Origin of the sequence: Corallincola holothuriorum (genome assembly GCF_003336225.1) — a bacterium.
Taxonomy (GTDB): domain Bacteria; phylum Pseudomonadota; class Gammaproteobacteria; order Enterobacterales; family Neiellaceae; genus Corallincola; species Corallincola holothuriorum.
Genome location: NZ_QPID01000001.1, coordinates 113,736 through 171,406 on the forward strand (window position 1 = coordinate 113,736; position 57,671 = coordinate 171,406).

Sequence of the window (57,671 nt, forward strand, 5' to 3'; positions counted from 1 at the left end):
GGTGTTTGAAGATGAGTATTACACCTATGCGGAGCTGAACAGCAAAGCGAACCAGCTGGCTCGGTATCTGATGGGGCGGGGTGTTAAGCCGGAAACCCTGGTGGGAATTTGTGTTGAGCGCTCGCTGGATATGATGGTGGCCATACTGGGGGTGATGAAGGCGGGCGGTGCTTATGTGCCGCTGGACCCGGAGTACCCGCTGGGGCGTCTGGCGTACATGGCTGAAGATGCAGGGCTGAGCCTGGTGCTGACACAATCAGCGGTGGCAGATGCGGTGCCTGGGGATAAGCTGGAGCGTATTGTTCTGGATGAGGCGGAGCTTCAGGCAGCGCTGGCCGCGCAGTCTGGTGCGCCGCTGCCGGTGGCGGAAACCGGGCTGAGGCCGGAGAACCTGGCGTATGTGATTTACACCTCCGGCTCGACCGGTAAGCCCAAAGGTGTGCCGGTTGAACATCACAACTTTAGTCAGTTTGCACAATCATTAGCGACTGAGCTTCCCCGCCACAAGGATGAATCCGTTCGGCGCTGGGGATGGAATACTGCGCTTGTATTTGACGCGTCACTGCAGGCCTTCTCTGTTTTCTATTCCGGCGACCTGCTGGTTCTGCTTTCGGATCAAACCCGAAATGATCCCGAACTGCTGCTTTCAGCCTTGCAAAAGGAACAGATTACGGTATTTGACAGCACACCTTCTCAGATCCAGATGCTGCTCGAAGTGTACTCACAACGAAAAGCAGGGTTTAGTTTGCCGGATTTGGTTATTGGTGGGGAAGCTATCTCTGAGAGTCTTTGGCAGGCTCTTGCTGCTTTGGCTGTTGAGACGGGGGGGCGTATCCTTAATGCATACGGACCAACTGAATCTACCGTTAACACCACGCTGGCAACTATTTCCGGGGGGCACTCGCATATCGGCCGCCCGAACACAGGGCGGTGCTGTTATGTAAGCAGCCAATCTGGCGCGTTAGCGGCGGAAGGAGCTGTGGGCGAGCTTTACATCGGCGGTGCCGGTGTCGCCCGTGGCTACCTCAACCGGCCGGAGCAAACCGCAGCGCGGTTTGTGTCGGACCCGTTCTCAGGTAAGCCCGGTGCGCGGATGTACCGTACCGGCGACCTGGTGCGGTGGCTGCCTGAGGGTAACCTGGAGTACCTTGGTCGCATCGACGACCAGGTCAAAATCCGCGGTTTCCGCATTGAGCTCGGTGAGATTGAGCACGCCCTGCAAAGTACTGAAGGCGTAAGCGGGGCTACGGTCATTGTCCGCGAGGACGTGCCGGGTGATAAACGCCTGGTGGGTTATGTGATCGCTGCGGCGGGTGAGGACAGCGCGTCGCACTCAGGGCAGCTTAAAACCGCCCTGAGTGCGCAGTTGCCGGCTTACATGGTGCCGTCAGCCTTTGTGCTGATGGAGAGGTTCCCTGTAACCCCCAACGGCAAACTGGACAAACGGGCGCTGCCGGCGCCGGTACTGGATGCAGATGAGGATGACATCCCGCTAGCCGGTACCGCACTTGAACTGGCGGGGGTATGGCAGGACCTGCTGGGCGTATCCCGGGTCGGTGCTGGCTCAGACTTTTTTGCCCTTGGCGGCCATTCGCTGCTGGTTGTCCGCCTGGTCAGTCAGGTCAATGCCCGGTTTGATGTGCAGTTGCCGGTCAGGAGCGTCTTTACTCACTCCACCCTCAGTGCCCTAGCGGACTGCATTGATGAACTCAGCAATGAAAGCCGGCTGCCCGCGTTGCTGCCGCAGCCTGAGGGCGCGGACAGGGTGCTTTCTTTCAGCCAGCAGCGCTTCTGGTTCCTGAGGCAGCTGGGTGAGATGAATCAGGGTTATGTGCTGTCCTGCGCTTATGAGCTGTCCGGAGATTGCTCTGTTGACATGCTGCAAGACAGTCTGCAGGTCCTTATTGCGCGTCATGAGGTGCTGCGTACCGTGTTTACCGGTGAGGATACACCGGTTCTGAAACTACTGCCGGTCGATGCATTTCGGATATCATTTACGGACCTCAGTGAGCTGAGCGGAGAGGACCGGGACGCTCAGCTCGGCCGGTGCAGGGCGCAGGAAGCGGTGATCGATTTTGACCTTGCCAGCGATCACATGGTCAAGGCCAGTGTGCTCAAACTGGCTGCGGACCGCCATCTGCTGTATCTGCATGTGCACCATATCGCTACCGATGGCTGGTCCCAGGAAATCCTTTTCCGGGAGCTGAGCGAAATCTATCGGCACAAACGTGCCGGTACGTTCACCGACAGTACACTGCCGGCCCTGTCTGTTCAGTACAGCGACTTTGCCGCATGGCAGCGTGAGGTGCTCAGTGGTGAGCACCTGGCGTCTGAGGTCGCCCACTGGAAACAGGTGCTGAACGGTGCGCCACCGTTGCACAGCCTGCCGCTGGATCATCCGCGCCCAAATGAGCAAACCCATGCTGGAGCCGTAATTCGTAAGCAATTGCCCGAAGCTTTGGCCAGCGGTATCGACCGCATGGCAAGGGAAGCGGGGGCCACGCGCTTTATGGCCCTGCAATCAGCGTTCGCACTGCTGCTCAGCCTGTACAGTGGTGAGCAGGACATTGTAATGGGCACCCCGGTGGCCAACCGCAACCATGCTGACGCAGAAGGGGTGATCGGCTTCTTTTCAAACACCCTGGTGCTGAGGAATCTGCTGGCAGGGGTCAGTTCCTTTGGTGAACTACTTGCACAGACTAGGCGCGCGGTGGTTGAAGCGCTTGCGCACCAGGAGCTGCCGTTCGATAAACTGGTGGAAGAGATCTGTCCAGCACGTAGTCTTAGCCATCATCCGCTCTTTCAGATCATGTTCTCCGCAACAGCCGCTAAGGACGCGCGTGATGCACTCGAACTTAGCGATGACCTCCGAGCTGCGCCACACCCGGTAAATGCTGCTGTGGATATTCAGTTTGAGCTGGATCTGCATGTCAACAGAGATGATGACGGTTTAACGTGCTGGTGGAGCTATAACTCAGCTCTGTTTGAGGCTGCAACGATTGAGCGCATGGCTGATATGTACGGGCGTTTACTTGAGCTGGTGATCCAGCCAGACGCGAGTATTCGGCAGACATTTGTGACGCCGGCCGAGCAGCACAGCTTGTGTGCGCTGGGACGGGGCGCTGAAACAGCCGGGATCACAGAAGCAGATCTCTTACCCGCGGTGCTGGAGCGACATGCGATTGAGCATGCAGACGCGGTTGCAGTTGTGTTTGAGGGACAGAGCTATTCCTACGCAGAATTGAACAGGCGTGCTAACCAGTTAGCGCGTTACCTTATCGCTCTGGGGATTACCACGGAAACCTTGGTGGGCGTGTGTGTCGAGCGGTCACTGGAGATGATCGTTGCCCTGATAGGCGTGATGAAGGCGGGCGGTGCTTATGTGCCGCTGGACCCGGAGTATCCGCAGGGACGGCTTGCATATATGGCCGAGGATGCGGGATTCCGATTGCTGTTGACACAGTGCACCGTCGCGGCCCGGGTACCCGGGCAATCAATTCAGCGGATAATGTTGGATGACAAAAACCAGCAAGATGAAATCGCCGCTTATTCAGGCGAACCGCTCGGTGCTGATGAAGTGGTACTGCGCCCTAACAATCTCGCGTACGTCATTTATACCTCCGGCTCGACTGGCAAACCTAAAGGAGTCCTGGTTGAGCATGGCGGACTCGCGAACCTGGGTCCCGCAGAGGTGAGTGTGCTGGAGTTGGACGCATCCAGCGTAGTGCTGCAATTTGCTTCATACAGCTTTGATACATCTGTGTCCGAGTGGGCGATGTCGATTTGGGCTGCAGCCAGACTGGTGTTGGTCAGAAAGTCAGTATTGCTGTCCCCAGAGGACTTGATGGCGACGCTCGCCACGGAGGGGGTTACGCACGCAACCATTCCCCCGGCGATGTTGCCGCAACTTGATCCAATCAAGATGCATAACCTGACTCATTTGGTTGTAGCTGGAGAGCGGTGTCCTCAAACGACCATGACCCAATGGGCTGAAGGACGGACTTTCTTCAATGCGTACGGCCCGACCGAAAGCACCGTCTGTGCCACAACCGGTCAGTTGGATGTGTCACATGAGCGCGTACATATTGGCAGACCGCTTAATGGCACTGCCCTGTACGTACTTGGTAGTGCCCTTGAAATACTGCCCAATGGTGCTGTCGGAGAGTTATATATCGGCGGCAAAGGGGTGGCACGCGGTTACCTGAACAGGCCGGAGCTGACCGCAGAGCGGTTTGTGCCCGACCCCTACTCAGCTGCACCGGGTGCGAGAATGTATCGTACCGGTGACCTGGTGCGGTGGCTGCCGGATGGCAACCTGGAATACCTGGGGCGGGTGGATGAGCAGGTGAAGATCCGCGGCTTCAGAATTGAAATCGGAGAGATAGAGTACGCTTTACAAAATGCCAGTGGGGTTGCTGAAGCGACAGTGATGGTCAGAGAGGAGCGCCCTGGTGACAAGCGCCTGGTCGGCTACGTTATCGCCGAATCCGAGACTGATCCTGACACCCTGCCCACGCGGCTCAAATCGGCCGTGGCGGATCAGCTACCGGCACACATGGTGCCTTGCGCTTTTGTTGTGATGGAGCACTTTCCATTGTCACCCAACGGCAAGCTGGATAAAAAGGCTCTGCCGGCACCTAGCGTGCAGACGGTCGTAGATGATGAACCGGTGGATGGTGTCGCACGGAAGCTCGCCGGGATGTGGCAGGACCTGCTGGGGATTCCCCTGGTCGGTCTCAGTTCAGACTTCTTTGAACTTGGCGGGCATTCTCTTCTGGTTACCCGATTGGTAAGCCAGATAAACGCCGTTTTTGATGTCCAGCTGCCGGTGAAGGATGTGTTCCGTCACTCAGAGCTGGCAACTCTGGCTAAATGCATAGAGCGCCGGGGCCGCTCTGCGGAAAGGTTACCGGCGCTGAGTACGCAGGCGGCGGATGCGCCAAAGGTGCTCTCCTTTAGTCAGCAGCGGTTCTGGTTCTTGGAACAGCTCGGGGAGCTAAATAGTGGCTATGTGCTTTCAAGTGCCTATGAACTGACCGGAGAGTTTTCCGTCAACGCACTGGAAGACAGTATGCAGGTTCTGATCTTCCGCCATGCGGTGTTGCGCACAGTGTATAAAGGAGAGGAGCAGCCGACTCTTGCATTGCTGCCAGTGCAGGACTTCCGGGTGAGGTTTGTTGACCTAAGCGCGCTCGACCCTGAAGAACAAGCTGTTGAACTGTCCGTGTTCAAGAAGCAAGAAGAGCAGAGCGGCTTCTGCTTGAATAGTGACTATATGCTCCGGGCGAGTGTGGCCAAACTTGGCGATGAGCGTCATTTGCTTTACCTGCATGTGCACCATATCGCAACTGATGGCTGGTCGCAGACTATCTTACTTGAAGAACTAACAGAAATTTACGCGCATCAACAGGTTGGAAACGGCCATGCGCCGTTACTTCAGGCATTGCCGGTCCAGTACAGTGACTTTTCCGCGTGGCAACGCGAAGTACTTAGCGGAGAGCGCCTGTGCGCGGAAGTTGCGCACTGGAAACGGGTCTTGGACGGTGCACCACCGTTACATAGTTTACCCCTGGATCACGTGCGACCGACCGAGCAGACTCATCATGGTGCGGTAATTGAGGTTCCGTTGCCGGAAGCCTTATCCCGGCGTATAGATACCTTGGCTCAAGACGCGGGTGTAACCCGTTTTATGGTGCTGCAGTCAGCATTTTCAGTTTTGCTTAGTTTGTACAGTAGTGAGCAGGACATCGTCATGGGGACACCGGTGGCGAACCGAAACCATGTTGACGTTGAGGGCCTGATAGGTTTCTTTGCCAACACCCTGGTGCTGCGTACTGATCTGAGTGACGTCAGTTCTTTCGGTGAGTTGTTGGCGCAGACCAAGGAAAATATTGTTGCCGCTTTGGCCCATCAGGAATTGCCCTTCGATAAGCTGGTGGAAGAACTCAACCCGGAGCGTAATCTGAGTCACCAGCCGCTGTTTCAGATCCTGTTTACCACACTGGAAACGCCGCCGGTTGAAGTCTGTCAGTTTGGCTGCGCATCAGCAAGGCGCCTGCGTGGAGTTGGCGGCGAGGTTGCACTGAAATATGATTTGGAACTCGAGATCAGTTGTCAGGAGCGGAAACTGGTTTGCGCATGGGCGTACAACACGGATCTATTCGATCGCGTAACTATCGCTCGATTTGCCGAATTCTACGCCAGACTTCTCGAGCATGTTGTCAATCATGATGACGGCCTGCAAAGCGTGAGTCAGCAGATTCTCAGTAGCATCCAAAAGAGTCAGCTGCTGGAAATGGGCAGCGGGCCAGAAGTTGCAACTGGTGATGCTTGGGAGTCGCTTTCTGCGGTGATGGAGCGCCAGGCTGTTGAACTTGGTGATGCCACGGCTGCTGTGTTCGAAGGTCAGCGTTATAGCTATTCGGAGCTCAACACCAGAGTCAACAAACTGGCGCGCTACCTGATCGATCAGGGCGTCCAGACCGACACTCTGGTTGGGGTCTGTCTCGACAGAACACTGGATTTGCTGGTGGCGGTACTCGCAGTGATGAAATCTGGAGGGGCCTATGTGCCGCTTGATCCGCAGTTCCCCCGAAGGCGTCTCGGCTACATGGCTGAGCACTCAGAGCTCACCATTCTGATCACGCAAAAAAGTGTGCAAGACAGCGTGCCCGCTGACAATCTGAAAAAAATAGTTCTGGATGATCCTCTACAGAGTAATGAGATCGCGCAATGCAGTGGAATTCCTATCGGATCTGATGAAGTGCAGATCATCCCGGAGCAACTGGCATATGTCATCTATACGTCCGGCTCAACCGGTAAACCCAAGGGCGTGATGAATACACACGGTGGTTTGATGAACTTCCTGCAATCCATGCGTGTGCAACCCGGCATGTCGGCGGACGATTGCCTGCTGTGTATAACCACACTCTCGTTCGATATCGCAGCGCTGGAACTGTACTTGCCTCTGCTGTGTGGCGCACGCATGGTAATCACAGATACCTATGCTGTGCGCGATGGTGAGTTTATTCAGAGCATAATTGAATCTGAAAACGTCACCATGATGCAGGCGACGCCTTCCACCTGGAATATTTTGTTGAGCGCCGGATGGCAAGGTAAAAGCAATTTGCGTGCCTTGTGCGGTGGTGAGGCACTTCCCCCGGCATTAGCGCATACCCTGACGCCACTAGTAGGGGAACTATGGAACATGTACGGTCCGACAGAGACAACCATCTGGTCGACATTGCAAAAAATCGAGGGGAAAGCTGAGATTGAGTGTCCGGGAGTCGGTCGTGCGATCAACAATACCCGGCTTTATGTTCTGGACCGAGAGAAAAACCTCTTACCAGTCGGAGCGGTGGGTGAGCTCTATATCGGCGGTGCCGGGGTCGCCCGGGGTTACCTCAACCGGCCGGAGCTGACGGCAGCGCGGTTTGTGTCAGACCCGTTCTCAGGTAAGCCCTGTGCGCGGATGTACCGTACCGGTGACCTGGTGCGATGGATGGCCAACGGCAACCTAGAGTGCATCGGCCGGGTAGATCAGCAGGTGAAGATTCGTGGATACCGAATTGAATTGGGCGAAGTTGAGAGCGCATTGCGCAGTGCAGACTGGGTTAACGATGCATGTGTGACGGTGTCAGAAGATGGCTCTCAAAACAGTTGTTTGGTGGGTTATGTCGTTCCTGAAACGGCACATCTGAATGAACAGGATCTGCCGCGGCGTTTAAAATCTTACCTGTGTGACCAACTGCCAGCGTACATGGTGCCTTCAGCTATTGTGGTTATGCGTGACTTTCCGCTGACGCCAAATGGCAAGCTGGACCGCAACGCTATGCCTGCGCCCGATTGGGGAGCACAGACCGCGGGACGTCATTGCGCTCCTGTTACCCCTGAACAAAAAGTTATTTGTGCTGTCTGGGCGGAGGTACTGGAGCTGCAAAATGTCGGCATCGAAGACAACTTCTTCAGCATCGGCGGCGACTCGATCCAGTCTATTCAGGTGGTGAGCCGTCTGCGTCAAAGAAGATATGAGCTGACCACTCGACAGTTGTTTCAGCACCAGACCGTAGCCGAGCTGGCGAAAGTGCTGCTGCGCCGTGGCCATTCGGTACAGTCCGCCCCTTCAGCACTCTCGCTGGTGAACCTCTCGGAGCAGGAGCGGCAGCAATTTGAATCGATTTATCTGGATATTGAAGATATATATCCTGCGACGGGGATGCAGCAGGGTCTGCTCTATCTAAGTCAGCAAGACAGTGAGAGTGCAAAATACACCCTGCAGCAGGCTTGGAAATTAGATGGTCTCGACCCGAAAAACTGGAAGACCTGTTGTGAACTGGTCTTGACGTACCATGATGTACTCCGAACCGCCTTTGTACAAGATCAGCTGGGGAACATGCTGCAGCTGGTGCAATCAAGTGTGCAGTTGCCTTGGTTTGAGCTCGATTGGTCCTCGCTTGACGCCGGAGATCGAGAGCGGAAGCTCGCGGAGCTGCTCAGTGCGGACTGGATGAATGGGTTCGATTTCACCCGCGCCCCGTTGCAGCGATGCACCCTGATCTATCTGGGCGGAGATAGCTACTACTTCGTTTGGTGTTTCCACCATGCATTGATGGACGGCTGGAGCGTTCCGATCATTCAGGCTGAACTGGTTCAAAGTTATGCCGATCTCAGGGATGGCAAACAGCCTGTACTGCAGTCGAGAGCTGAGTTTAAAAATTACATCAGGTGGCAGCAGGCTCAGGATAAGCTCGATGCGAATATGTACTGGACAGAGCGCCTGCACGGTTTTACGGAAACAACGTCGCTCGGTTTAGAGCATCATTCCCGCAAGGAGTTGGGTAGTGCAGAGTTCACATGCCATTTGAGCCGGGTGGAAACTGAAGATCTGACCCGGTTCGCCAAGCAGGAACGGGTCACGCTTAACACGCTAGTGCAGGCGGCCTGGGGTTACCTACTTCATCGCTACAGTGGTGACCAGGATATCGTATTTGGGGCTACGGTATCGGGGCGACCGGCGTCTCTGGAGGGGGTTGAAGAGATGGTCGGCTGCTTCATCAACGCGCTGCCGGTGCGACAGAACTTTGAGCAGGCCGCTCATGAGAAAATAGGTGACTGGCTCAGGCAACTTCACAAACAGAACGTTGATTCGGAACATCATGGACACCTCACCCTGACTGAGATCCAGCAGTTGTCTGAGTTGCCTTCTGGTACCAGCTTGTTCGACACACTGGTTGTATTTGAAAATTTCCCGTCAGCTGCAAACAAGCCTGCTGATGGAATTAGCCTGGAGCCTATTAGCGGGCGTATTGAAACCAGCTACCGGCTGAACCTGACTGCCATCGTGCATGATCGGCTAAGCCTGGAACTGGCCTACGCCCGGGAGTATTTTTCGGACTGGAGTGCCAAGCGGGCACTCGAACAGCTCAAGAAAGTTCTGCTGGCGATGAGCGGCAGCGCCAACGCGTGTATGGCTGACATAGCATTGCTGTCAGAGGCCGAGAAAGCACAGCTGCTCTCATTCGGACGGCCCTGCCCTGATACTCTGATGTCCGGCTGGCCGCTAATCAGTGAAAAGATAAGAGAAATTGCCGCTACCTATGCTGAACGGAATGCAGTTACCTGCGAAAGTTCGAGCTTGACTTATTTGGAGCTGGACCAGCGCGCCAATCAGTTGGCGAACTATCTGGTTTCAAAGGGTGTCAGTGCGGAAACCCTAGTGGGCGTCTGTCTAACGCGTTCCGTTGACACCGCAGTGGCGATGCTTGCTGTTTTCAAGGCAGGCGGGGCGTATGTGCCGTTTGATCCTGATTACCCACAGGCGCGCCTTGAATATATGGCGCAGGATTCAGGTATTCGCTGGCTGTTGACCAACCAACAGACCAAAGCGAAAGTGCCCGGTGACCATATCGTTCATATCAATCTTGATGATACCGCGCTGCAGAACACCCTGGCTGGGCACAGCGTTATTGCTCCTGAATTGACGGTCACCGGCGTTCAGCCTGACTCACTGGCGTATGTTATCTACACGTCGGGTTCCACCGGTAAGCCTAAAGGGGTGATGATTGAACACGCCGCTCTCGCTATACATTTGCAAACCGCCGCAACTCAGTACAACGTCAGCTTTGATGACCGGTACTTACAGTTTGCATCGAACAGCTTTGACGCCGCCATCGAGCAGATCCTGACGCCCCTGTGTTGCGGTGCCCACCTTTTCATTCGTGACAATGCCTTGTGGAATTGGGATGAACTGTGCAGCTACTTGGCCGGCAACGGGATCACCATTGCGGATCTGCCCCCCTCCTATCTGAATGGAATGATGAGTAACAGTGATGTGGCGATTGATAGCCTGCGTCTGCTGATATTTGGTGGCGAACCGCTGCCAGAGAATTTGCTGACGAAGCTGAAGGGCAGCCAACTGGACTGTGAGGTCTGCAATGCCTATGGGCCAACAGAGACAACGATAACCGCAACGCTGTCCCAGTTTGCTATCAGCAAGTGGCACAGTGATCTTCCTGTTACCATTGGTCGGCCTTTGTTCGGACGTCTTTGTTACGTGCTGGATAGTCGCCTGGCGGTGCTGCCGCTGGGCGCGGTCGGGGAGCTGTATATCGGCGGGGAGGGCGTCGCCCGCGGGTATCTGAACCGGCCGGAGCTCACCGAAGACAGGTTCCTGGACAATCCGTTCGAAGATACGCCGGGAGCTAGGATGTACCGCACAGGCGATCTGGTACGCTGGCAGCCTGATGGCGAGCTTGAGTACCTAGGTAGGGTCGATGAGCAAGTGAAGATCCGCGGGCACAGGATAGAACTGGGTGAAGTGGAGCATTGCCTGCAGAACGCTGCCAATGTTGCGGAAGCTGCTATCGTTGTTCAGGAGCTGCCGTCTGGACAGAAGACGCTGGTGGGGTACCTTGTTGCGACGAATGCAGAACTGGAAGAGACGTTTATCCGGCGTGTTAGAAGCCAGTTACGAGGGCAGCTTCCTGGCTATATGGTGCCGTCTGCACTGATTGTGCTTGAAGAATTTCCGCTGACGCCGAACGGAAAGCTTGATAAGAAAGCGCTTCCCGAAGCTAATATATGTCGTGAATCCGGGAGAAGAACCCCTAACAGCGACGCAGAAAACCTGTTGCTGGTGAGCCTTAAAGAGATCCTAGAGAAGACAGACCTGACTTTTGATGATGGCTTGACCGATGTTGGTGTCCATTCAATCACTCTGCTCAGGCTGCGAGCATGCCTTAATCAGCAAGGTTATGACTTGCCGATGGACCGTATTTATGACAATGCATCCCTAGCTGAACTTGCACAACACATTACAAAGGCGGTTAGGCCGCTGGACGCAGCGCCGCACTCCGAACAGTTGTTGCTAACGCCTAACCAGCTCGATTCATTCGCCACCAAGGATAACAACCGCGATCTGTTCATCGCATTGACCAGTTACCGGATCGATGAAGACACTTGGTCAGAAGAACGGATGCGCAATGCTATTGAGCGGGTTATTAGTGCGAATCAGGCTCTGCGCGTCAAAAGCACATGTCAGGCAGGCCAGTGGCTGCAGGAGCTGCAGGAACAGGCTGATTACAACCTGTACTACGTAGATCTGAGAGGCGTGTCTGCGATCGACCGCCAGCGTGAGTTCGAAGTACATTACGCGAGGCAACTCCGGAGTTTGCGCTTGCAACAGCCTTTGTTGTTTTCCCTACTGGTCCTGCATGTCGACGAAACCGAAATGGATCTGGTGCAGGTTATCCATCACAAAATGTGTGACGGTTATTCGAATGATATTGTCGCTCGGCAAATTAAGCTGGCATACAGCGCCGGCCTGCTTCCTTCTAACATCATCGGAGCATCTACAAACTATGCTGCTTACTGTGAGAGTATCGGGCGATATGTCGGATCCGCGCTCTTCCAACAGCGCCAGTACGAGATAAATAGCGACAGCGTATATTTCACAAACTATGGGATTGTGTGCGATAAACCAGAGCGGCCGTTTACGGGCGGTGACGCGCATTATCGCTGTGGGCACATTAAGAACACTGATCTCGATCGAAATGATGTTGGTTACATTGAACGCTTGCTCATGCGGGCGCTAGCCTTGTCTGTCAAGGTCACTGGAAGTGATTATGTCCAGTTAAGAAACACCATAAACGGAAGAGCGGTAGAGCTCTCCGAAGTTAACTTAGTTGATACGGTAGGGTGGTTATCACTTAATTCCCATCTAAACCTCAAGGTCAGCGCGCTAATAGGCGAAAACTGGCAGAGCCACATCCGCGAACAGAATGCCAAGGCGAAGCTTCACGCCCTGCCTCTGGCCATCATGAAGCACTCGGACTACTATGGCATCCGACAGGATCAAAAACCAGTTCTGCCAGAGGTAATACTCAATCTCTCCACGTTTTCCTCAGAGACAAGTAATGAAGTGATGGATACTTCGTTTGATATGAGTGCAGCCGCCGAAAAATGTTACAGCGACGAAGTCGAAAAAGACTTCAAGCTTATTTTCAACGTTGGTTACTTCGAAGCAACCGGCGAGCTGAATTACGGTATTGAATACAGCTCTGCGCAATACTGCGAAACCAGTATCGAATGGATCTTAGCGACGTTTGAGAGCTATCTGAGTAAAGAAGTGACTGAAGCCTGAACACATATAGTTCCAAGCAGGCTGCGAGAACAGCCTTCTATTACGGAATTCAAGAATATTGGAGAATATGATTGTGAACTATCCATTTGCCTTTCACTGTCAAAGTCAGATAGTAAAACAGAAAGATGGTTTTGAGGTTTTGCTGTACACAAGCAAAAAGGATGAGGTGAAAGTTGCATGGCTCGCATACTCTCATGACAACGAAGAATATCTGGTCCCGCTCGAATCGCAAGACGATTCCATGCAGCTTTCTTGGCGAGGTTGGAAAGGCACTGTTCCATACAGTCAGGACAGCGATTTGACCTTGTATTATTTCCAGCTAAATATGCCTGACAATCGCTATTGTGTTTCTGGTTACGGCACGACCGTTGCCGTTCCGTCAAGAACACATTGGTTCAGATTAAACAAGCGCTTCTCTCCGCCTGAGTGGCCAAAGCAGCAGGTCTTCTATCAGATTTTTCCAGAGCGATTTTGTAACGGAAATGAGGCGATAACTCCTTCACCGGATACCTACCCCTATCATGTGACCGACGAAGCAGTAACAAACAGATCTTGGGGGGAGGCGGTGCCGGAAGGCACCAACGTATACTATGGTGGAGACTTGATAGGAATAAGAAAGAAGCTGGATTACCTTATTGACCTTGGTGTAACTGCCATTTATCTGAATCCAATTTTCTCCTCGCCAAGTAATCACAAATACGATGGTGTAGATTATTTTAGTGTTGATCCTGCTTTCGGTGGGGACAAGGCGCTAATTAGTTTAATAAAAGATTTAAAGAAAAATAATATTAAAATACTACTGGACGCAGTGCTAAATCATACATCGGATCAGCACCCATGGTTTGACCGGTATGGCCAAAACGGCGCGTGTCATAACGCACAATCAGAGTGGCGGGACTTTTATACGTTTGACGAGTCTGGTAAGGAAGTTTGCTGGAATGGTTGTCCTACTCTAGTGAAGCTTAACCATGCATCAATGGGGGTACAGAACCAGATATATGCGGGGCAGGACTCAGTTTTGAGATATTGGCTCAAGGCGCCGTTTAATATAGATGGTTGGCGGCTGGATGCTATCCATATGCTCGGGGAAGGAGCTTCAGCACAAAATAATCATACCTATCTCAAGTCATTCAGGCGGGCAATTAAAGACACGAAAAGCGATGCATACGTGCTGGGCGAACACACTCGGGAGGCAACCGATTGGCTTCAGGGAAATGAGGAAGACGGTGCCATTAATTACTATGGGTTCACCAATCCTGTTGTAGAGTTTTTCTCCGGCAGAGAGGATCTTGATGAAAAATACCGGGTTCAGTTCGGTGCGGATTACTTCTCCGCTATTTTGCGCCAGCGACGTGGAATGATCCCTTTCCAAAACCAACTGAATATGGTGAATCAGATAGAGGCACATGATGCTCCGCGCCTGTTGTCAATGCTCGAAGGTGATGTCAAAAAAGCTATGTCTGCCGCAACGTTACAATTTACATATATAGGAATCCCCTGTATTTACTACGGCAGCGAAGTTGGACTCGAAGGGGGATATGATCCTGATTGCAGGCGGTGTTTCCCCTGGGAACCGAAGAATTGGGTTCACTCCTTGCTGACTCATTACAAGGCCCTTGTACAATTAAGAAAAGAGCATGAAGCACTGCAGTCTGGCGATTTTATTGAACTCTTTACTAGTGAAGACGTGTTCGTGTTCGCACGCTGGTTGCCGACTGCACACATCATTGTTGGGGTAACGAGAGGAAGCACTGAAGTTGTTTCTGTTGATGTCGATCGATTGGGCTCTTCTGCGTCGAGTTATGTATGCCTATTGGGTGGAGATGAGTACTGCGCTGACGAGAATAAACTAACTCTCAGAGTTCCCGAAGGGCGGGGCGTAATTTTAGCTGGTAACCTCTCGAAAAGATGAGCAATAAGCCCGGTTAACTTTTTCATTGTGCGTCCATCAATTCATCCGGAAAGTAATTATGTCGTTAACACTAATGTAAATTCAACGGTAAAACGTCGAGGCACGTTTCCTCCTTAGGACGTTCAATTGTAATGCAAATGAGTGTCTAGAGAACGCTGGTCGATTCACAGACCCTAGATGCTAAGCTGAAAGTGATTTACAGTAGTTTTATGGTGAGGTTTGGCCGTTCTGAAAGGCAAAAAGCCCGTAACTCATAGAGCTACGGGCTTTTCTATTGGTCGGCGTGAGAGGATTTGAACCTCCGACCCCTGACACCCCATGACAGTGCGCTACCAAGCTGCGCTACACGCCGTCAACTACTTGTTTTACTTCAGAGGTGCGGCGCTTATGATAACGATCCGTAACCGGAATGCAATATGTCATTTGGCTTTCAGGTTTGTTTGGATGATTTATCGCCGTTTACTGACTGTTGCCGTAAAAACGGCGTAGCTCTTCAAGCACTTCGCGCATGGGCGTAACGCGGAGCCTGGCTTCTCTATCACGCTTATTCTGTCTCGTGTAGATCTTATATTGACCACTCATTTTTAACTCGGTCAGTCGATCGGTCTCGAGAATGGCAAAATATTTGTCATTACCTAAAAATAGCCAAGGGTGGACACCATCGCTAACCAGTGCAATGCCGCTTGTTAATGCTTTGGTATCTATATTGGAACCATATAACTGTTTAATTAACTGCGCACTCAAATCGTAGTGTGAAGTCAACTTGGTGATTTCGCTGGCACCTACATCTGGCGCTACGTATATCAGTGGTACTTGGGTCTGGTAGCTTGAGTAGTTGCTGTTGTAGCCCCAATGATTACTGTTCTTGTCGCTCAACTGCATGCCATGATCTGAGGTGACAATGACGAGAGTGTGTTCAAGTGACGCATCTTTTGTTAGCGGAGCCAGTACCTGAGGGATCAAAGAGTCAACGTAGTGAAGCGAGTTTTTGTAGCGATTACTTAACTGCACTTGGTCGAGTAAGTCTGTATCACTAAACAGGTGTACCCCTTCAAAATCGGGCTGAAAAGGCGAGTTGTAGCTTGTTGGTGTGGCGAAGTTGCTTGGTGATGAAAAACCCACAACGGCAAAGTAGGGCGTTTGCATATCACGTGATTTTACCCATTTTCGCCAGTTTCTTACGATATTCGTATCATTGGCTGCATTGCCAAGCGCTGGATCCCCACCCTGAACAATATCGAACTTACTAAAGGCGGTATCACTGAGTGTTTCCCCAAGCTTTCTGCTACTGGTGAATGCAACTTGTTGATAATTTGCGCTTTCAAACGCACTACTGATCACTGGTGGTGTATGTGTGCGTTTGATGTTGTCCATATAAGTGGCGGGAATGCCGTACAAAAGGCTGAAAAGTCCTTCTTGCGGGTTATTTCCCCCACTAAAGTGGTTTTTGTAGTTTAACCCTGACTGCGCAAGTTGATGAAGGTTTGGTGTTGCTTCTTCATTCAGCATGTCAGAACGCCATGATTCTATGACGATCAAAAGTACATTCGGTCGCGATTGTGGTGCTTGCAACGGTAGCTTGGACTTTCCGTACTCAAGTGTTTTATTGCTTAGCGTTTGTTCTCGAAACTCTTTGGCGTATTTGTCTACATCTACCCAACCATGTTCCCGGAGAAAAGTTTTCGCTGTTGCAGGGTATGAAAGTGGGAAGTAATGCTGCTGACTGGTTATCGGCGTATAAAACAGTGCGTCTGCCCAAACGTGAATGAAATGACTTAGAAAAAAACTGACTGTTAATGCTGCCGCAGTCGTTCTTGCCCACTTCCGCGTGGTACTCCTGGTTGGGCGTCTCCACAACCACATACCGATAATGAGCTCTACAATAAATAGGCCAGAAAATAGCGCGCCGGCCTGCCATAGTTCGAGGTCAAGTAGACCACCTTCAGGCGACAGCGCCAGTTCAAATGCAAATAGATTGAGATGCAATCGATAGGCGTTAAAGAATAACAGATCTGCGATCAGTAAACTGACACCGATCGAAGCCAATACCGCCGAGGCTATCTGCATTATCAGTGGTTTGGTCAATATAAACGCGAGTGGGAAAAGCAGCACAAGAAAAATGATAAAAGTGATAAAAGAGAAGTGCCCGGCCCAATAGATGACGAGAAATAGCTGCGCAAGTATTGTGTCAGGTATGCCAGCGACAAAAACGAACCCTAACGCGACAGCCATTGCAATCAAAGCATTGGCAAAGGTAAACCAGTGTCCCCAGCTCACTAGCCGGGAAACTTTATCTCTATAATCCAGTTCGCTGAATGTCATTTTTGTCATATGTCCGTTGACACTTCTAACCCTGTCAGTTTACGAGGCGGACTGTTTTAGTGCTTTCACAAAGCTTTCAAGTACAGCCATGCGTTGCTCACTCGGCACCTGATTTAGTACATGACTGGTTGCATTGCCTAGTGTCATCAAGCTGAAATCAATAGTTGCAGATTGATCTTGCAGAACAGAAAGAACGTCATTTAGTGCTTTTTCTATTTGGGCGTTACTATATTTTGAAACCTGAGGCATCGGGATTTACCTACACAGCGACATGCTAAAAAGCATATCATAGTTAAGTTATTGAAACGAATATGGCCAACTCACCATGTCTTTAGAAATTATTAACGCTGACGTTCATGCTATCGGCTTGGACGCAACAACAAACGGTTTACGGATTAAGAATCAAAATGGGTTGCCTCTAGGCGATCATGCTTTGCATGACTTAATCGATAATTGCCACAGCACATATAATGCAAAACCAGCCAAGGGGTATGCGCAATTTACTACGCCTGAGGAGCAGCTTGAAAGTTCATTTTCTGAAATGTTGGCCGTGTATCTTAAACAAGATACAGATTTTAATGTCTTTTCCTCGCAGTGTGCGAAGCGACTGATTGGCGCGATGGGCGAGAATGAACATGTCGAAGAAGGCTTATTGATCCTTTGCCATTATCGGTTTGTAGGTCGTGAATTTTTGTTGTTTATGTTCAGTAGCCAAACGGTGGCTTTGGCGTTTGACCAAGATCTGACATTGCATCAGTCCACCTACTTAGATTTAGCAAAACTGCAGCTGGCAGCGCGCCTTGATATTGATGCAATGCGAGAAGAACAACCGATGCCGTTGTCGTTTATCAGAGGCCGTGTCGGTAGAAAAGTGTCAGACTTCTTTCTGCAATTTCTCAATGCCGAAGAGTTCAAAGAAGCAAAAAAACAAAATGAACAGCTTGTTGAAGCGGTGGAGACATATTGTAGCGTCGCTCAGCTAAACGCTGAGGAGAAACAACAGGTTCGCCTGGAGACCAGTAAATATAGTAAAGAGCAGCAACAAATAGGTGAACGCCTAAATATTGCTCAGCTTTCCGAAGTGGTCGGCTCAGTGAGCGGCGATAGTCATGGTTTACTTAATCAGATTGCCGATGAGTTGCCGGAGGAGTTGCCTCCTGTGTCGTCGGTAATGAATAAAGTGACTCGGTATAGTGGACAGGGTAGAGGCGTAAGCTTGGGCTTCGATAGGGGTCTTTTAGGTGACACGGTTCTCTTTGATCCGGTAAACGAATCACTGACAATTACAAAGCTGCCACCTAACTTGCTTGATCAACTCAAGCGTTCGATAGGCTAGCGATAAGTTGATGGGTGTAACCTTGATAAGGGCGCTGATAGAGACTAACTTTCTCAAGTAGCTGCTGATTGAAAGGTTTCTTGTAAAAAAATTCCATGATATAAACATCAGCCCCGTTTTTACATGTGTGCAACCTTTTGTGCAGACAGGTTTTCTCTGCACACAGAATAAAAGCGGAATTGGTGACAATGGTGTTGTTTTACGACTTTTTCCAAGCGTAGGCTGAAAACTAAACAAAATGAAGGTGTTTATGGCGGTTAGGCTGCGAATACCTTGTAGTATAGTTTCAAAAGTTTGAGGCATGTCATGTGCGGTAGCCAATAGCATGTTCTAGAATGGCTTGCGACTGGGGGAACCCATTATCCAAACTGAGCTTTGCTCGCTAACAAAAAAAACACAAAGGAAAGGCTAATGAAAAAAACAATCCTTGCCTCAGCTGTTGCAGCAGTGACATTAGGGATGTCCGCAACCGCAAACGCCGCTATTGAAGAAGGTCAATTGACCATCTGGATCAATGGTGACAAAGGCTATAATGGACTGGCTGAAGTCGGTAAGAAATTCGAAGCTGATACTGGTGTAAAAGTTACTGTTGCTCACCCTGATGACGCCCCTGGTAAGTTCCAGCAGGCAGCATCAACTGGTAGCGGCCCTGACATCTTCTTCTGGGCACATGACCGTTTTGGTGATTGGGCATCTGCAGGTCTACTGACTGAGCTGAAGCCTAACGATAAGCTGAAAGGTGCTATCGAAGATTTCACTTGGGACGCGGTAACCATCGACGGTAAAATCTACGGCTACCCTGTAGCTGTTGAAGCTGTTGGCCTGATCTACAACAAAGACTTGGTTGCTGAGCCTCCGAAGACTTTCGAAGAGATCCCTGCTTTGGATAAGAAGCTGCAAGAAGGTTCTGACGGTAAAGTCAAAGCTATCTTGTGGGATTACAACAATACCTATTTCTCTTGGCCTCTGATCGCTGCTAACGGCGGTTATGTGTTCAAGTACGAAAACGGTTCTTACGACATCAAAGATACCGGTGTTAATGTTCCAGGTGCCAAAGCTGGCGTTAACATGATCAAAGACTTCATTGATCAGGGCATCATGCCTAAAGGCGCAGACTACGGTGTAATGGACGCTGCGTTTAACAAGGGCGAGATCGCTATGATGATCAACGGTCCTTGGGCATGGAGCAACATCCAGAAGAGTGGCATCAACTACGGTGTGACTTACATTCCAAGCATTAACGGTTCTGCTGCTAAGCCTTTCGTAGGTGTATTGGCAGGTGCGGTTAACGCTGCAAGTCCAAACAAAGATTTGGCAGTGGAGTTCCTCGAGAACTACCTGCTAACTGTCGATGGTTTGAAGCAAGTTAATGACGATGTACCTTTAGGCGCAGTAGCGTATAAAGAGTTCATGAAGCAGTTGGCTAAAGATCCGAACATCGCTGCAACATTCGCTAACGCACAGGCTGGTGAGCCTATGCCGAATGTCGCTGCAATGGGCAAATTCTGGTCAGCAATGGCAACTGCTCTGTCTAACGTGACTTCTGGCCGTCAGACTGTTGACAAGGCCCTTGACGGCGCTGCTAAGCGTATCGTTAAGTAAAATAACTCACCAAGAATAAGGAAGGGGATTACCCCTTCCTTTGTTCTACCCATCAGGAAAGGTTGTGCAAATGGGTGCGTCTAACGCTGCTTCTACAACTGTCTCTAACGGTTATAACTGGTTAAAAATAGTGGTTCTGGCTCTGGTTATACTGGTCAGTGGCTATTCAGTTATCGTTATGTATGCAACGGGTGAGTATGCTTTCGCCATACTGACTCTGCTCATCGTCTCTCTCGGTGTGTACGTTTTTACCAATAGCAAGACATACGCCCATAGATATATTTTCCCCGGTGTTGCCGGGATGGTTATCTTTATCATTTTCCCTCTGGCTTATACGATAGGGATATCTTTCACTAACTACAGTGGTAGTAACTTACTATCGTTGGAGCGTGTGCAGGATTATCATCTCAGGCAGAGCTATCTGGCTAAAGGCGGGAATTACGATTTTTCACTCATTAAGACCGAGCAAGATCGTTTCAAGTTGGTTCTTCGATCTGAACTTGAACCTGAAAAGGTCTTTGTCAGTCCGACGATAAAGCTTTGGAACGCCGGCGAGATAAAGTCTCGCAAAGCGCGTCCTGAAGATTTTCCTTATGTAGATAGTGGCATCCAGATGCGTGCTATTGAGGAGATACCTGAAGGTGAGAAGGCAACTTTACGAGATGTGATCTCGTTGCGAACTCATCTGCAGTCAATATACGTGACGCTGCCAGCGGGCGTTGAATTGAGTATGAGTGGATTACGCAAGTTTGCAGCCCTCAGACCTCTATTCTCGCGCCTCTCCGATGGTGTTGTTCTGGAAAATGGAACAATCATCAGCGACCCTAATACGTTACGAAATAATAAGTCTAACCAGCTGGTGCGCCCCAATTACCATACGGGCTTCTATCAGTATATCGATGCCAATGGTGAGTTTGTAGGTGATGCGTTGCCTCCTGGCTTCACTGTGTCGATTGGTTGGAATAACTACTGGCGCGTATTTACCGACAAAGGTATTCAGGGACCATTCCTTGAAATCTTTGTGTGGACAGTAATGTTTGCTGCGGGAAGTGTATTCTTTACCCTCGCAATCGGACTTGTCTTAGGTAACTTGGTGCAGTGGGAGTTTCTTGGTGGTAAGGCAATTTATCGAGTCATTTTGATTCTGCCTTATGCTGTCCCGGCGTTTATCTCAATCCTGGTGTTTAAGGGGTTATTCAACCAAAACTTTGGTGAGATAAACATGGTGCTGGAGGCGTTGTTTGGTATTAAACCTGATTGGTATACGACTCCTTCGTTAGCGCGAAGTATGATTCTGATTGTAAATACCTGGTTGGGTTATCCGTACATGATGATTCTGTCTATGGGCTTGCTTAAGTCTATTCCGGAAGATCTGTATGAAGCCTCGGCAATGGATGGTGCTGGTCCTATCAGCAACTTCTTCAACATTACCGTTCCGCTGTTAATTAAGCCGCTGACTCCACTACTGATTGCCTCTTTTGCTTTCAACTTCAATAACTTTGTATTGATTGCATTATTGACCAATGGTGGCCCGGATATCATCGGTGCAACGACACCTGCAGGTACAACTGACGTATTGGTTAGTTATACCTATCGTATCGCTTTCGAAGGCAGTGGTCAGGACTATGGTCTGGCAGCCGCTATTGCGACAGTTATCTTCATTCTGGTTGGTGCGATGGCCATCTTGAATCTGAAGTTGACCAAAATGGACAAGGTATAGAGGGGTTATCTAGTTATGCCAATGGTTCAACCTTCAAGCCTGAAATACCGCGTCTTTGCGACACATGTCGGCATGTGGTGCTTCTTGGCTCTCATTATTTTTCCGCTGTTGATGGTAATTGCCATCTCGTTCCGTCAAGGTAACTATGCGGTGGGGGAGATCATTCCTTCAAATCCTTCTTTGGAGCACTGGAAGCTAGCGCTTGGTATTCCAGTAGTCGAAGCTGATGGGCGTATTACGCCTCCTCCTTTCCCAGTACTGACTTGGCTGTGGAACTCTATTAAGGTTGCTGTTATCAGTGCCGCTCTTATCGTTTTACTTGCAACGACTAGCGCATACGCGTTTGCTCGTATGAAGTTTGCTGGTAAGAGCCTGATCTTGCAGGGTATGTTGGTTTTCCAAATGTTCCCAGCGGTATTGGCATTGGTAGCGATTTACGCAATGTTCGATAAGATCGGTCAATATTTCCCTTGGTTGGGATTGAATACGCACGCAGGTTTGGTATTCATCTACCTCAGCGGTATTGCGCTGCACGTTTGGACGATTAAAGGTTACTTTGAAACCATTGATCCTTCACTCGAAGAAGCCGCTGCAATTGATGGCGCTACGCCTTGGCAAGCATTCCGCTTAGTCTTGCTGCCATTAAGTGTGCCGATCCTCGCAGTTGTATTCATTCTTGCATTCATTGGTGCAATCACTGAGGTACCGGTTGCCTCCTTGTTATTGCAGGATGTAGAGATGCTTACGCTAGCTGTAGGTGCGCAACAGTACCTGTATCCGCAGAATTATCTGTGGGGCGACTTTGCCGCGGCGGCCGTATTGTCTGGCTTCCCCATCACCCTAGTGTTCCTGTTGGCCCAACGTTGGTTAGTTGGTGGTCTGACAGCCGGTGGTGTGAAGGGTTAATAGGTTTAGTATTTAAGGTTTTTAAGCTAACAATAGCTTTCTGGAGACAAGAATGGCTGAAGTCATCCTTAAGAATGTACGTAAGAACTACGATCCATCAATACACTTGGATGTATTACGAGATATTAACCTAGACATCGAAGATGGTGAGTTCATCGTTTTCGTCGGTCCATCAGGCTGTGGTAAATCTACACTGCTTCGTATGATCGCGGGTTTGGAAGACATCACTGACGGCGAGTTGGCTATTTCTGGTCGCCGTATGAACGAAGTTCCTCCGGTAGACCGTAACGTAGGTATGGTGTTCCAGTCCTATGCGCTCTATCCACATATGGATCTGTTCGAGAACATGGCATTCGGCCTCAAGCTGAAGAAAGTACCTAAAGATGAAATCAAACGTCGCGTAGATAAGGCGTCTGAAATCTTGGGTCTGACTCATATGCTTGACCGTAAGCCTAAAGCTCTTTCTGGTGGTCAGCGTCAACGTGTTGCTATTGGCCGTTGTATTGTACAAGAGCCATCGGTATTCCTGTTCGATGAGCCTTTATCGAACTTGGATGCGGCACTTCGTGTGAAGATGCGTATTGAAATTGCCAAGCTGCACAAAGATTTGCAGTCGACCATCATCTACGTAACACACGATCAGGTTGAAGCAATGACTTTGGCAGATCGTATCGTGGTACTGAGCCCATTAGATGATGAAGCGCCGAGCAACCTTGAGCAGTTTGGTAGCCCGCTTGATCTTTACCATACACCAGCAAATAAATTTGTTGCTGGCTTCATTGGTTCACCTAAGATGAACTTCTTGGCGGGTGAATTGGTTGAGATTGGTGACGACGAGTGTAAGGTTAAGCTGAGCACTGGTGACGTGGTCGTTGGTTGCATTGATGCTAGCAGTGCTAAAGTAGGCGATGCAGTTGAAGTGGGTGTTCGTCCTGAGCACGTTCTTCCTCGTGACCATGATGACTCTCACGGTCATGTAAGTGGTAGCGTACTGGTTGCTGAGCATTTAGGTGCCGAATCTTTCGTCTATATGACGATTGACGGTCGCGACTTCACTGTTAAAGCGCACTCTGATGTTGAAGCAACATCAGGCGAAGTGATGGAAGTTGGCTTCCCTAAAGAAGCTGTTTACCTGTTCACTGAAGCGGGTCAAGCATTCCCACGTACAGCGCGTTATAACCGTGAAAAAGGTGGCTTGCCGCTAGGCGACGAGTGATCCTTTAATCGTTAACAGAAAGCCGGCAGCTTATGCCGGCTTTTTTTTGCCCAAATTTTGTCGGCGTCTTAGTTAAGATTAATTCTCAACTCTTACTCTTGTCGCGTTATAATTCCTTTCGCTAATTATGTTTGCTCTGGAAAATGGTTTAATGCGTTTATTTGTAGATGGTTTGACGGTAATCGACAGTACGTTTTTATGCGCTCAGCGCGGGATGTTAGGTGAAAGCTGGATCGTAGACGTTGAACTGGCAGGTGAATTGAATGACGAGGGTATGCTTTTTGACTTCTCCCATGTAAAAAAGACCATCAAACATGCGCTGGATGCGACGGTAGATCATAAGCTGATTGTTCCAGAGCAAGCTGCCGAAACAATCATTGTCTCATCAGATAACGATATCCTGCTTTCATTTAAAGCTGCTAAAAGTGAGTTGGTGATACAGAGTCCACTGTCGGCCTTTGCTATTTTGCCATTGGCACAGATCACCGATAGCGCCTTTGCTCGTTATTTAGAAGTGATGTTACTTAAACTGTTGCCTGACAATGTGACTGGAATAACTGTTCATTTACGCCATGAAGCCGAAGGCCCCGCGTTTTATCATTACACTCATGGTTTGAAAAAACATGATGGGAATTGTCAGCGGATCGCTCACGGCCACCGTTCACGGATAGGGATCTGGCTTGATGGTGAAAAGCGCGCTGATTTGGAAAGCAACTGGGCCTCGCGTTGGCAAGATATCTATCTTGGTTCCGCAGATGATGAAGTTTCTGTCGAGACATTACCGTTTAGTGCACAATTTGGTTTAACTGACGCCAGCTTTTACGGTTTCCAATACAGTGCCAGCCAGGGGAATTATTATTTGGCGGTTAGCAAAAGCGCTACAGAAATAGTTGATTGCGATACAACCGTCGAATGCCTGGCTGACTACATTGCGCGTCAATTATCTTGTGACTATCCCGAACAATTAATTAAAGTCCGCGCCTATGAGGGTGTTGAGAAAGGAGCTATCTGTGAAATTTCCGCTTCTAGTTAGTATTTTTCTGCTGTTTTCTGCACAGACGTTGGCGATAGAGCTAAACGGTGAGTTTATTCAAGGTGGTATGGTCACGGGTAAGCTACCTCCCGGTAGTCAGTTATCGCTCGATGGCAATCCAGTAAAAATTTCTGCTGAGGGTATTTTTGTCATTGGCTTTGGTCGTGATGACACTGGTGAAGCGGAATTGAAATGGACGCTGCCTGGCGGAGAAAAGCAGCAAACGAGTTATAAGATAAAGCAACGGGAATACAATATTCAGTACGTTGAAGGGGTGGAGCAAAAATATGTGTCCCCGCCCGAGGAAGTGCTGGAGCGTATTCGTGATGATAATAGGCAGGTTGCTGCCGCCAGAAAGACCGATTCGGATCGCAAAGACTTTCTCACGCCTCTTATTTGGCCGGTTGATGGTCCTATCTCTGGAGTTTATGGGAGCCAACGCTATTTTAATGGTGAACCAAAGCGCCCGCACTTTGGCTTGGATATCGCTGCGCCAACCGGCACTATTATTGTTGCCCCAGCCGACGGGGTGATCACTCTCTGGCACCCTGATATGTATTACAGTGGTGGCACCTTGTTGATGGATCATGGCTACGGTATTTCATCGACATTTATTCATCTCAGTGGATCATTGGTTAAAGCGGGTGACGTGGTTAAACAGGGCCAACCTATCGCGAAGGTTGGAGCGACAGGCAGAGTCACAGGGGCGCATCTTGATTGGCGCATCAATTGGTTTAAGGTTCGTTTAGATCCGCAGCTATTACTGCCACCAAAATCTAGCGAGCAATAAGTATTTTCCAGCTTGAGCTGACTTAGTTCTAGGTCAGCTCCTATTTTATCTTTTCTCCCATCAGATTATTCACACCCGCGTTTTTGTGGTCTTTTTGCTACAAATAACTATGTACACAACCCGACAACCGTTCATTAATGTGAGCTTTGTCGCCTATCTGTTTCTGTAACCATCTCTATATAAATCATTAAAAAACAATCGGTTAATCTGTTTTGCCTTGTCTGGCGCAGTTTTCGCAATATCCATATCGGGAACCTTTTTTGAATTGAACGATGTTGGAGGAAACACCATGGCTATTCGTCAATGTGCCATTTACGGCAAAGGCGGTATCGGTAAATCAACCACCACACAAAACCTGGTTGCTGCGCTGGCCGAAGCTGAGAAGAAAATTATGATCATCGGCTGTGATCCTAAAGCCGATTCAACCCGCTTGATCCTGCACGCAAAAGCGCAGAACACCATTATGGAGATGGCTGCTGAAGCCGGTTCTGTTGAAGATCTTGAGTTGGATGATGTACTCAAAGTTGGCTATGCCGGCGTTCGTTGTGTTGAGTCCGGTGGTCCAGAGCCAGGTGTAGGTTGTGCTGGTCGTGGTGTTATTACAGCGATCAACTTCCTCGAAGAAGAGGGCGCTTATGAAGAAGACCTCGACTTCGTATTTTATGACGTACTGGGTGATGTGGTATGTGGTGGTTTCGCCATGCCTATCCGCGAGAACAAAGCACAGGAAATCTACATTGTTGTATCTGGTGAGATGATGGCGATGTATGCCGCTAACAACATCTCAAAAGGTATCTGTAAATACGCAGCGACCGGTAGTGTTCGCCTTGCAGGTCTGATCTGTAACTCTCGTAACACCGATCGTGAAGATGAGCTGATCATGGCATTAGCCGCCAAGATCGGTACACAAATGATCCATTTCGTACCACGTGACAACATTGTTCAGCGTGCTGAGATCCGTCGTATGACAGTGATCGAGTACGATCCTAAGTGTAATCAGGCAGATGAGTATCGTGCTCTTGCACGCAAGATCATCGACAACGAACTGTTTGTTGTACCAGAGCCGGTCACCATGGATGAGCTTGAAGAGCTGTTGATGGAATTCGGCATCATGGAAGAGGAAGACACTTCAATTATCGGTAAGAAAGCGGAAGAAGAAGCGGTGGCTTAATCCATCTGCAGACACGGTTCTGATAAGAACAGGTGTTTAAAAACTCTTTAGGAGACTGTTATGTCTATGAAAAAAGAGGACACTCGAGCGCTTATCGATGAGGTGCTAGAGGTCTATCCAGAAAAGGCGAAAAAAGATCGTCTTAAGCATTTGACGGCGAATGATGCAGAAGCGTCATCAAATAAGTGTGTTACCGCCAACCGTAAGTCACTGCCCGGCGTGATGACAGCTCGTGGTTGTGCTTACGCAGGGTCAAAAGGGGTGGTATGGGGTCCAATCAAGGACATGATCCATATCTCTCATGGTCCAGTCGGTTGCGGTCAGTACTCCCGCGCGGGTCGTCGTAACTATTACACCGGTTTTACTGGCGTAAATAGCTTCGGCACCATGAACTTCACCTCTGATTTCCAAGAGCGTGACATCGTTTTTGGTGGTGATAAAAAGCTATCCACCATCGTTGATGAAATCGAAACTCTGTTCCCATTATCGAAAGGGATCTCAATCCAATCGGAATGTCCGGTGGGCTTGATCGGTGACGATATCGAAGCAGTTGCCAAAGTGAAGGGCAAAGAGATCGGCAAAACCATTGTCCCAGTGCGTTGTGAAGGGTTCCGTGGTGTGAGTCAGTCTTTGGGTCACCACATTGCCAACGACACGCTGCGCGATCATGTCCTCGACAAGGTCGAAGACAAAGAGTTTGAAACTACACCGTATGACGTTGCCATTATTGGTGACTACAACATCGGTGGTGATGCTTGGTCTTCGCGTATTTTACTTGAAGAGATGGGTTTACGAGTTGTTTCACAGTGGTCTGGTGACGGTACTTTGCCAGAGATTGAAAACACACCCAAAGTAAAACTCAACCTAGTGCATTGTTATCGTTCAATGAACTATATCTGCCGCCACATGGAAGAGAAGTACGACATTCCATGGATGGAGTACAACCTGTTTGGCCCGACCAAGTGTGAAGAGTCACTGCGTAAAATCGCTGCGTTCTTCGATGAGTCGATTCAAGCGAAAGCGGAAGAAGTGATCGCCAAGTACAAGGCACAGTGGGAACCGATTATCGCTAAATACCGTCCACGTTTGGAAGGTAAGAAAGTGATGCTGTATGTCGGTGGCTTACGTCCACGCCACGTGATCGGTGCTTATGAAGATTTGGGCATGGAAATTGTTGGTACTGGCTATGAATTTGGCCATAACGATGACTACACCAAGACGATTCCTGAAGTGAAAGACGCCACGCTGATCTATGACGATGTCACAGGTTACGAGCTGGAAAAATTCGCTGAGCAGCTTAAGCCTGATCTGATTGGTGCCGGTGTGAAAGAGAAATACATCTTCCAGAAGATGGGCATCCCTTTCCGTCAGATGCACAGCTGGGACTATTCAGGCCCTTATCACGGCTTCGATGGCTTCGCCATTTTCGCCCGCGATATGGATATGACCCTGAACAACCCATGTTGGAGCAAGCTGACTGCACCTTGGAAAGCTGAAGCTGAAGAAAAACTGGTCGTTAACGGCTAAGTTGCAGCACGACGAAACAGGTTAGGCGGCATGCCGCTTATGTGTATCACTCGGCCCGTCAGTTCACAGATGAGTGGCGCGGGAGGAGAAAGATTATGAGTCAGACAGTAGATGATATCAAACCTGGCTATCCATTATTTGGACAGCCAGAGTACCAGGAGATGATGGCTCGCAAACGCGAGTTGTTTGAAGAAAGCCACGACGCCGACAAGGTGAAAGAGGTCTTTGAGTGGACGACCGGTGAAGAGTACAAAGAGCTTAACTTCAACCGGAAAAACCTAACAATTAACCCGGCCAAAGCCTGCCAACCACTGGGATCCGTCCTGTGTGCGCTCGGCTTTGAAAACACACTGCCCTATGTTCATGGTTCGCAGGGGTGTGTTGCCTATTTTCGTACCTATTTTAATCGTCATTTCAAAGAGCCCGTGGCTTGTGTCTCGGATTCAATGACCGAAGATGCCGCAGTATTCGGTGGCCAGAAGAACATGTTTGATGGCCTGCAAAACTCTTTGGCGCTGTATAAGCCAGAGATGATTGCTGTATCCACCACTTGTATGGCGGAAGTGATCGGGGATGACCTCAACGCGTTTATCGGTAACGCCAAAAAAGAGGGTTACATTCCTGAAGAGCTACCGACGCCATTCGCACATACGCCAAGTTTTGTTGGTAGTCATGTCAATGGCTGGGACGGTATGTTCGAAGGTGTTTTGCGTCATTTCAGCGTTAACAAGATGGAAGACAAAACCGTCGGCAGTAACGGTAAGATTAACCTGGTACCGGGCTTTGAAACCTATCTTGGTAACTACCGTGTGATGCACCGCATGATGCAGGAGATGGGCGTCGATTACACATTGCTGTGTGATCCGTCTGAAGTACTTGATACACCGGCTGATGGCGAATATCGCATGTACGCAGGCGGTACTCCATTAGCGGAAGTGGCTGACGCGCCAAACGCGATCACTACCATGTTCCTGCAGCCTGATCAGTTGGTGAAAACCAAGAAATACGTCGAAGGTATCTGGAAGCACGAAGTACCTGCAACCAACATCCCAATGGGTGTTGATTGGACAGATGACTTCCTGATGAAGGTATCTGAACTGTCAGGCAAGCCTATTCCTGAGTCGCTGGCAACAGAGCGTGGCCGTTTGGTGGATATGATCACCGACTCCCATACATGGCTGCACGGCACCAGTTTCTCTATCTATGGTGATCCAGATTACCTGATGGGCTTAACCAAGTTCCTTATGGAATTAGGTTGTGAAATTAAGCATATCCTCTGCAACAACGGTAATAAGCGCTGGCGCAAGAAGATGGAAGCGTTGATCGCTGACTCTCCTTACACCGCTAATACAGAGATCTTTATTGGTAAGGACTTGTGGCATTTCCGTTCACTGGTGTTCACCAATAAGCCTGACTTCATGATTGGAAACTCTCACGCCAAGTTTATTCAGCGTGATACCAAGGCGAAAGGCGGTGAGTTTGAAGTGCCGCTGATCCGTCTCGGCTTCCCAATCTTCGACCGTCATCACCTGCATCGCAACACCACGCTAGGTTATGAAGGTGGCATGTACATGTTAACCACACTGGTTAACGCGGTACTTGAGAAGTTGGACGCTGATACTAGCGACATGGGTAGAACCGATTACGGTTACGACCTGGTACGTTAAAGAATGAAGTACCGGGGTGAAGGCCCCGGTACCTCTTTCAACCAAGGAGAAAGCAATGCCGAACGTAATGATCCGCCGGGAAGAAAGTGGCGAGCTTTCCTGTTACATCGCTAAGAAAGATCTCGAAGAGATGGTGACCTCGATTGAGTTTGATTCACCAGAACAACTGGGTGGCGAGATCCAACTGGCTGATGGTACTGGTTACTATTTCGAGCCCATCAGTCCGTCACCCAAGCTACCTGTGACTGTTCGTGCCCGTCGCGCGTAATAGTTCTAATGTCTAATTAGTCGGGAGATAATGATGACCGCACCAGTCTCTGAAACTGCAGCCTTACGTATCGCATTGGCTGCAAAGGCGTTACCTCAGATCCCTCTATCGCAGCTGTTGAGTTTATTGGTGGATACGCTGGGAGAACCGCTCACCGAGAAGAAACTACGGCAGTTGTCGCCGAAGCAGCTACGCGAGATCTTTTCTGCGCAGCCCGAGCAACCCGACAGAGTAAATCTTGCGCAGGCATTCGCCATCTTCAACAGCAACGAAGTTGACACCATGGAAGCGCCAGAAGTTCTCCCATCAGCCCCCCTCAGCGGTAAGAAATTGCGCGTGGCAATGACGTCGAATAACGGAGAGCGGCTTGATGGTCATTTCGGATCTTGCCTACGGGTACTGGTGTATGAGGTCAACGCAGAAAAGCATCAGCTTGTTGATGTAAGACCCGTGACTTGCAGTGAGAGTGGCGAAAAGCGTTCCGAATTTATGCTGTCGCTAATCAGTGACTGCCATATCTTGTCGACCCTCTCTATTGGGGGGCCTGCTGCGGCGAAAGTGACTCGCGCCAACGTTCACCCTATTAAGCAAGCCCAACCGGGGGCGTGCAGCGACGTGCTTGAACGCATGCAACAGGTGGTGGGTGGCAAGCCTGCACCTTGGTTACAACGTTTGATGGAATCGACAGAAAGAGCAGTGGAGGGCGTGCCATGTTAGGGACTATGGGAGGACTGGAGGCACCAAAGGTGCAGCCGAATGATATGCTGATCGACGCGACACTCGATGATCGTGTGTTGCAACACAGCCTGCTTTTGCTCACCGAGTTAGGGGCAAAAGATCATACCTTAAGCATGTTACGTCAGGCGCATCCAGACGTTAGGTTTATCCTCTGTTCTGAGGATGATATGGCTGAACGTGCGCCCTTTGTTAGCCAACCTGAGTTTGATATTTTCTTGATGGCCGCCAGCATGGGTTGTGCCTGCTTCACCGACGATGTCAGACACAGCATAGGCCTTGTGATCGCCACAAGAGAGAATTGGTGAAGGCAGCCTTGCGGCCACAAATTGATTGGGGCCGCAAGGTGAACGTAGTCGAGGTAGATAAAATGGCGTGTGCATGCAAGCAGCACAAAGCGGCAGAGAGTGATAAATCAGAGCCGGCTGTTGATCGCTATGTGAGTTTTGCTGGCATTGACTGTGAGGGCAACGCCCAAAAGTTGATGGACCATCTACTCGCATTGACCGAACAACCAGGGGTGGGGAATGCATTCTGGGATAAATTTCGCCAGCAATATGTCGACTATTTAGCTGGCAAAGGGCTTAAACATGACCCCCTGTATCTGTTGCACGCCAATGTGTTTTATATTCGCGATCTATTTGAAGAGCAGGGCGACGAGCAGGGGCTGCAAGCGCTGGATCAGCTTGAGGAATTGTGTTTTTAGAAAAACGCCCCATCAAAGGTGAGGCGTTTTATCTCTTCAGCGCGGTGACCGTATTACTTACTTTCTACGCGCAGCGGCAAAACCAAGTATAGACAGAGCAAACAGGGCAAGAATACCCGGCGCAGGAACCTCTGCACTGTAGCTAATTGTGACATCATCTAAATAGGTTCTGTCTTCATCTGGGCCTGCGCCTGAGTAGCCATACAAGCCAAAGCCAGTCAGTTCTTTGCCAGCGACTAACCAGCTGGTGATATCAAAAAATTCCCAGTCACTCGTCGTTAGGTTAACGATATCTCCTACTGAACTGCCGTCAGAGTAAAAAAGACCAACCCAAGAGATTGCTGCTTCTGGTTGCTTGAGCCAAAAGGAAACTTCGGAAACATTTTCTGTCGCAACAGCATCAAATGTCTGCTTGAGTTGAAAGTTGCCGACGTCGGTTGCGCTATAGCTTCCGGAATGGGATTCAGTGTCAGTGACGTACCATTCTGGCGAAGATACGTTCACCCACGGCGACAAATCACCAGATTCAAAGCCACCATTAGTGAATGGAGCAGCGTAGGATACTGTAGGAACGCTCAAAAGGGCGCCTAAGGCCAGATGTTTTAGCTTCATTATTGTTATTCCTTGGCTATTAAATGTAATGATATTAATTCTCATTGCAATGAAGCAGGAACCTGGCCATGTTGCTAATGTTTTGATAAGTAATATATATTTCTCACAAAGTCGGTGGAATATTTGAACCTTGTAAGAATTATCGACGCTATAGGTGTATTATCCCGCCATCGATGCCTGTTTATGTTTACCTCGGTCATGATTAGCAATTCAGCATGTTCATTTTTCGATCTCAAGCATTGTTGATTCAGGCAGAATATTTGTGGAAGGAGAGCCCAAGATGAGGTTAATCGTCGAGTTCTCTAAAAGCTGCTTCCATTCATTGCTTAGGATGTATAGATGTTGCACAAATTATGTTGTCTGATTTCATTGATGTTGTTGTTTGTGGCTGGACATAGCCAAGCGGATCCTTTCTATCATCAGATGAAAAACTCACCTGTGCCTGCTTACACAATTAAAGGCATGAAGAATTGTCAGCAGCACATGAAAGTGACTGACCACCATTATATCGCAGTGTGTCGAGCTGCAATGTTAGATACCGATATTAACTATGGTTGGCGTGCTGTTTTGACATCAGATGCTGTCGATGGCACATCTCCAGTGTCTGTTTCCGATGGTTTTGGTGATGTTTATCAGGTCGCGCTACAGCTTCGTGGATACGACAGTAAAGTACTTCTGCTTGTTGAATCAGTCACCGAATATTTTGATGGCGTAGCCGTTTATAAACTTGACCAGAGTCAGCTGCATGATATGGGCTATATTGCTTTGTCGGCTGGTCCTGCAGAGGCTGATGAGTCACTTTTGCCATTGATGAGAATAATGGAAAAAGGGGGCGCATTAGTGGTTAATTTTAGTGGCCCGGTGACCTATGTTAATGATAAAGGAGTGGCTCTTACGCTCCGTCCTGAACAAATCAAATACGTAGGCATTGATAGATTGATTAAGCAGGTTCGTTAACAGAATTGCTGTATGGCGGATTTTTAACAGTGCTTGCGCCAAACCAATAGCAGGTTGTTAGCTGGCATCGTTATTTGCTCTACTAACATCAATCCCTTCGCCCACCTTTCAAGCTCGGCAATATCCCTGATCCCACCACAACCTTCCTGCTGTAAAAATTGGTCGAACTCGCGGTTGCTGTCACTGGTATAGGTGCCATCAATGTTAAACGGCCCGTATTGTAAAAACAGCCCTCGGAGTGGTAAGTGCTCTGCAACTAACCCCATCATTATCTGCACTTCCTCGGATTGCATGATATGGGCGGTGTTGGCGGTAAACACGGTGTCGATGGGCTGGTTAGGCCAATTGTCCTCACCAATAGTGAAAGACAGCGGGGAACGCAGGTTGGTCAGATTTAATTCTGCTATCCAGGCATCAATACTGGGGTGATTGTCTGGTCTGTCGCTGGTTTGCCAGCACAGATGGGGCAGATGCTTGGCAAAAAATTGCGCGTGTTGCCCGGTGCCCGAGCCTATTTCTAACAGATGGCGCTGGTTGACCAAGCGTGGCTTGAGTTGCTCTAAGATGGGCTGCTTGTTGTTTTCACAGGACTGGCTAAAACGTTTGCTCATGGGATCTTGGGTTCGTGTGGCAGACACCAGAATATATCAGTTCTGCCTAGTTAACGGCAGTGAAGGTTTTTCGTGATCTAACAACATATTTTGCGACCGCTGAGAGAGTAAGGTAAGGCTAAAAAATAACTCCTATTAATAGCGGGTTATGCAGATATCTTGGTGGGATCTTCTATCCTCTATTGAGTTGATCCCCTACCAATACAATCGCGGAGCAAACCGATGGCGACAGGTAAATACTTACGTTGGAAAGATGCGCAGGGTAACGAGTTTAGACCCGTATCGATCTCCGGTACCGAGCTACTCAATGATCGCTTGCTAAATAAAAGCACCGGTTTCAGTTACGAAGAGCGAGAAGCATTTAATCTCAACGGTTTGCTACCACCGAAACCGCAAACCTTTGAAGACCAACTAAAACGCGCGTACCAGGGGTTTCTTAGTGCCTGCAGCGACATCGAACAGTACCTGTTTCTACGTGCGCTGCAAGATCGCAACGAAACGCTTTTTTATGCGTTATTGTCACGCCACGTAGAAGAGATGACACCTATTATCTACACGCCGACGGTAGGTAAAGCGTGTCAGGAATTCAGTCATCGTTACCAAAAAGCTCGCGGCCTGTATGTAACGGCAGACAATGTCGACAGCATGGGGGAGATGGCACGCCACTTCGCTGGCAAAGAGATCAAAATCATCGTCGTAACCGACAGTCAGGGCATTCTAGGCTTAGGTGATTTAGGTGCGGGCGGTATGGGGATCCCCATTGGTAAGTTGTCGCTCTATACCTTGGGGGCGGGAATTCACCCTGGCCACTGTTTACCGGTGGCGTTAGATGTCGGCACTGACAATCAGGATCTGCTGAACGATCCCATGTATCTGGGAATCCCGAAAAAGCGGATGAAAGGGGAAGCGTACAAACTGTTTATCGACAAGTTTGTGCAGCAAACCAAACTGCATTTTCCTAAAGCGGTGCTGCAGTGGGAGGATTTCAGTAAGTCCAACGCATTTAATAACCTGGCCAAGTATGAGGATGAGATCCCCTCATTTAATGATGATATCCAAGGCACAGGCGCGGTGGTGTTGGCGGGTATTATTGGTGCCACCAAGATTAAAGGGGAAACTCTGGGCGAACAGATCTTTGCCGTTTATGGTGCCGGCGCCGGTGGTGTAGGTGTTGCGGATCAGATCTTTGCTGGCCTGCTAAAAGAGGGCGTGTCTCATCAGGCGGCCAGAGATCGTATCTTCATTTTGGATTCTCAAGGCGTGGTGTTCGATAACCGCGAAGGTCTGGATGAATACAAGCATCGTTACGCTAAGCCGGTGTCATTAGCCAGCGATTGGCAGTTAAAAGAAGACAACAAAGCAGATCTTAGTGAGTTGATTGACAATGTCGCCGTGACGGTATTACTCGGCTGCAGTGGCGTCGGTGGTGCGTTTAAAGAAAATCACGTGAAGAAGATGCTTGATTACACGCAGCGCCCCATGGTGTTTCCTCTCTCTAACCCCACCAGTAATTGTGAAGCGTTACCAGAAGATATCTACCGGTGGAGCCAAGGGCAGGCGATTGTGGCAACCGGTAGCCCGTTTGATGATGTCGAATATGACGGTAAGCCATACCGGATCGGTCAGGGGAATAATGTGTTCATTTTCCCCGCTGTTGGCTTAGCCACCATTGTCTCTGGTGTAAAAAAGATCACTATGGAGATGTTCACCACGGCGTCGTTTGCGCTGGCTGATTATGTACCGCAACAGGATCTCGATGAAGGTTGCGTGTTCCCACGTATCGGTGAATTAAAAGCGGTCTCTATGCATGTGGCCAAAGCCGTGCTTAAGCAAATTCAGGAAACAGATCCTGACGGTTGTATGTGTGGCAAAGAGATAGATCAAGAGCTGGCTGCGCATATGTGGGAGCCCATTTACCTCCCTTACCGTCGAGTGTAGTGACTTAATAAATCGAGGTTGTTGATGTTTAGAACTCTTATTGCCATGGTGTTTTTGTGCGTTTCATTGGTATCCGCTGTGCTTGCCAATGATGTCAACAAACTCACCATCGAAGAACAGCGCTTGCCGGACGCAGAAAAAGCAATGACCGGCTTGCTGGCGCCTTTTGCAAAGCCCTTGGCGGCTATCGCTCGTCTGGATGCGTCAAACACGCTTGATCAGATCGCCGATATTGGCCGAGAGGGCTTCAACATTGGTAAAAAAATTGCCCAACAGCAGGCTGATGATCGGCCACTTTACTGGTTTCGTTTAGCCGCAAACGCCAAGTTTCGCAGCTTAGATCTGCCAGCAGAGACGAACGCGCAATGGATAGACAGTTTCGAGCTGGAGAGTCGTGGCTTCGGCACCGCCGTGTTCTCAAAGGCAAAAAAACGTATCTTGGTGACCGGCTTTGACCCGTTCTTTTTAGATCGTCATATCGACCAATCCAACCCGTCGGGACTAGCTGCACTGCTGCTGGATAACGAACTGCTGACCGCCGATGGTACTTCGGCAGAGGTGCAAGCGGTGATGATCCCAGTACGTTTTGCTGACTTCGACGCAGGCATGATTGAAAAGCTGCTAATGCCCTATTTTAAGTACAATAAAGTCGACATGGTGGTCACCATTTCGATGGGGCGTGATGGCTTTGACTTGGAGCGTTTTCCAGGTCTAAGACGCAGTGCAGAGGCGCCGGGCAATCTGAATGTACTGACCGGAGCCACCAGCCAAGCGCCGTTAGTGCCCTTGTTACAAGGGCAGCCGCTAAGAGGCCCCGAGTTTTTAGAATATTCGTTACCTGCAGCAGAAATGATCAGCCTTGCCCAAGAGATGAACGCACCATTTCCTGTGACAGATAATCGTAACGTCGAAACTTTAACGGGGAAAAAGTCGCCCGCGTCACTGGCTGAGCTAAAAGGTGAAACCTCAGTACAAGGCTCGGGGGGAGGGTACTTGTCCAATGAGATCAGCTACCGCTCTATTCGCTTAAGAAATCTGATCGGCAGTAGGGTACCCGTTGGCCATATTCATACACCCAAGGTGAAAGCCTACGACAAAGAGAAAGAGCTGCAGACCGTTGACCAGATTAAGCTGATGCTAGCGGCGGCGATTCCAACGTTGCATTGATATTGATATTGATATTGATTATTGATATTGAAGTAGTTCTGTTTAGCAGAATAGGTATGGCTAACTGTACTGGCTTGTACCCAATCTGACAGTAGAAGGTGAACGGCTCCAATCAGGCCAGACAGTCAGGCTTGAGCGAGGAGCTGTCATTCGCCGTAACTCACTGTTGGAAAGGAACAAGTTGGGGAATGGGTAACGCTCGCTTTAGCTTAGCCATGTGCGGAGCGGTTTTGTTTTATTGTTGGGCGCAGTGAGTAACACAAAAGTGCGAAGTATGTGTCCAATTTCCTGCGCTTGTTAAGCATTTTAGAACTTGAGTGTGTAACCATTGGAAACCCACTCTTTGAAATTTTCAGCTAGCAATACCATAGATTCTTTCGTTAAATCGGCAAAGGGAACCCTATACACTGGCCAATCTTCTGAGCATTTACTATGTGTGGTATCGAAGACAATTGATTCTCCACCGCCATCTGATCCAATAGCAACCAGCCCAGGCAAGTATTGCTCATAACAATAGGCATCTGTTAATTCGGATATCTCTTTTGCGCTCCAGAGCACAACTGAGTCATCAGGTTCTTGAACGCCAATAGGAGTATCTGCCCCGTTAGTTTCAAGCAAGAATTTCTTATACTCCTTCGGAAGTTTCGTACCCAGCCATTCTTCAAGAAGCTGTATTTCTCCGACACTTGCTGGATTTTCTGGATATTCGAACTTATCTCGATATTCGATCATGATGCTTAACGCCCCAACCATGGGCGGATTGAGCAGGCTAAACTGATGCGCGGAACGACGTTAGCCTGTGAAAATCCGTTCGCGTGAGTTGATTTGTTAGGCGCCTGGGTCATCAATAAAGTTGACCTTTTCATCAAGCAACTTAAAGGTGTCTATGGCTTCCACTGAACCATCGCCTCTGACCAAAATATCTAGGTAGTCGACCACGCCATCAATGATGCATAGCATTGTTTCAGCGTCCGACGCCAAAGCCGGAGATACCACCAAAGGCCCAACTAGATTGAAGCTTCTCAGTTCAGATAATTGACCACTAGCATCAAACGATGTGGTTACGCCAGCTCCAGTGTACTCACGCTCAATAACTTCTAAATGAGAGACCTGTTCACCTAAGTTCAACTCTGGGTATGACTCAGCGATCCAGTCCAAGACTTGTCGCTCTAGGTGGTTCATGTATTCCTCTTGGCGCCTAACGCCCGCTTCAGCCGGGCCGAACGCGGAGCGGTTTTGGTGTTATTGTTTGAGCGCAGCGAGTAACACCAAAATTGCGTAGTGTTTGGCCTCGGCTGCAAGCGTTTGTTATGAGTACTACCTTTGCCAAATAACTTCCGACCCACTATGTGGAGGAGCCTCTCCCCAAGATAACTCTATTGATTGAGTCTCGCCCGGCTTGTTTAGCCCTTTAAAACTCATGACAACCCCATGATCCATGCAGCCATTTACAAGGATATAGCCTCTTTTAGGTCTGAGCTTCACAACTTTTAAATCTGAAAACTCTGGAGGCATTTTCTGCCCTTCACCGTGAAAGCTATAGACTCGCGCAACATTCTCATTAGCGGCCAATTTTTCAAAATCAGCGTAAAGCAATGCTAAACGACTTTCATCCATTGAGCGAGCCCAAACGGTCGCCTCCGATTCCTTTCCGCAGCTATCGACTGCCTTGGAACACGAAACCGATAAAACAGCAATGAGCGTTACAATTATTATTAAATTAAATTTTTTAAAAGGCACCATGCCGATTTACTCATAACAGTGTATTAGTTCGACCTTACAAGGTAGGAGATGCGTAGGTATCGTCGAATTAATAAATATCAGAAAAACATCGAACAATCATACAGCAAGCGAACAAAACAAGAATCAGAACCAAATCAAGATTATGAGAAGCCTAAACAGCTAGCTAAATTACGTCGAGTTATAGAGATTACCGGCCTCGATGCTGGTTAAGCAATTGTTCACAGAATTGAGCTGTTTAAGGCAGACCGCATTGATTGCTATGACGTAGTCATTGACGGGAAGTTGTGGCAGAGGCGAAAGGGTTGGAGCCGGATCCTAGCTTCAATAAGAAAAGTAACGCCACGATTAACTGGCGAGCTGTATCCCTAGCAAAGAATGGGGCAGAAGTGAGTTACAACACAACAAAGAGAGCACTACTCCCGTTACACTGACTTTCTTATGATGTTTGACTGAATCAGTTTCCAACTTCAATTTCCCCATTACCCTTTGACACTAACTCTTCGCAGTCTACATCCCACACCCCCACACACTTTGTCGCAAACCCCACAAACGCCAATCTAATAAAAACAACCACTTAACCGTGGCCTTGCTTTTGCAACTGTCATTGTGACGACAATTTTCCTTAGCCGGATGGCAAACGCGGGGCGGTTGAGTCTCTGTGTTGATAGCCATGCTGGAGGTGCCATGAAACGAAGTGAGATAGCGGCGTTACAGGATGAACCGGCTTGCAGTCATAACAAAACTGAAGGCAAGAGTGGTTGCAGTCGCCCTGTACCTGGAGCGACGGCGGGGGGCTGCAGTTTTGATGGTGCGCAGATCAGTTTGTTGCCCATCGCGGATGTGGCTCATATCGTCCACGGCCCCATTGCTTGTGCGGGCAATAGCTGGAACAACCGCGGCACCCGTGCCAGTGGGCGAAACCTGTTTCGGTTGGGGTTTACTACTGACCTAAATGAACAGGATGTGATCATGGGGCGGGCGGAAAAGCGCCTGTTGCATGCCATTCGTGAAGTGATTGAGAAGCACGATCCTCCCGCAGTATTTGTTTATGTCACTTGCGTACCTGCGTTAGAGGGCAACGACGTTGATGCCATTTGTGAATTAGCCCAATCCCGCTGGGGGCGACCCGTAGTCGCGGTCGATGCTGCCGGCTTTTATGGCAGCAAGAATCTGGGTAACCGTATTGCCGGTGATGTGATGGTGAAGAAGGTGGTGGGCACCGCCGAGCCACCGCCGAAGCCGATGCAGCACCATCATCCAGAGCGTCCGGTGCACGATATCGTGTTTATCGGCGAGTACAACATTGCCGGTGAGTTTTGGCATGTGTCACCGCTATTTGAACAGCTGGGTTATCGCATTCTCTGCTGTATGGCGGGGGACACGCGCTTCCATGAAATTCAGACCATGCACCGCGCTGACGCCGCCATGGTGGTGTGCTCGCGGGCACAGGTGAATGTGGCCAGAATGCTGGAAGAGCGCTGGGACATACCCTGGTTTGAAGGCAGCTTTTACGGCATTGAAGATACGTCCAATGCATTAAAGCAGTTTGCGCAACTAATTGGCGATGCCGATCTGATTGCCAATACCGACGAATTTACGGGCAGGAATGAATGCCGCATTCGATCGTTATTAGCCCCATATCGTGAACAGTTAAAAGGTAAAAAGGCGCTGCTTTATACGGGTGGGGTGAAGTCCTGGTCTATCGTTTCGGCGTTGCAGGAACTGGGCATTGAAGTGGTCGCGACCGGCACCAAGAAATCCACTGAAGAGGACAAAGCCCGCATTCGCGAGATCATGGGTGAAGACGCGCAGATGCTGGATGAGGGCGGGGCGCGTAACCTGCTGGATGTGGCCGCGCATTATCAAGCCGACTTAATGATTGCGGGTGGCCGCAATATGTACACCGCACTGAAAGCGCGCCTGCCATTCCTCGATATTAACCAAGAGCGTGAACACGCCTATGCCGGTTATGACGGCATGCTGACTTTTGCTAAAGAGCTATGCCGCACTATACAGAGCCCGATTTGGCAACATGTGCGCAGTGATGCCCCTTGGCAAACAGGAAAATTCCATGGTGCCTATGCACCCGCTATTTGCAGTGAACAGCGGCAGGGAGGTTACGATCATGAGTCAGAATAACTCATCATCACCGGCGTCATCTTCAGCAACGCAGGGGTCAGTACCGCAGAAGGTGGAGCGTAATCGTCGCGCGTTAACCGAGCGCCCGTTAAAAACCAGCCAACCCACAGGGGCAACGCTGGCGACGCTGGGTATACGCAACAGTATTCCGTTGATGCATGGTTCACAGGGCTGTTGCGCTTTTGCCAAGGTGTATTTGATCCAACACTTCCGTGAACCTGTGCCGATTCAAAATTCTGCGGTTGATCAGATCGCAGCCGTGATGGGTGCAGACAGTAACCTTATGGAAGCGTTGGTGTTGCTGTGTGAAAAGCATCAACCGGAACTGATCTCAGTGATCACCACCGGCCTGACAGAGATGCAGGGCAGTGATATCGACCGCGTGGTGAAAGAGTTTAAAGCCGCACATCCCCAGTTTAGCCATATCCATGTGGTCACTATGGCAACGCCAGATTTTGTGGGTTCTATGCAGACTGGCTTTGCCAATGGCGTCAGTGCTTTGGTCAAACAGATAGCCCGCGCACCGGTTGTTAAAGCCCGCCGTAAGCGGCAGCTGAACCTGCTTTGTTCGGTGGCGATGACGCCCGCCGATGTTGAGTTATTGCATCGTTATTTGGATGCATTTGATCTCAGCACCATCATGTTGCCGGATCTGTCGGTCTCTATGGATGGCCATCTGGCTGATGATGACTTTTCGCCCACCAGTGCTGGCGGCACTTCGGTGCTGGAACTCGAAGAGATGGCGTCCAGTGCTGCGACCTTGGTGTTCGGTGAATCCCTGTTTGGAGTTGGGCAGTGGTTACAGCAAAAATTTGCTGTGCCCTGTTTTGAGTTCTCCTCATTAATGGGGATGGCTAATACCGATGCACTGGTGATGCGATTAGCTGAACTCAGTGGTAAGCCGGTGCCGGCGTGGTTAACCCGTGCCCGGAAACGCTTGCAAGACGCGATGTTAGATAGCCATTTTCATCTCAGCACGGCACCCATCGCCATGGCGATGGAGAGTGATATGGCGCTGGGCTATACGGCCCTGCTGACCGAGCAAGGCTGTGAGATCTCGCGCTTAGTGACAGCCACCGACTCGCCGTTGTTAGCGCGCCTACCGATCAAGAAGATCGTGGTCGGTGATCTGTCGGATCTGGAACCTGCCTTGGACAAAGTGTCGCTGGTGATAGGCAACACTCATACCGCCAATATGTGCGAGCCCAAATTGCCCGTGTTGCGTGCCGGCTACCCCTGCCATGACCGCTACGGTACGGCTGATCTATTGCAGATTGGCTACGAAGGCGCCCGTAGCAGACTGTTTGCCATGGTGAATATATTACTGGCGCAGCATCAGGATGAAGTGCCTGCCCATGTCAGCCGTTATCGTTTCGGGCCAGAAACAGTGAGTCAAAACGTCGCGGTTTAGAGCGTGCTGTTTAGAGCATAAGGAGCTCGATATGAATCAACCGGAGCGGGTGTTGCATGTGGTGGAAGATGCGCATTCACCGATCAGTCAATTGCGCGTGGCGTTTGCCACTGGCGACAAAGAAACGGTCGATCAGCACTTTGGGTCGGCACGCAGCTTCATGATTTATGCCATCAACGAAGATGACTTTCACTTGGTGGAAGCGGTTGAATTTAAGCACGCTGCACAAGGCCATGATGATGGCAAATTACAGCCCAGGATTAATGCATTATCTGGCTGTGCTGCGGTGCACTTTATTGCCTGTGGGCCGCCAGCGATCCGCCAATTGCTGAATCAAGGCGTGCAGCCGCTGAAGCTGGAAGAGGGTAGTTGTATTCGCGGCTTACTGGAAGAGATCCAGCAGCAGATGATCGCCGAACCGGAAAGCTGGCCTGCAAAAGCATTGCTAAAAAAGCGCCAGAGTCAGGTGGATGAACTGGAGCGCCTTGTCGGCTTACTGGATGAAGATTGGTAGTTAATCGCTGATAACAGCAAGAGCAAATACCCCTCATCTCAATCTTCTCCCCAGGGGAGAAGAGGTTGCACATATTTTGCTCCCTCTTATATGGGAGAGGCATGTTTCTCCAAAAAGAATGGTGAGGGGTCTATATGCGGCCGCCATTAGAAACGGATGAGGAAATCGCTGATAACAGCAAGGGCAAATACCCCTCATCTCAATCTTCTCCCCAGGGGAGAAGAGGTTGCACATATTTTGCTCCCTCTCCTATGGGAGAGGCATTTTTCACCAAAAAGAATGGTGAGGGGTCTATATGCGGCCGCCATTAGAAACGGATGAGGAACTCGCTGATAACAGCAAGGGCAAATACCCCTCATCTCAATCTTCTCCCCAGGGGAGAAGAGGTTGCACATATTTGCTCCCCCTCCTAGGGGAGAGGGCTGGGGTGACGGGTCTATATGCTCTTCAGCGGGAAACAGGATTTTTATCAAACTTAAGTATTAGGAGAGAACAATGAGTGCAGAAAAATATAAGGCGATCACCCGAGGCGGAACGCCATGGGAGCCTGAATTCGTTACCGAGGTTGATCAATCCACTTGTATCGGATGTGGCCGCTGTTACAAGGTGTGTCCGCGTGACGTATTTAATCTGGTTGAGCGTGAGATCGACGAAGATGATGATATGTACGACGATTATGAAGACGACGTGATGATGGTGATGGATGTCGAGAATGCCGATGATTGTATCGGTTGTAGCGCGTGTGCCCGTGTCTGTCCGAAGGATTGCCACACCCACGTTGCAGCCAGTGCGCTCTGAGTGTAGACGTCTATGAGTCAGATCCCGGTTCGTGTCGTTGCAGTGGATGATGAGTACCTGACAGTTGAAGGGCGACGGGCGGGTGGCTGTAGCGCCTGCGCCCAACAACAGCAGTGTGCTACCGGGGTACTGCAACAAGCCGACCCCCGCACGTTTACGATGCGCATACACAAAGATGAAATAGATCGGGATGAGTTTGACCGCCACAGCGCTGTATCAATGGCTGATGGTCAACCGGCGGATCTATTTACGCCGCAGCAAGCGATCGTTATTAAGTGCGACGAAAAACAGATGTTGAGCGTGTTATTGCGTCTGTTCGTGCCGCCTTTATTGATGGTGGTGTCGGTACTCTTGTTATTCACATGGTTGATCACCACCAATTTAATACCGCCGCTTTCCGACCCATGGTTTGTCGGGCTGGCCTGTGCCGGTTTCGCTGGCGGCAGCTGGCTAAGCCATCGTTGGTTGGCTCACTACACCGCAACCCATGCACCACCGCAGGTTAAGCTGGTTGCTACTGAGTCAGAGGTACCGATCTCCGTCACCCATGATTGAATATCTACTTATTTAGCTATGCTCAGCTATTCGCTGCACTCAAGTCTGTTTGCGACGACTCTCCTGTAATCTGTTCTCAGTTCAATTTTTCACGGGCAGCCGTTGCGGCCTCTATGCCCACAAGTGGCCAGCAACTTATGCTTTGGCTCACGTAGGGGATAACCACTTAGTTGCGACAGTGCCGATGTCGTTAATCCTACAAAGCTTACAAAAAGCGCTGTTAATGTGAGCCATGTCTCGTTTGTTGTTGCGTAGGTGTTAACAAAAAAGCCCATTAAACCATTAGGTTAGGCTGATTAACCGCTCAGGCACCTGAATTGCAATAGTGACTGTGGGTGATAACCAGTGATTGCAACGAAGGTTTTTAGACAAGTGCCGGAGTCCGGACTCGAGCAGTGTTAACGGTTCCCACATCGTTTTAGCTGCACTCCCACTTGTCACTCTCTTTCCCTTCCTTGCAATCCTGGTTGTCTCCCTAACAAATTCATCAGTCAGTGGGGCGTCGGTTATGTGGAACTATTCAGAGAAAGTAAAAGAGCACTTTTTTACACCACGAAATGCAAAAGTGGTCGAGCAGGCCAATGCGATTGGTGATGTCGGTTCTATCAGTTGTGGCGACGCGCTGCGTTTAACGCTCAAGGTCAATCCAGATACAGAGATCATTGAAGATGCCGGGTTTCAAACCTTTGGTTGTGGCAGTGCGATTGCATCTTCATCTGCACTGACAGAGATCATTATTGGTAAAACCATCGATGAAGCGAAAGCAGTTAGTAATCAGGAGATCGCGGATTATCTTGATGGCTTGCCGCCGGAAAAAATGCATTGCTCGGTGATGGGGATGGAAGCCCTGCACGCCGCCATTGCCCAGTATCGTGGCGAAGAGTTTGTTGATGACCATGAAGAGGGGGAACTGATCTGTAAGTGCTTTGCCATTGACGATGTGATGATCCGTCGCGTGGTGGCACAAAACAAACTCAGTACCCTCGAAGAGGTGATCAACTACACCAAAGCCGGCGGTGCTTGCTCTGCTTGTCATGAAAAGATTGAGTGGGTACTCGAGTCGTGCATCGAAGATTACGATGCCGCCAGTACACCAGCCAGTGTTGAACTGACGCCGCCAAAATCTATTGTCGAACGCGTGAAGCGTGTCGAAGCGGTGCTCGATGAACTTCGCCCCATGCTGCAGGCAGATGGTGGTGATGTACAGCTCGCCGATATTGACGATGACATGGTGTTTCTCACCCTCACCGGTGCGTGTTCTGGTTGCGGCCTGTCGGGTGCCACTTTGTCGATGATCGAACAACGCCTGAGCGAAGCTTTGGCGGAGCCCATTACTGTTTATCCGGTGGGCGGCGCTGCTCACGCAGGAGGTGTGTCATGAACTTGAACTACAAATGTTGTACCGGTACGCCAGAAAGCGATCCCTTAGGCAGTGCCTATCTGGACAATAATGCGACGACGCAGGTCGATCCGAAAGTGGTTGAAGCGATGTTGCCTTTTTTGACGCAGTTTTATGGCAACCCCTCATCCATTCATAGCTTTGGTCGTCCGGTGGGGCAGGCGATCGAAACGGCGCGGCAGCAAGTGCAGGAATTGATCGGCGCTGAATTCAGCAGCGAAGTGGTGTTTACCTCTTGCGCCACCGAAGCCACTACCACGGCGATTTTATCCGCAGTGGAAGCGTTCCCGGAGCGCAAGGAGATCGTCACTTCGGTGGTTGAGCATCCAGCGACTCTGCAGATGTGTGAACACCTGCAGCGCAAGGGGTACACCATTCATTGGATCCCGGTCGACAAGAAAGGCCGCATTGATATGGACGCTTATAAAGCCGCCTTGAGTGACCGCGTGGCACTGGTGACCATGATGTGGGCGAACAACGAAACCGGTACATTGTTTCCGATCCGCGGTATGGCTGAACTGGCGAAAGCCCACGGCATTTTGTTTCACACTGATGCGGTACAAGTAGCCGGTAAAGTGCCGATCCAGGTGGCTAATAGCGGTATCGATCTGTTGTCATTGTCGGGCCACAAATTTCACGCGCCAAAAGGTATCGGAGCACTTTATCTGCGTCGCGGCACCAAGTTCCGCCCACTGATGCGCGGTGGCCATCAAGAGCGGGGACGTCGTGCGGGTACCGAAAATGTTAGTGGTGTGGTTGCCCTTGGTGCAGCAGCGGCCATAGCAGCCGAGTCCGTTCGTACCGATACCGCTCGTATCAGTATGATGCGTGATCGTTTGGAGCAGGGATTGTTGGCGCGGGTGCCAAACGCCTTTGTTACCGGCGATCCAGGCAATCGCGTGCCTAATACCAGCAATGTGGCGTTTGAATATGTAGAAGGTGAATCGATCCTGTTGATGCTGAACCAGTTCGGTATTGCCGCGTCGTCAGGCTCCGCTTGCACCTCTGGCTCATTAGAGCCCAGCCACGTGATGCGAGCGATGGAGATCCCTTATACCGCAGCTCACGGCGCGATACGTTTTTCACTCTCCCGTTTTACCACCGATGAGATGATCGACGCTGTGCTACAGGAGCTACCGCCCATAGTTGCCAAACTACGCACCTTATCGCCGTACTGGAATGAAGCGGAAGGGGTGCCTCATACCGAAGAGTTTGCACCAGTATTTGGCTAACCGACTTGCCCCGTCTAACGGGGCAGAGGTAGGGCCAATAGGCATAGGGCGAAAAGTGGAGGTTAAGTTATGGCTGTGATCATTAATGACACCACGCTGCGGGATGGCGAACAGACCGCTGGGGTCGCTTTTTCACTGGCTGAGAAACTACAGATCGCTGAAGCGCTGCAGGCAGCCGGAGTTCCTGAACTGGAAATTGGTGTGCCGGCCATGGGCGAGATGGAGCGGGACGCTATTAGAGAGCTAGCTGCTGTCCTTACTCAGTCCCGGTCGATGGCTTGGTGCCGGATGACAACGTCAGACATTGATGCCTGTAGAGGCTTAGGGTTGGATTGGGTCGACTTGTCGATCCCTGTGTCTGAACAGCATCTAAAGCATAAACTTAATATCAGCAAAGCCACCATGCTCGGGCGTATAGAGCCTCATGTGAAGCAGGCCTTAGATATGGGGTTACAGGTGTGCATCGGCATGGAAGATGCGTCCCGCGCTGATCCCGCTTTGTTGTTACAAGTCGCCGAGCAGGCAGAGCTGGCGGGCGCTCAGCGACTACGCTTTGCCGATACCCTAGGCATTCTTGACCCTTTTACCACCCATGAACTGATCACTGCTTTGGTGGATTACACCTCACTACAGATTGAAATTCATGCGCACAATGATCTCGGCCTGGCGACAGCTAACACGCTTGCCGCGATCGCTGCGGGGGCCCATAGCGCCAACACCACGGTCACCGGGCTGGGCGAGCGCGCGGGCAATGCCCCGTTGGAAGAGGTGGCGATGGCGTTGGAGGTGATCCGTGGCGGCCGATATCGTGGCCAGAGCGGCATTCAAATTGCCAAATTACCGGAGATCTGCCAGCAGGTAGCGACCGCGTCGGGTCGTCGGATCTGCCAGCAAAAATGCATCGTCGGTAAAGGCGTGTTTACCCATGAGTCTGGTATTCATGTCGATGGTTTACTCAAAGATCCCAATAACTATCAGGGTTTCGATCCACAACTGTTGGGGCGACAGCATTCACTGGTGTTGGGTAAGCATTCCGGCTCGCGGGCGATCCAGAGCATTTGTCATTCGTTAGGCGTCTCTCTCAGCGACAGTGAATGTGAAAGCTTTAAGCTACTGCTAACGCAATGGGTTGAGCAGTACAAACGTAGCCCGAAATCCGACGAATTGTTGCAACTGCTACAGCAGCAGTTGGCTGAGCCGCGCTTTGAAGCGCAGCGCTTGTATCCGCTATTACAGGCTTAAGGAGTACCTTATGACGAGTACAGCTGCAGCATCTAGTTCACCCCAATCAAGATTGCCGGCGACAGATCTCGATCTTGCATTGGCAGAGTTGGATTCTGCCGAAGATTTTCTGACGTTTTTTCAGGTCAGTTATCAACCGGAAGTGATCCAGCATCGCCGTATAGAGCTGTTACGCCAGTTCTATCAGCAACTGGCGAACACCCAAAAGCAAACCCCGATGCTGGGGTGGCAACACTATAAAAGTGCATTGAATAGAGCCTATTGCCTGATCCAGAAAGGAGAGCAGGTGGGGTTCGCTGCCAGTAAATGTGGCGACTGCCAAAAATGCGATTAACAACCCGCTAAACCTAAACGGGGAGACGACATGCTAAATAGTAAGTTCGAGGTCGGCGGTAAGGTAAGGCTGATCCGTAATGTACGTGACGACGGTTCCTATATCGGCAAGCCGACCATTATTGACGGCGAAGAGATGCGCCGCGGTAAGCTACTGGTGCGTCGCGGAGAAGTTGGCTACGTCCGTCATGTCGGTATGTTCCTGCAAGATCAGGTGATCTATCAGGTGCACTTTCTCGATATCGACAAAACTATCGGTTGCCGTGAAAACGAGCTAATAGATGGCGATGCCCTCTGGCAAGACAATCTGTTTGAGTACGGTGACAACGTGCAATTGGGGTTGTCGTTGTCACGGGATGGCGAGGTGTTTGCTAACAAAGGCGATCCGGTAAGTGTGCTGGGTGTGTATCGCCAGCAGGATCAGCCAACCGAATACCGCGTGCAATGGCAAGACCAAGAACTGCTATTACCAGAAAAAGCGCTGATTGCAGTGAGTTGTTAGCCTTGCGGATCTCTCTAAGAGTTGAGGTTTTTTCACCAAAAAGAACGGTGAGGGGTCTTTAGATCAAATAGTAACGGGACTTTTAGTTCAAATCGGTGAGAGTTTTTAGCCACCGCTTAGTTAAGCATAACAGGCCAGGAGTACTTTATGAGCAACGTTCCACATGCATATCTATTGATGAAAGCCAGTCTTGCTCAGTTTGGCCTGAACCTCCAGCAGCTTAAGCCGGAGCAGCTTGCGCAAGCCGAGCGTGCAGCGGTTAATGCTCAGCAATTACAGCAGCGCGTGCTAAATAGTGCGGAGGCATCGAAAGTGGTGATCGGTGCATCGCAGGTGGAGCAGGCTATCAGTGAACTTCAATCACGCTATCCACAGGTTGAGGAGTTTTACGACTCGTTGACCGTTAATGGTTTAGATCTGCCTCAACTGCGCCAAGCGCTTAGAGACGAGATCCATAGCGAAACTGTGCTCGATTATATCTGTAAAGATCTGCCGGATCTGAGTCAGGAGCAGGCACTGGCTTACTATGACAAACAGCCGGAGAAGTTCTCCCAGCCAGAGCGGCGCCGGGTTAGTCATATTTTGCTGACTATCAATGACGAATTTCCAGAAAATACCGCCGAGCAAGCGTTAGCGAGGATCACCGAGTTGGCGCAAAAGATAACCACTGACAACTTTGTTCATCTCGCCAAACGTTATTCTGAATGTCCCAGCGCCATGCGCGGTGGTGAACTGGGATTTAGCCACCAGGGACAACTCTATCCAGAGTTGGATCAGGTGCTATTTGGAATGTCGGCTAACGATATCTCAGCGCCAATCCTAAGTGAAATCGGTTATCACCTTATCTGGTGCCACGAGATCATGCCTGCCCATACCGTGAGTTTTGCTCAAGCTTACCCACAAATTAACCAAGCCCATATGAAGCGCGCCCGCGTTGCCAAGCAAAAACAGTGGCTGGCGGAGCTTGTTGTAGCAAATAGAGAGCAAACACAGCGCGACAAAGTCCTTAGTTAGAGGTTCTGCTCATTCGCGTGATCGCCGCAGCCAGCTCGCCGATTAAAGCGCCAAATGAATACGAAATGGCGGATGGTATGTTTGATTCTTTTGACGCTGGACGCCAACTGCTCGAAAATAGTTTGTCACTAATTCAAGGAAGGTCGCCTCGACAACTATCGGCGGTGCCTACATAACTCAACACTAGGCTGACAAATGATTCGTGTCTTTAGATGGATCTTAGTGATCCCTGCGGCTGTACTGGGATACATGGCAAGCATGTTTATCGGCATGTCGACGCTTTTCGCTTTTGAGAAATTTTGCCCTCCAGATCTGGTGATTTCAGAGATGTGTACGGCGGGTTATATGCACTATGTAGAAGCTATCTGTTTGCTGCTGTTCTCATCGTTGGCCGCTGTATTGGTTGTGTTGCTGCCTTCCCTTGTTGCGCCATCCAATAAACAGATGGTTGCCGGTGCGGCCTACATTGTTGGTGCTGTTACAGCGCTTTATATTGGGCTGGAGCTAAGCGCATACCTGGTTTTGTTGTCTGTATTGGCAAGTGGTGCGTTGACGTTATATTTGGTGCATCGTACGTTAACCAAGCATGCTTTGATCTGCGACTGAATGTGGTTCTAGTAACCCTTTAGTATCTTACCGGCGCGCAGGGTCGTTGTCGGAGTATCCGTGACCGCACAGTAGTGATTCCACGTGGCTATATGCTTTGAGAATATGCTCAACACTATCGTCGCGCCCTAGTTGTATGCGGCGGTAATGCGCGAGCGTTTTCTTTAGGTAGCTCTTTGCTAATTCGGCTTCTTCTGTTGAGGTTGAACGCCAGATTTTGTCACCCACAGGGCTTATTGGGGCGCTACTATCCGCATTTGAAGAGACCTGTAGCACTTCGTAAAAGCGCCGGTTTTCAGCTACCAATACCTCATCAATTAAACTGAAATTATGTGCGATCAGTGCTTGTCGTAAAGCGAACTGGTGGTGCACCGGGCAGAGTAGAAAGTCGATACTTAAGTTTGGGTAGCTTTGCCGTAGTGCTTCAATAAAACTGATCATCAAATCACCACCCACTCCAGCGATGATCACCAGATGTTTGCCTTGATATTGGCTCAGTGGCAGGGCTGCCACGTCTAAACAGTGGGTTTGCCAAGCATGGGGTTGTCTGTCGGCATAAAAGCGCGCGAGTTTCTCGTCTATCTGTGCCATTAACTCAGGCACGATATCGACAAAATGTATGGTATCTGCCGCCTTGTTTGTCAGCAGTGCAGCGCCAAGTAAGCCATGATCACAGCAGCAGTCCCAGATATGGCTATAACCTGCGTTCGCTTGCCTCGCGGTTAATACCATCTGTTCAATTCTCTGTAATCGTTTACCTAACTTCATCAGCGTCGTTTCACTAATTATTTCAATGTAAGTTTCATTGCTACTTGGTTGGCCGCGTTATATCGCGACTCAATCAAGTTTAAAACTAAAAATGACGCCGCTTGCCGAGTTTTCGTTGTCGGTTCTTGGTGGCTTGTTTCAAGTGTGTACATTAATTGGTCTATTTTTAACCGGTAATCTTATACTGATTAAAGCGGCTTGCCCCTCACTGGGCATTCGCGTGGGCTCAGAGCGGTGTCCGTGAGTACTCTGATTATAATAATTATTAACGGATAACTAGCCGATGAATAGATCTCACACACCGATAGTGCTTCAGGAATCAAAGTGGGCAGTGCTTGCTGGCGTCGCTTTAATTTCGATGACTTTTTCTAGTTTTGCCCACCTTCCATCCTATGAAGGAGAACGAGTTAGAAACAGTGGGCACTTTGAAACCAGTGGCTTTTCTCAACCCGTTAGGGGGGAGTGTGATGTTAATGCGGTTGGGCCAACCGATCCCAACGCGGGTTCAGCCAATATCTACCTAGGTGCTGGCAACACGCCGCCGAATTTCTTCTGTCTATATGCCACACAGGATGATTGGAGTTTTAAATATCCGGTAGAGATAATTGAAAAATCACGTACCCCCGCGCCAGATTACGTACAAACGCTGGATCCATCATCAGATCCGTATGATACCTCTTACTTAGAAGAGGGATATATTCCCTGTGATCAATTTAATCCTGATCCATTCCAGTGCCCCCGTGAGATCCGTAATCCGGTGACCGGCCAAGTGACTGCGCTACCCGGTAACTGTATCGATACCGCCAAACCGGATGATCCCGCATTATGGAGAGAGCGAGAGGAAGCAGAGGCCAACGGTGAAGAGTTTCTTGGTGCACCAGATGGGATCTATCATTGTGCGATCCAATCAGGCTCACCTCGTCCGCGTACCAGCTCGGTACTGATGTCGACACTCACGGGTGTAAATGATGTTGATTGGGGGATCTATCGCTACAAACCTGCTTACAGGGAGCAGCCCATTGTTGCTGCACCGCAAGTGCCTGCATGTGAACAAAATCTTAAACAGTTTGTTAGTTTTGCCTACATGGGGCCGTTAGGCCTTCGGGATGCGCGGACGGGTGAAGAGTTATTTATGCCAGTGGGTGAGGTAGGTGACTTACCTGATGACGTAATTGACAATATCCCCAATGGCTACGGTATTCGGGTCAATTATCCGGATAAGTTTAATCCGCGCCGAAACAATCCAAGAATTGGCTATGCATCAGGTTTTGCCCAAAACGCTTGGTTACTGGCACCGCATTCGATTAAAGAGTGTATCGATAGCTTTGAAAAGTGCTTGGCAGAAGAGGAGTTGCGTAGCCACTATGATGGCAACGACATCTTCTTTATTAATGAGCAAGAGTCAGTCGACCTTTATTTGGCGTGGTGGGTTAATGATCCGAGTAAGTATCGCTGGCAGGACTATTTAAAGCGCTACAAACTTTATGACGTCTCAATTACGACCGGCGTTATTGATCAATTCCTGTTAGGCGACTTTATCAGTATCGGTACTACTGGGCCATTTACCGCCAACGGGCGTTATGTGCATGGGCGTTGTTCTGATCCACGGCCAGGGGGCAGGGTGGATATGACCATAGAAACTAACTAACTTGATTGTCTGTCATGTGGAAAAGAGCGCTAAGGTTAGCGCTCTTTTTTTTGTGTTTGTCGCATGTTTGATCAGAGGGGCTAGACGTGGTTTCAGATCCCAGCAATATTAATGTCGACAGTCAGCCAAGTAATATTGTGTTGTTTATACCCAAGGAGCGTCAGGTGAAAACAAAATGGAGTTCGATGGCCGCAGTGGTGATGGCAATGCTACTGTCAGCATGCAGCGAACCGTTGCCTGTAGATAAGTTGAACTACGCCGGAGATTGGCAGAGTAGGGAGATGGAACTGCTAATTCTGACCGATGGCACGGTGGCCTATAAGCGATTACAAAAAGGCGGTACCACGTCTATCAACGCGCCTCTAAAAGAGTTTCAGGGTAACAACTTTATCGTCGGTATTGGCCCCGTGACCACGACGTTTATTGTCGCTGAGCCCCCAACAGAGGTTGATGGCCAATGGCAGATGGTGGTTGATGGCGTGCGACTAACCAAAGCGCAGAATTAGCGTCTGATTATCATGTGTTCCATTATCACTTCCGCCAGCCAGTGCGGATCATCCAGTGGCAAGTCATGGCCTGCGTAGGGGTGAAGAGAAAGCGGACACTGCCATTGGGTGGCTATCTGTTTTGAACAAGTGGTATTGACCAATTGGTCGTGACTGGATGCGATTAACATCACTGGCACGTCGGGTTTTTGCCTGGGAGCACGATAACGTGCGGCGGCTAACAATTGGCGCAGGGCATTGGCTAGGCTGACGGGGGCTTCTCTGTGATACGCCACCCAGCGCTGCAGCAGCGGTTGATTGGTGGTGTGCCGATTTGAGGTCATTTGTAATATCAGTGCTTCTTTGGCTTGTAATGAGCGGGACAGCATAAAATGACGGATGATAGGCAGGTACCAGCGGCTAGCGAGGCGCTGAGTGATGTTGCTGAAGTTGGCAAAGCTGGTATTGATCAGAGCGATGCCGGAAAGCTCTTGCGGGTATCGCTTTGCCCATTCGGTGGCAATCATTCCGCCCATGGATATGGCGAGTAGGTAAGTTGCGCCTTGGTCGCGTTGCCGCTTTGTTTGCTGACGAAGATCTTCCACCATAGCGCTGATACTGCAAGCTGAGGCTTCACCATGACGGCGACCATTTCCTGCCAGATCCGGTGTGATGATCGCTGTGTGGGGCAGTTTGTTACGCAATATCTCTGGTAGCGTTTCCCAATGACGCTGTTCCCGTAAAAGCCCGCGAATAAGGATGATCTGGTGCTTCATTTGTTGCCTTTTCTACTATGGCTATACCAGTTTTTTAATCCGGCATTAAAGTCTTTGCGCTGTTGTTTCGCGGTTTGCGGCAACCATTCGGCGTAGCTGCGAGTTGCAGCCATTAAGAAGTCGATCAGTGCGTAGTGTCGACGAAGGACGCGATTTTGCCGATGGGGTACGGTGGGGTTAAACAGATCGACAAACCGCAGCAGTTGCCGTGGGTTTTTCTTCACCCAAAGCCAGGAGCCCATCTCTAAGGTTAGGGGTAAAAAAGTGTGCTTGGGGTGCGTTTGCCTGCTTTCGTCGTAAAGTAGATCCCAGACATCGCCGTGGGTCGTGTAGCTGCTTGACTGTGGTTCAAATAGGTAGTTGGTGTTATGGCGATGGGCTTTATTAAACAAGCGGGATAACCGATAAGCGACCGCGAGATCTGCGATCGGTTGACGGGTACGGGCGTAGGGAAACCACACCCGATCGGTTAAGCCAAAGCCAGAATGACAATCGAGGCTGAGGCAGAACGGGCGTTGCAGTAACTGCGTTTTTACCAACTGATAAACGGCGTTAATCTCCGACTCCATTGGTTGATTGGCTTTGCCTCGATACCAAGGCAGGTGGCGACTGAGTCGATGACCACCAGCCAGAAAAAGTACGCGTTCAGCAGATTCTATTGGTGCGTTGCGCATTAGATCGATGCCGTTGGGATTACACCGACGTCGCATCCACATGCCGCCTGGATTCACCAGAGGTACGAAGATCAAAGTCATCTGCTGCAGTTGCGCGTTTAGCCCCTGATCCCAGCGTAATCTTTCTAATAGGCTGCGCAGGAAGGCTAATAACACTTGGGTGCCAATGCGCTCTACACCATGGACACCACCTAACAAGACGAGGGCGGGGGCGGTGGGATCTTCACTGCCCAGCGTGAGTTGATAGACCGGCAGGGTGTGGGAATCACATTTTACTTGGGTCAGTACTCGCGATTTAATCTGGTTGTCGGCACGGTCAATCAGTTGCTGCAGTTCGAACAGCTCGGGTAAGTGTTTGTTTAACTCGTAGAGAAAGTCTGATCTCATTCATCGCCCTGTCATTGCGTCGTTAACTCCGGCCAATTCAATCTAGCGCGAGAATATGACAGTTTGGATATCTTCGATGATTGTTACAGTGCCGCTAAAGCTATTAATTCTTTGGTGCTGCGATGACGCGTTGTTTGCTGCCTGTGCCGATCCGGTTTTGTTTTTTCATAACCGCCAATAAGGTATGGTGGGGCAACTAAGTGCCCGCTGAATAAATAGAAGATACATGCAACGTTTTACTACCCAATTTACTCTGTCTAAAAAATATCTGGCGGAATGCTACGATCAGTCTTTGCCCCATGGTAAGAACCCCAAGCCCAACTATATTTTTCCGGCATGTTTGTTTGTTGCCGGCACCGGTCTGCTGCTATTTACTGAACAAGCCAAGTTGGTCGGCATCATGTTGGTTGCGTTGGGTGGGCTGGAGCTCGTTCATATTCGATTTCGCCGCGCTTGGTGGTTAACACGGCAGATGTGGGGGCGCAGCTCTGGTAGTGAAGTGAAGCTGGTTATCGATGAAGATGGCATAAAGACACAAAATCCGTACACCCAAACAGCACTGCTATGGGCAGATGTGGAACGCGTTATTGAAACCGAACTAGGGCTTATTCTGGTAGCCAAATCTGGTGCGCAGCAGTATCTGTCTAAATCACTGTTCTCTGAGGAAGTGATAGGGGATCTAATGGCGTTGAATAACGCAACAGAACGAGCTTAAAGCTCACGGGCACTTCTCAAATTAAAACATGACGTAATGCTGACATTTTTTAAGGATATCTATGGAAGCGTTAAGGCTGCTTTTTCAATCGTATCACGCTGCATTTGAGCGTTTAGATCCTGCCGCTATCAGTGATTGCTATCTGTTGCCATGTGCCACTTCTGACGGTGATGGCAATGCAGTGTTTGCTGATTTGCAATCACTGCGGAATAAGTTCGCGCTGAACTGCCAGCAGTTACAAGCTGCTGGCTATACAAGTTCTGATTTTGAGATCCTGGAATATCAGCCTTTGGGTGACCATGCGGCGTCGGTAAAGGTCGCGTGGTCAGTGAGCTTTAATGAGCAGCAGCAACATTTTGGTACGCTTTACCTCTGCCATTTAGTCGCGGAAAGGTGGAAGATATTTAGCGCACAGGTTTTTCCGTTCTAACTAGTCAGTGTCGTGATGAAACCTATCACGGTTAAACATTCAATGTGTCGTTGTACTAAGTGCGGTAAGTTGGCTACGGTATATATTCAGTTAACACAAGGAGGCCGTATATGTTCAGTCACGTTTTTTTGGGTGCGAATGATCTTCAGGAATCGAAGCGTTTTTACGATGCTATTTTAGGCGCGATGGGGTATGAGCCAGGCGTGATCGATGAAAAGGGACGTTGCTTCTATTTCACCGATAGTGGTGTGTTTGCCATCACTAAGCCGATTGATGGGGAACCTGCTTGCCATGGCAATGGCACCACCATTGGTTTTGCAGCAAAAAGCCCTGAACAAGCGGATGCCTGGCATGCGGCTGGGATCGCTAATGGCGGTGTCACTTGTGAAGATCCGCCGGGGATAAGGGAAGGCTCTATTGGTCAGCTTTATTTGGCTTATCTAAGGGATCCCGCGGGCAACAAGCTGTGTGCCTTGCATCGTTTGCCTAAAGATTGATCGTTCGTCCACCGAACAGAAAAAGGCAGGCCATCATAGGCCTGCCTTTTTGTTATCAGAACGGTTATTCAGTGTTTAGCGCACGGTGGGGCAGGCCAATTCGAAGTACTGATTATTATTGAATTCGAACTCCTGGATCACGTCCAGCTTCGCTTTGCGTACATGGGCGGCATAAGATCTGGGGTTAATCTTATTGATAAAGGTGACCAGTATTGGATAGCGCGTCGACATCTGCTGCAATGCGAACTCGAAAATTTGCTCGAAAACACCTTCGCCACGGACTGATTTATCGACACAGACCGGGCCGTACTGGTAGGAGTTATCAACACTGAGCACCTGTTCGTTGTAGGTCAGCGAAGGTAGCCCTTTGATCATGTGCGCAAACATCGGCCATTTAGACCAAAACTGCCAAGAAGCTGCCATGGCATAGGCGACGACTTCCCCCTCTTTTTCTGCAATAAACAACCCACGCTCCTGTGTGATCAGTTGGGTCATCTCTTCTTTAGTGAATGGCGTGGTGACAAAACCATCCTTCTTATCCTCTTCGGCGATGGAATCTACCTGATAGCGAAAATGAAGGGACAATACGTTGTCGATATCGGCTAACTCGGCACATCTAAACTGCATCTTGATTGTTCTCGTCAGGGCGTTGGTAAATGAAACGCCAGCGATAATATCACTCCCTTAGCGGCGCGACGATCTGTGCTTTGAGTTTTGCTTAGGATTTAAGCAAAACTAAATAGTAGTGGCAGTAGTGTGACGACAAAAATCGACCACAGTGAATAAGCCGGTAAGTATGTTGCTACCGTCTGCTCTAGCTGTTCGGTGGTATTCTTATGGCGAATGTACTGCACGTAGCTCACCAATATAAGTATTAAATGTATAAATATTAGTAGGTTGGCACCGGTCACAACGATCCTATTTACTGTCAGGCCATATTCCGCCCAACGGAATAAAATCGCTGATA

The 57,671-nt window shown here is 49.8% G+C and carries 48 protein-coding genes and 1 tRNA gene (2 of these 49 cut by a window edge); 36 read left to right on the forward strand and 13 right to left on the reverse strand.

Features of this window, described 5'->3' with window-relative positions; all coding sequences use genetic code 11:
• Together DU002_RS00520 and malZ are read left to right on the forward strand one after the other, a co-directional pair.
• On the forward strand, positions 1-12,640 hold the 3' portion of the coding sequence (locus DU002_RS00520; RefSeq protein WP_114336397.1) for a non-ribosomal peptide synthetase. 1,751 nt of this gene lie to the left of the window's left edge; 12,640 of the gene's 14,391 nt are visible here — the last part of the coding sequence; its start codon lies beyond the left edge, outside the window; its stop codon occupies positions 12,638-12,640.
• Positions 12,641-12,707: 67 nt separating this feature from the next.
• Positions 12,708-14,552, forward strand: coding sequence for a maltodextrin glucosidase (gene malZ, locus DU002_RS00525; protein ID WP_114336398.1), 1,845 nt, complete (start codon positions 12,708-12,710; stop codon positions 14,550-14,552).
• 275 nt (positions 14,553-14,827) lie between these two features.
• On the opposite strand, the gene DU002_RS00530 is transcribed toward malZ, so the two are convergent.
• The 3 genes from DU002_RS00530 to DU002_RS00540 form a co-directional block, all read right to left on the reverse strand.
• Positions 14,828-14,904, reverse strand: a tRNA-Pro gene (locus tag DU002_RS00530).
• A 107-nt stretch (positions 14,905-15,011) separates the two neighbouring features.
• Entirely contained in the window at positions 15,012-16,874 is a 1,863-nt protein-coding gene (locus DU002_RS00535; RefSeq protein WP_158537919.1) for a DUF3413 domain-containing protein, read from the reverse strand.
• 39 nt (positions 16,875-16,913) lie between these two features.
• Positions 16,914-17,123, reverse strand: coding sequence for a YejL family protein (locus DU002_RS00540; protein WP_114336400.1), 210 nt, complete (start codon positions 17,121-17,123; stop codon positions 16,914-16,916).
• A gap of 76 nt (positions 17,124-17,199) precedes the next feature.
• Here DU002_RS00540 and DU002_RS00545 point away from each other — a divergent pair, with 76 nt between their 5' ends.
• The 14 genes from DU002_RS00545 to cowN all read left to right on the forward strand — a co-directional run bounded on the left by DU002_RS00545 (position 17,200) and on the right by cowN (position 31,551).
• Complete coding sequence (locus DU002_RS00545; RefSeq protein ID WP_114336401.1) at positions 17,200-18,210, forward strand: nucleoid-associated protein; 1,011 nt, start codon at positions 17,200-17,202, stop codon at positions 18,208-18,210.
• 411 nt (positions 18,211-18,621) lie between these two features.
• Entirely contained in the window at positions 18,622-19,812 is a 1,191-nt protein-coding gene (gene malE, locus DU002_RS00550; protein ID WP_114336402.1) for a maltose/maltodextrin ABC transporter substrate-binding protein MalE, read from the forward strand.
• Between the two features lie 70 nt (positions 19,813-19,882).
• On the forward strand, positions 19,883-21,532 hold the full coding sequence (gene malF, locus DU002_RS00555; RefSeq protein ID WP_114336403.1) for a maltose ABC transporter permease MalF: 1,650 nt from the start codon (positions 19,883-19,885) through the stop codon (positions 21,530-21,532).
• Between the two features lie 15 nt (positions 21,533-21,547).
• Positions 21,548-22,438 (forward strand): maltose ABC transporter permease MalG, encoded by an 891-nt coding sequence (gene malG / locus DU002_RS00560; protein ID WP_114336404.1) that lies wholly within the window; start codon positions 21,548-21,550, stop codon positions 22,436-22,438.
• Between the two features lie 52 nt (positions 22,439-22,490).
• A complete protein-coding gene (locus DU002_RS00565) occupies positions 22,491-23,654 on the forward strand; it encodes an ABC transporter ATP-binding protein (RefSeq protein WP_114336405.1) in 1,164 nt (387 codons plus the stop codon).
• A 151-nt stretch (positions 23,655-23,805) separates the two neighbouring features.
• Positions 23,806-24,687, forward strand: coding sequence for a 6-pyruvoyl trahydropterin synthase family protein (locus DU002_RS00570; RefSeq protein WP_114336406.1), 882 nt, complete (start codon positions 23,806-23,808; stop codon positions 24,685-24,687).
• A complete protein-coding gene (locus tag DU002_RS00575; RefSeq protein ID WP_114336407.1) occupies positions 24,638-25,477 on the forward strand; it encodes a M23 family metallopeptidase in 840 nt (279 codons plus the stop codon). The genes DU002_RS00570 and DU002_RS00575 overlap by 50 nt, the downstream gene beginning before the upstream one ends.
• A gap of 289 nt (positions 25,478-25,766) precedes the next feature.
• Positions 25,767-26,648 carry a nitrogenase iron protein gene (gene nifH, locus DU002_RS00580; RefSeq protein ID WP_114336408.1) on the forward strand — a complete coding sequence of 294 codons (882 nt, stop codon included), beginning with the start codon at positions 25,767-25,769 and terminating at the stop codon, positions 26,646-26,648.
• Positions 26,649-26,708: 60 nt separating this feature from the next.
• Positions 26,709-28,175 (forward strand): nitrogenase molybdenum-iron protein alpha chain, encoded by a 1,467-nt coding sequence (gene nifD / locus DU002_RS00585; RefSeq protein ID WP_114336409.1) that lies wholly within the window; start codon positions 26,709-26,711, stop codon positions 28,173-28,175.
• A gap of 95 nt (positions 28,176-28,270) precedes the next feature.
• On the forward strand, positions 28,271-29,842 hold the full coding sequence (nifK, locus tag DU002_RS00590) for a nitrogenase molybdenum-iron protein subunit beta (protein ID WP_114336410.1): 1,572 nt from the start codon (positions 28,271-28,273) through the stop codon (positions 29,840-29,842).
• Positions 29,843-29,897: 55 nt separating this feature from the next.
• Complete coding sequence (nifT, locus tag DU002_RS00595) at positions 29,898-30,110, forward strand: putative nitrogen fixation protein NifT (protein ID WP_114336411.1); 213 nt, start codon at positions 29,898-29,900, stop codon at positions 30,108-30,110.
• A 30-nt stretch (positions 30,111-30,140) separates the two neighbouring features.
• On the forward strand, positions 30,141-30,827 hold the full coding sequence (locus DU002_RS00600; RefSeq protein ID WP_114336412.1) for a NifB/NifX family molybdenum-iron cluster-binding protein: 687 nt from the start codon (positions 30,141-30,143) through the stop codon (positions 30,825-30,827).
• Positions 30,821-31,153 (forward strand): DUF6129 family protein, encoded by a 333-nt coding sequence (locus tag DU002_RS00605; protein WP_114336413.1) that lies wholly within the window; start codon positions 30,821-30,823, stop codon positions 31,151-31,153. Before DU002_RS00600 ends, DU002_RS00605 begins: the two co-directional genes overlap by 7 nt.
• On the forward strand, positions 31,150-31,551 hold the full coding sequence (cowN, locus tag DU002_RS00610; RefSeq protein WP_199405129.1) for a N(2)-fixation sustaining protein CowN: 402 nt from the start codon (positions 31,150-31,152) through the stop codon (positions 31,549-31,551). Before DU002_RS00605 ends, cowN begins: the two co-directional genes overlap by 4 nt.
• A gap of 57 nt (positions 31,552-31,608) precedes the next feature.
• Here the strand turns inward: cowN and DU002_RS00615 are convergent, their stop codons facing one another.
• Positions 31,609-32,163 carry a PEP-CTERM sorting domain-containing protein gene (locus DU002_RS00615; protein ID WP_114336414.1) on the reverse strand — a complete coding sequence of 185 codons (555 nt, stop codon included), beginning with the start codon at positions 32,161-32,163 and terminating at the stop codon, positions 31,609-31,611.
• A gap of 339 nt (positions 32,164-32,502) precedes the next feature.
• Between DU002_RS00615 and DU002_RS00620 the strand changes: the two genes are divergently transcribed.
• Complete coding sequence (locus DU002_RS00620; RefSeq protein WP_114336415.1) at positions 32,503-33,120, forward strand: hypothetical protein; 618 nt, start codon at positions 32,503-32,505, stop codon at positions 33,118-33,120.
• Positions 33,121-33,143: 23 nt separating this feature from the next.
• On the opposite strand, the gene DU002_RS00625 is transcribed toward DU002_RS00620, so the two are convergent.
• On the reverse strand, positions 33,144-33,731 hold the full coding sequence (locus DU002_RS00625) for a DUF938 domain-containing protein (protein ID WP_114336416.1): 588 nt from the start codon (positions 33,729-33,731) through the stop codon (positions 33,144-33,146).
• Positions 33,732-33,953: 222 nt separating this feature from the next.
• On the opposite strand from DU002_RS00625, the gene DU002_RS00630 reads away from it, so the two are divergent.
• A complete protein-coding gene (locus DU002_RS00630) occupies positions 33,954-35,669 on the forward strand; it encodes an NAD-dependent malic enzyme (protein ID WP_114336417.1) in 1,716 nt (571 codons plus the stop codon).
• 24 nt (positions 35,670-35,693) lie between these two features.
• Entirely contained in the window at positions 35,694-36,836 is a 1,143-nt protein-coding gene (locus DU002_RS00635; RefSeq protein ID WP_199405130.1) for a hypothetical protein, read from the forward strand.
• A gap of 306 nt (positions 36,837-37,142) precedes the next feature.
• Here the strand turns inward: DU002_RS00635 and DU002_RS00640 are convergent, their stop codons facing one another.
• From DU002_RS00640 to DU002_RS00650, 3 genes are all read right to left on the reverse strand, one after another.
• The gene (locus DU002_RS00640; RefSeq protein WP_199405131.1) at positions 37,143-37,568 is read right to left on the reverse strand and encodes an SMI1/KNR4 family protein; all 426 of its coding nucleotides are present in this window, start codon (positions 37,566-37,568) and stop codon (positions 37,143-37,145) included.
• Positions 37,569-37,664: 96 nt separating this feature from the next.
• Positions 37,665-38,018 (reverse strand): hypothetical protein, encoded by a 354-nt coding sequence (locus DU002_RS00645; protein WP_114336419.1) that lies wholly within the window; start codon positions 38,016-38,018, stop codon positions 37,665-37,667.
• A gap of 135 nt (positions 38,019-38,153) precedes the next feature.
• Positions 38,154-38,579: a hypothetical protein gene (locus DU002_RS00650; protein ID WP_114336420.1), complete on the reverse strand. Its 426-nt coding sequence runs from the start codon at positions 38,577-38,579 to the stop codon at positions 38,154-38,156.
• Between the two features lie 684 nt (positions 38,580-39,263).
• Here DU002_RS00650 and nifE point away from each other — a divergent pair.
• From nifE to DU002_RS00715, 12 genes are all read left to right on the forward strand, one after another.
• A complete protein-coding gene (nifE, locus tag DU002_RS00660; RefSeq protein ID WP_114336421.1) occupies positions 39,264-40,718 on the forward strand; it encodes a nitrogenase iron-molybdenum cofactor biosynthesis protein NifE in 1,455 nt (484 codons plus the stop codon).
• Positions 40,705-42,129 carry a nitrogenase iron-molybdenum cofactor biosynthesis protein NifN gene (gene nifN, locus DU002_RS00665; RefSeq protein WP_114336422.1) on the forward strand — a complete coding sequence of 475 codons (1,425 nt, stop codon included), beginning with the start codon at positions 40,705-40,707 and terminating at the stop codon, positions 42,127-42,129. The genes nifE and nifN overlap by 14 nt, the downstream gene beginning before the upstream one ends.
• Before the next feature lie 31 nt (positions 42,130-42,160).
• The gene (locus DU002_RS00670) at positions 42,161-42,643 is read left to right on the forward strand and encodes a NifB/NifX family molybdenum-iron cluster-binding protein (RefSeq protein ID WP_114336423.1); all 483 of its coding nucleotides are present in this window, start codon (positions 42,161-42,163) and stop codon (positions 42,641-42,643) included.
• A gap of 495 nt (positions 42,644-43,138) precedes the next feature.
• Positions 43,139-43,441, forward strand: a complete 303-nt coding sequence (gene fdxB / locus DU002_RS00675) for a ferredoxin III, nif-specific (RefSeq protein ID WP_114336424.1) — start codon at positions 43,139-43,141, stop codon at positions 43,439-43,441.
• Between the two features lie 12 nt (positions 43,442-43,453).
• A complete protein-coding gene (locus DU002_RS00680) occupies positions 43,454-43,996 on the forward strand; it encodes a SoxR reducing system RseC family protein (protein ID WP_114336425.1) in 543 nt (180 codons plus the stop codon).
• Between the two features lie 508 nt (positions 43,997-44,504).
• Positions 44,505-45,377, forward strand: coding sequence for a Fe-S cluster assembly protein NifU (gene nifU / locus DU002_RS00685; protein WP_114336426.1), 873 nt, complete (start codon positions 44,505-44,507; stop codon positions 45,375-45,377).
• A complete protein-coding gene (gene nifS / locus DU002_RS00690) occupies positions 45,374-46,627 on the forward strand; it encodes a cysteine desulfurase NifS (RefSeq protein WP_114336427.1) in 1,254 nt (417 codons plus the stop codon). Before nifU ends, nifS begins: the two co-directional genes overlap by 4 nt.
• Positions 46,628-46,696: 69 nt before the next feature.
• A complete protein-coding gene (nifV, locus tag DU002_RS00695) occupies positions 46,697-47,869 on the forward strand; it encodes a homocitrate synthase (RefSeq protein ID WP_114336428.1) in 1,173 nt (390 codons plus the stop codon).
• Between the two features lie 10 nt (positions 47,870-47,879).
• Positions 47,880-48,203: a nitrogenase-stabilizing/protective protein NifW gene (locus tag DU002_RS00700; RefSeq protein ID WP_114336429.1), complete on the forward strand. Its 324-nt coding sequence runs from the start codon at positions 47,880-47,882 to the stop codon at positions 48,201-48,203.
• A 30-nt stretch (positions 48,204-48,233) separates the two neighbouring features.
• Positions 48,234-48,704: a nitrogen fixation protein NifZ gene (locus tag DU002_RS00705; RefSeq protein ID WP_114336430.1), complete on the forward strand. Its 471-nt coding sequence runs from the start codon at positions 48,234-48,236 to the stop codon at positions 48,702-48,704.
• Positions 48,705-48,851: 147 nt separating this feature from the next.
• On the forward strand, positions 48,852-49,718 hold the full coding sequence (gene nifM / locus DU002_RS00710; RefSeq protein WP_114336431.1) for a nitrogen fixation protein NifM: 867 nt from the start codon (positions 48,852-48,854) through the stop codon (positions 49,716-49,718).
• A gap of 195 nt (positions 49,719-49,913) precedes the next feature.
• Positions 49,914-50,324: a hypothetical protein gene (locus tag DU002_RS00715; protein ID WP_114336432.1), complete on the forward strand. Its 411-nt coding sequence runs from the start codon at positions 49,914-49,916 to the stop codon at positions 50,322-50,324.
• Between the two features lie 27 nt (positions 50,325-50,351).
• Here the strand turns inward: DU002_RS00715 and DU002_RS00720 are convergent, their stop codons facing one another.
• Positions 50,352-51,092: a tRNA (adenine(22)-N(1))-methyltransferase gene (locus DU002_RS00720; RefSeq protein WP_114336433.1), complete on the reverse strand. Its 741-nt coding sequence runs from the start codon at positions 51,090-51,092 to the stop codon at positions 50,352-50,354.
• A gap of 283 nt (positions 51,093-51,375) precedes the next feature.
• On the opposite strand from DU002_RS00720, the gene DU002_RS00725 reads away from it, so the two are divergent.
• A complete protein-coding gene (locus DU002_RS00725; protein WP_147271753.1) occupies positions 51,376-52,740 on the forward strand; it encodes a hypothetical protein in 1,365 nt (454 codons plus the stop codon).
• 164 nt (positions 52,741-52,904) lie between these two features.
• Positions 52,905-53,246: a hypothetical protein gene (locus tag DU002_RS00730; RefSeq protein ID WP_233496356.1), complete on the forward strand. Its 342-nt coding sequence runs from the start codon at positions 52,905-52,907 to the stop codon at positions 53,244-53,246.
• On the opposite strand, the gene DU002_RS00735 is transcribed toward DU002_RS00730, so the two are convergent.
• Both DU002_RS00735 and DU002_RS00740 read right to left on the reverse strand, forming a co-directional pair.
• Positions 53,243-54,001: an alpha/beta fold hydrolase gene (locus DU002_RS00735; protein WP_114336436.1), complete on the reverse strand. Its 759-nt coding sequence runs from the start codon at positions 53,999-54,001 to the stop codon at positions 53,243-53,245. The genes DU002_RS00730 and DU002_RS00735 overlap by 4 nt on opposite strands.
• Positions 53,998-55,062, reverse strand: coding sequence for a DUF2817 domain-containing protein (locus DU002_RS00740; protein ID WP_114336437.1), 1,065 nt, complete (start codon positions 55,060-55,062; stop codon positions 53,998-54,000). Before DU002_RS00740 ends, DU002_RS00735 begins: the two co-directional genes overlap by 4 nt.
• 226 nt (positions 55,063-55,288) lie before the next feature.
• On the opposite strand from DU002_RS00740, the gene DU002_RS00745 reads away from it, so the two are divergent.
• The 3 genes from DU002_RS00745 to DU002_RS00755 all read left to right on the forward strand — a co-directional run bounded on the left by DU002_RS00745 (position 55,289) and on the right by DU002_RS00755 (position 56,704).
• Positions 55,289-55,777 (forward strand): YcxB family protein, encoded by a 489-nt coding sequence (locus DU002_RS00745; protein WP_114336438.1) that lies wholly within the window; start codon positions 55,289-55,291, stop codon positions 55,775-55,777.
• 61 nt (positions 55,778-55,838) lie between these two features.
• Positions 55,839-56,207 (forward strand): ketosteroid isomerase family protein, encoded by a 369-nt coding sequence (locus DU002_RS00750; RefSeq protein ID WP_114336439.1) that lies wholly within the window; start codon positions 55,839-55,841, stop codon positions 56,205-56,207.
• 110 nt (positions 56,208-56,317) lie between these two features.
• Positions 56,318-56,704 carry a VOC family protein gene (locus DU002_RS00755; protein WP_114336440.1) on the forward strand — a complete coding sequence of 129 codons (387 nt, stop codon included), beginning with the start codon at positions 56,318-56,320 and terminating at the stop codon, positions 56,702-56,704.
• A gap of 75 nt (positions 56,705-56,779) precedes the next feature.
• Here DU002_RS00755 and DU002_RS00760 read toward each other — a convergent pair whose 3' ends face one another.
• Both DU002_RS00760 and DU002_RS00765 read right to left on the reverse strand, forming a co-directional pair.
• Positions 56,780-57,331 (reverse strand): GNAT family N-acetyltransferase, encoded by a 552-nt coding sequence (locus DU002_RS00760; protein WP_114336441.1) that lies wholly within the window; start codon positions 57,329-57,331, stop codon positions 56,780-56,782.
• Positions 57,332-57,429: 98 nt separating this feature from the next.
• Positions 57,430-57,671 carry the 3' end of a hypothetical protein gene (locus DU002_RS00765; protein ID WP_114336442.1) on the reverse strand. Its footprint extends 778 nt past the window's final position, so 242 of the gene's 1,020 nt are visible here — the last part of the coding sequence; the start codon falls outside the window, past its right edge; the stop codon is at positions 57,430-57,432.

Coding starts and splice junctions, on each gene's coding strand:
- malZ (WP_114336398.1), top strand. CDS start 12,708: ATGATTGTGAACTATCCATTTGCCTTTCACTGTCAAAGTCAGATAGTA.
- DU002_RS00535 (WP_158537919.1), bottom strand. CDS start 16,874: ATGACATTCAGCGAACTGGATTATAGAGATAAAGTTTCCCGGCTAGTG.
- DU002_RS00540 (WP_114336400.1), bottom strand. CDS start 17,123: ATGCCTCAGGTTTCAAAATATAGTAACGCCCAAATAGAAAAAGCACTA.
- DU002_RS00545 (WP_114336401.1), top strand. CDS start 17,200: ATGTCTTTAGAAATTATTAACGCTGACGTTCATGCTATCGGCTTGGAC.
- malE (WP_114336402.1), top strand. CDS start 18,622: ATGAAAAAAACAATCCTTGCCTCAGCTGTTGCAGCAGTGACATTAGGG.
- malF (WP_114336403.1), top strand. CDS start 19,883: ATGGGTGCGTCTAACGCTGCTTCTACAACTGTCTCTAACGGTTATAAC.
- malG (WP_114336404.1), top strand. CDS start 21,548: ATGCCAATGGTTCAACCTTCAAGCCTGAAATACCGCGTCTTTGCGACA.
- DU002_RS00565 (WP_114336405.1), top strand. CDS start 22,491: ATGGCTGAAGTCATCCTTAAGAATGTACGTAAGAACTACGATCCATCA.
- DU002_RS00570 (WP_114336406.1), top strand. CDS start 23,806: ATGCGTTTATTTGTAGATGGTTTGACGGTAATCGACAGTACGTTTTTA.
- DU002_RS00575 (WP_114336407.1), top strand. CDS start 24,638: ATGAGGGTGTTGAGAAAGGAGCTATCTGTGAAATTTCCGCTTCTAGTT.
- nifH (WP_114336408.1), top strand. CDS start 25,767: ATGGCTATTCGTCAATGTGCCATTTACGGCAAAGGCGGTATCGGTAAA.
- nifD (WP_114336409.1), top strand. CDS start 26,709: ATGTCTATGAAAAAAGAGGACACTCGAGCGCTTATCGATGAGGTGCTA.
- nifK (WP_114336410.1), top strand. CDS start 28,271: ATGAGTCAGACAGTAGATGATATCAAACCTGGCTATCCATTATTTGGA.
- nifT (WP_114336411.1), top strand. CDS start 29,898: ATGCCGAACGTAATGATCCGCCGGGAAGAAAGTGGCGAGCTTTCCTGT.
- DU002_RS00600 (WP_114336412.1), top strand. CDS start 30,141: ATGATGACCGCACCAGTCTCTGAAACTGCAGCCTTACGTATCGCATTG.
- DU002_RS00605 (WP_114336413.1), top strand. CDS start 30,821: ATGTTAGGGACTATGGGAGGACTGGAGGCACCAAAGGTGCAGCCGAAT.
- DU002_RS00615 (WP_114336414.1), bottom strand. CDS start 32,163: ATGAAGCTAAAACATCTGGCCTTAGGCGCCCTTTTGAGCGTTCCTACA.
- DU002_RS00620 (WP_114336415.1), top strand. CDS start 32,503: ATGTTGCACAAATTATGTTGTCTGATTTCATTGATGTTGTTGTTTGTG.
- DU002_RS00625 (WP_114336416.1), bottom strand. CDS start 33,731: ATGAGCAAACGTTTTAGCCAGTCCTGTGAAAACAACAAGCAGCCCATC.
- DU002_RS00630 (WP_114336417.1), top strand. CDS start 33,954: ATGGCGACAGGTAAATACTTACGTTGGAAAGATGCGCAGGGTAACGAG.
- DU002_RS00635 (WP_199405130.1), top strand. CDS start 35,694: ATGTTTAGAACTCTTATTGCCATGGTGTTTTTGTGCGTTTCATTGGTA.
- DU002_RS00640 (WP_199405131.1), bottom strand. CDS start 37,568: ATGATCGAATATCGAGATAAGTTCGAATATCCAGAAAATCCAGCAAGT.
- DU002_RS00645 (WP_114336419.1), bottom strand. CDS start 38,018: ATGAACCACCTAGAGCGACAAGTCTTGGACTGGATCGCTGAGTCATAC.
- DU002_RS00650 (WP_114336420.1), bottom strand. CDS start 38,579: ATGGTGCCTTTTAAAAAATTTAATTTAATAATAATTGTAACGCTCATT.
- nifE (WP_114336421.1), top strand. CDS start 39,264: ATGAAACGAAGTGAGATAGCGGCGTTACAGGATGAACCGGCTTGCAGT.
- nifN (WP_114336422.1), top strand. CDS start 40,705: ATGAGTCAGAATAACTCATCATCACCGGCGTCATCTTCAGCAACGCAG.
- DU002_RS00670 (WP_114336423.1), top strand. CDS start 42,161: ATGAATCAACCGGAGCGGGTGTTGCATGTGGTGGAAGATGCGCATTCA.
- fdxB (WP_114336424.1), top strand. CDS start 43,139: ATGAGTGCAGAAAAATATAAGGCGATCACCCGAGGCGGAACGCCATGG.
- DU002_RS00680 (WP_114336425.1), top strand. CDS start 43,454: ATGAGTCAGATCCCGGTTCGTGTCGTTGCAGTGGATGATGAGTACCTG.
- nifU (WP_114336426.1), top strand. CDS start 44,505: ATGTGGAACTATTCAGAGAAAGTAAAAGAGCACTTTTTTACACCACGA.
- nifS (WP_114336427.1), top strand. CDS start 45,374: ATGAACTTGAACTACAAATGTTGTACCGGTACGCCAGAAAGCGATCCC.
- nifV (WP_114336428.1), top strand. CDS start 46,697: ATGGCTGTGATCATTAATGACACCACGCTGCGGGATGGCGAACAGACC.
- DU002_RS00700 (WP_114336429.1), top strand. CDS start 47,880: ATGACGAGTACAGCTGCAGCATCTAGTTCACCCCAATCAAGATTGCCG.
- DU002_RS00705 (WP_114336430.1), top strand. CDS start 48,234: ATGCTAAATAGTAAGTTCGAGGTCGGCGGTAAGGTAAGGCTGATCCGT.
- nifM (WP_114336431.1), top strand. CDS start 48,852: ATGAGCAACGTTCCACATGCATATCTATTGATGAAAGCCAGTCTTGCT.
- DU002_RS00715 (WP_114336432.1), top strand. CDS start 49,914: ATGATTCGTGTCTTTAGATGGATCTTAGTGATCCCTGCGGCTGTACTG.
- DU002_RS00720 (WP_114336433.1), bottom strand. CDS start 51,092: ATGAAGTTAGGTAAACGATTACAGAGAATTGAACAGATGGTATTAACC.
- DU002_RS00725 (WP_147271753.1), top strand. CDS start 51,376: ATGAATAGATCTCACACACCGATAGTGCTTCAGGAATCAAAGTGGGCA.
- DU002_RS00735 (WP_114336436.1), bottom strand. CDS start 54,001: ATGAAGCACCAGATCATCCTTATTCGCGGGCTTTTACGGGAACAGCGT.
- DU002_RS00740 (WP_114336437.1), bottom strand. CDS start 55,062: ATGAGATCAGACTTTCTCTACGAGTTAAACAAACACTTACCCGAGCTG.
- DU002_RS00745 (WP_114336438.1), top strand. CDS start 55,289: ATGCAACGTTTTACTACCCAATTTACTCTGTCTAAAAAATATCTGGCG.
- DU002_RS00750 (WP_114336439.1), top strand. CDS start 55,839: ATGGAAGCGTTAAGGCTGCTTTTTCAATCGTATCACGCTGCATTTGAG.
- DU002_RS00755 (WP_114336440.1), top strand. CDS start 56,318: ATGTTCAGTCACGTTTTTTTGGGTGCGAATGATCTTCAGGAATCGAAG.
- DU002_RS00760 (WP_114336441.1), bottom strand. CDS start 57,331: ATGCAGTTTAGATGTGCCGAGTTAGCCGATATCGACAACGTATTGTCC.